A 57,671-nucleotide genomic window follows, 5' to 3' on the forward strand; every position below is an offset into this window, starting at 1 on the left:
TTAATATACTTGTCATTGGCCTTATCCAGAACTTTGGTAGCGTAAGGGTCCACAACAGTTTTACTGTAGTCAATTCGGTATTGGTAGGCGTACTCGGTATCCGGATTTAAGCCAGTTACTGTCAACCAAAAGTAGTCACCGTCCTTTTTCATTTGATACGCTTGTTCCAAGGCCCAATTGTTAAATTCTCCAATGAGAAACACATCATTTTTGTTAGGGGCAAACAAGACAAAGGTTACCGATTTATCAGCATTAATAGTAACGCCATTTTTTACATTGGGTTTAGTGTCGTTCGTCGTAGGAGTTTTGACATAGACAGCGATTTCCTGTTCTTTTTTTCCACCGGCAGTAGTAGCAACTACCTTGATGGTATTTTGACCAACTTTTGTGAATTGGTGATTCTTTCGAATGACTTTTGTATTCATAGCTGTTGCTACAGAAGTTCCGTTGACAAAGAGTTCTAAGTCTGCATTTTGAGTAGCAGAAGCTTGAATTTCAAAAGAAGCATTGGCATCAAATACACTGCTCGTTGTAGGGGCCGTTATTTGAACATTCAATTCATTGGCAAAAACTTTAAGATGAATGTCTGGTCTGGTCTGCTTGCTTCCATCTGCAGAGCGTGCAACGATGTTTATTTCACTAATCGTTTTTCCGGCGGCTACTTTGTAATAGTCAAAAACATTGTTCTGTAGGGTTAGGGTATAGGTGTTGGCAGCAGTTTTGGTGAATTTTGGTTGCGTTGCATTGTTTCCCCAACTCCCAACGACGTTAGACCATTGGGTACCATCGACGGTAACGCCAGTGTGTGCGTAAATATCACTGCTACTGTTTTCGAGTTCAGTTCCATTGGTATTGAGCGTAAGTACAATTTCGTCACTAACAGTTGGCGTGGCAGGCGCAGTACTAATTTGCCCTACCGATAAAAAGCTAGTGAAAAAGCAAATAAAAAGTAGTTGTATTCTCATTGTTAGTAGGTTTAAATAAAAAAAGAATACCTACACGTATTCGGTGTAGGTATTCTAAATGTTAATTGAATTATAATGAGCTAATGGTGTACTTTGGGCTAGCACTATCCGTTAAATCCATAACGATACGGAATTTACCTGCCGTTGTTTTAATGTTGTCACCTCCGGCATCTAAGATCTTGTCATTTCCTGTATCTCCGTAATTGGTAGTCCAATCTTGGTTTAGACGGAATTTTACTTCTCCATCTTTTAACGTAACGTTGTTGGCTACATAAATTTTAGGATTCACTTGTGTGAAGGTGAAATCTGGTCCTGCATTTCCCCAATCGTTATAACCAGAACCTACAATTCCCCATACGTCAGCAGCTTCTACTTTGTAAGTATTGTTTACGAGGTCTAAAGTAACTTCGTAAAATCCTTTGGTTGTTTTAATATTGTCACCACCGGTTGCTAGGGTACCGTTAGCTCCACCAAAATTAGTAGTCCACTCATTGTTTAAACGGAACTTTACTTCACCGTCTAACAAGGCTACACCAGCTTTAAAGGTATTGGTAGTATAATCGTAGTGGAACTCTGCATCTGGTCCATTATTACCCCAGTCATTGAATCCTGACCCTACAATTCCCCATGAGTATTTTTCCATGGTGTAGGTATTGGCATTTAAATCTAAGGTAATTTTGAAAGTTCCCGGTGTCGATACGATGTTTGCTCCACCGGCTTCAACAGTACCATCTGCATTGTCATCTCCTAAATTATTGGTCCAAGCGTTGTTTTCTCTAAACTTGATTTCACCGGCTTTGAGTGTTACGTACGCCACGTACACCTTTGCCTTGTCTGTGGTATAAAATGGTGCATCCGGACCTGCATTCCCCCAGTCGTTATATCCCGATCCAACGATCCCCCAAGTCGAGGCTTGAACTCCTGAACCTTGGGTTACCTCTGGTAAGGTAAGGTTCATTTCTTTGGCGTCCGAAATACTTTCTGGAGCATTGCTACCTCCATTACCAACGTAGGCTCTTACGCGTACGTAGATTTTTCCTTTGTTAGGTTTGTCGGTAGTAGTAGGGTCGTTGTCTAATCCTGCTTTATCTGCCAAGGTCAACAATTTTTCAACCGTGATGGCCATGTTTAAATCTTTGGTGGTTCCTAGTGACTCCTTGTCCGAAAAGTCATTTTTAAATGCTAATTGAACGTCGTAAGTAATCTCAGTAGGTGTTCCTCCAAATTGAACCTCATTCCAAACAAAGCGCTCCGCGATGTTTTTAGAGGTTTGTGGAGTGAGTAAATACTCACCCAAGAAGGTATTGGTCAAACTAACTTTGTTAGTAGGGGCTTGAACAGTGAATTCAAGATTATCATTGTCTTGGCAAGCTACAAAAGCAAAACAAAGACAAAAGAAAAGAAATACGTTTGATAATTTTTTCATGATATTATTGATTAGTGATTAATATCCAGGGTTTTGCGTGAGGTTTGGATTCGCCTCAAGTGCTGTAAAAGGCACTGGGAATAACTTGTAATTCGCTGGAATTGACGTTCCATTTGCAGTGTTCCCTTTCCAAGGCCATAAATATGACCCTCCAGTAAAGCGTCCATAGCGAATTAAATCGGTACGTCTGTGTCCTTCCAAATTCAATTCACGAGCACGCTCGTCGATAATAAAGTCTAAGGTCAATTGGCTTGAGTTAATAGTACTTGTTTTCGCTCTGGTTCTAATCTGATTTACATATCCTAAAGCGGTAGCAGCATCTGCTGAAGTTGCTCCTCGTAGCGCACATTCTGCGTAAATAAGATAAGCATCTGCCAAGCGGAATAATGGGAAGTCAGTACTTGAAAAGTTAGTAGAGGTAGAGCTTCCTGTCGACTTTGTATTTCTGAATTTTACAGATGGATACCCGTCTGTCCATTTTTTATAGTCAGCCATTTCAAAAGTATGCCCTTGAGTCCAAAACAATTTAGAGCGAACATCGGTACAGCTTTGCAACTGCGCGAGGTCAGTAACACCACCGCAGTACTTTCCGTACCAAGCACTGGTTGCTCGGTGTCCTCCCCAACCAGAAGTAGCTCCAAAATCATCCAAATTCATCGTGTCTGCCGAAAGACTTCCGTTCACGATATAAGTTGTGTTTCCAAAACTTTGACTGTTTACCGCATCGGCGATTAAAGGAAAGATAATCTCCGTTGATTGGTCGTTGTCAGCAGAGAAGTTTTGGACAAAGTTTGCTGCTAAACTATATCTTCCAGCATCGATAACTTTTTTGATAAAGGTTCCTGCTTCTGTATATTTAGGGGTACCTGTGTAAACCTCTGCATTTAAATACAACTTGGCAAGTAACATTTGAACTACCGCTTTGTTAGCTCTTCCGTAGCCATTGGCATCCGAAATTTTAGGTTCGATGGCTAAGAGTTCTGACTCCACAAAATTGAATAACTCTTGTCTGTTTGCTTGTGGTAATGGTGATGAGCTACCGATATTATCTTCTGTAGCTAATACTCCTTTCCCGAAAGTGTCAATCAAATAATAGTATGCCAAGGCGCGAATGAAACGCACTTCACTTACGATATTTTCCTGATCGTTAACCGTAACGTTCTTTAAAACGGCTAGCAAGTTGTTTGCTTGCGGAATCGTGTAATAGATACGATTGTATAGATAACGGAAAAATTTATTGTTTTCGTCCCAATTAGACGTTGTTGTCAACTGATCTAATCCATCGTCTCCCCAACGGTTTTTCATTCCGTCTGCCGTAAAATCTTGCAAGTTGATAATTCCGCGTAGAAAAGGCGATTCTCCTGCATTATCATCTATGTCTGATTCACCGGGTCCTTTAATACTCGACAAGGCATAGGATGCGTACAATCTCGATAAAATTCCCGAGATAGCATCTGGGTCTTGTGCTAAGAGTTGCTCTAGGGTAAGTTCTACTTCTGGTTTGGTGTTTAAGTCGTTGAGGCAACTGGTAAATGTAGTTGCAACTAGGACTACTGCGATAAGTAATTTCTTCATAATCTAATTATTAAAAGTCTACATTTACACCAAGTGTATACGTTCTTGGTCTAGGGTAAAAATTATTGTCAATACCATTGAAGTTCTCCGGGTCTTGACCTGAGTAATTCGTAATGATAAACGGATTGCTAACTGAGCTAAACAGGCGAATGTTTGCTCCTTTTAAAACCTTTGACATTCGATATCCCAAAACGATGTTTTCACAGCGAAGGAAAGTAGCGTCTTCTAAGTAGTAATCCGAAAACTTCACGTTTCCATTGGTGTTGATGATATTGATATCAGAAGCTCCGTTATTGAAATCCAATACGTTTGATAAACTAGTAGAGTTTTGTGGTATTGAACGATCTCTCCATCCATTGGTAAGCTTTTTTGCGTTGTATACCAATCCTCCAAATTGACCTCTGAAGCTCGATGAAAAGTCCCAGTTTTTATAGGTAAAATTCAATCCGAAACCATAGGTCCAGTTCGGACGTAACGGACGGTAAAAACGGTCGTCATTATCAATTTTCTTATCGCCGTTTAAATCGGCAAATGCTCCCCAAATAGGTTGTCCTTCGGCATTGTATAATTGCTTGAATACCCATGCAGAGTGCGGTTGTAATCCGACAGGTGTATAGGCCAAATTAACGCCCGTTCCAACAGGTAAACCTCCATCCGTTGAAGGAATTAAGCTCACGTCTTTTAAACTTGTCACTTTCGTTTTATTGTAGGCAATATTGGTATTGATGTCAAAGCTGAAGTTCTCCTTATGAATCGGACTTGCATTTAAGGCAAGCTCGAAACCACGAGTATTGGTCGAACCAACATTTTTAACGAACGAACTTCCAAGTCCTTGTCCTGGTGCTACAGGAGTTCGTGCTAAAAGGTCTGAAGTATTGCGTTCGAACACGTCAAACGAACCGTCGATTACGTTGTTAAACAAAGCAAAATCTAATCCGATATTATAAGTAGTCGCCTTTTCCCAAGTAAGGTTCTCATTGAAGGCGATTGCTGAGTAGATATTAACACCACTCAAGTACTGGCTACTCGCGCTTCCCTGAGAAAACAGCGGAATAGAAGGGTAGAACCCTACAGCACCTGTGATATCTTGTTGTCCAGTTTTACCCCATCCTAAACGCAATTTAAGCGTGTTGATGAATCTGATGTTTTTGATAAATTCTTCTTCTTGCATTTTCCAAGCAAGTGCAGCAGCAGGGAAGTAGCCCCAACGCTTTGAAGGTCTGAACAATGACGAACCATCAGCTCTTAAACTCAACGTAACCAAATATTTGTTGGCGAGGTCTATATTCGCTCTACCAAAAAACGATTGTAAGTTCAACTCGTTGAAATACCTGTTTGTAGGATTTTGAGGATTCGGAGTTAACTCGCGAATACCTGAAGTTGCGTTGTATCTGAAAATTTCTTTTGTTCCTTCGTTTCTAAAGTTCTGATAACTGTATCCGGCTTGTACGTCTAACTTAGAAATAAACGACTTAAACGTTTTCGTATAGGCCAAATAAGCATCGAGGGTAGTGTTGGTGATGTTTTGATCTTCTGTGTAGTTCACTCCTGGATTGAAAACTGCACTGGTAGCAGGATTGTTGTCATTTTCGTTAAATTGACGAGTAGCAATGGCGTTCTCAGTGAACACTTCTTTAATAGTAGCGTTAGATCGTTCCAATCCTAAATTTAGAATTCCGCGCATTTCTGGTAAGAAAGGCATGGTATAGTCAAATTCAATGTTTCCTAACATTTTGTACACTCTTTCCGGACGCGTACGTTGATTTAATAAGGCAACTGGGTTAAACTGACCGTCCAATAATAACTTGGTCGCTTTACTCGGATCGGCATCGTTCAAACGCGTGGTTTGGTAATATCCTCCAAAACCGGTCGCACTGTTGTCGTAAATAGGTTTTGTTGGGTCCATGTTTACCGCTCCACCAAGAGCACCTCCTTCGTCAATAGCATTCTTATCAGCGTAAATACCTTTGAAGTTAAGGTCAACTTTTAGGTTGTCATCTAAAAATTTAGGCGTCATTTTTAACGCGATAGTATAGCGCTCGTAGTCACTTGTTTTTACCACTCCTTCACTTTTCGTATGTCCAATAGAGAAACGAGTAGGTACCTTGTCAAATAAAAAGGCTCTCGCACCAAAGTTGGTATTGGTAGATACAGCCGTTCTGTAAATGGCATCTTGCCAGTCAGTGTTGTATAGTATTCTTCCTTCAATTTGCGGTGTAGCAGGATTGTCAGTCGCTGTAGTTGAAGGATCATCAATACCGAGTGAGTTGGTATATGTAGGGTGGTATTTTTGAATGAATTGTACAAATTCATTTCCATCCATTACATCTAATGTGTTTCCTACAACACCTATCGAAACGTTACTTGAAAAGTTGAATTTTACACCGCCTTGTGTCCCTTTTTTGGTTGTAATGATAATCACCCCGTTAGAAGCTCTCGAACCATAAATAGCGGTAGCAGAGGCATCTTTTAAAATAGAGAAACTTTCGATGTCATTCGGGTTTACCAAAGTAAGTGGGTTACTAACTCCGGCTGGGTTGGTATTGTCAACAGGAACTCCGTCAATAACAATCAAAGGATTGTTGTTTGCAGAAAGTGACGACCCTCCACGGATACGGATATTCGGTGCAGCATCTGGCTGTCCACCCGCCGTAGTGATACGCACTCCTGGTACTTTTCCTTGGAGTAACTGATCGGCTCCGACCACTGGTGATTTATTGAAGTCTTTTGCACTGATAGACGTAACTGACCCCGTAGCATCTTTTTTGGTAGTCGTTCCATATCCAACAACCACTACTTCTTCGAGCTGTTGACTGTCTTCTTCCATGGTGACTTGAATAGTAAATGTACTCCCTATGGTTACTTCTTTTTCAAGAAATCCAATAGAGGTAAAAACGAGTACATCTCCAGTTTTAACGTTGTTTAAGCTAAACTTTCCGTCAAAATCTGAAGATGTACCTCGTGTAGTTCCTTTAATAACTACATTCGCTCCAGGCAATCCCTCGCCTGTAGCCTTTTCTAAAACCGTTCCCGTCACCGTTTGCTGGGCAAAAGAAATCGAAGAAACGAGTAGTAGTAGACATGATAATAGTATCTTTAAATCCTTCATTACTTTAGGTTAAATTGTATGTTTTTCTTCCTTGAAAAACCATCAATAATTTAGTTTCCACAGGGTGAAGATAGAAATAAAAATGGCTCTTCAGCTACCGAAAACACTACGAAAACGTTTTCGTGTTGATAACTTTTTAACTTTAACTTAACGTATTGATAAAATAAGCTAAAAAAAATTATGAGTTTTGTAAAATATGAAACCTAAAATTACCATTAAAATAATCGCAAAGGAGCTTGGAGTAGCTACTTCCACTGTTTCCAAGGCCTTAAGAGATAGTCACGAGATTAGTCAAGAGACAAAAGATCGCATCAAGGCCTATGCAGATCATTATAATTATCGCCCCAATAACTTGGCTTTGCAGTTGCGAAATCAAAAAACCAAGGTTATTGGTATCGTATTACCGCAAATTGTACATCATTTTTTCTCTACAGTCATCAAAGGAATTGAACATGAAGCCTCGCAGCGAGGCTATAGTATTATGGTTTGCTTTTCTAATGATATAGCGCAAAAGGAATCAGAAACAATTGATGTGCTAACCAACGGTAGCGTAGATGGACTGTTGGTTTCACTCGCCAAAGAAACCCTTGAGAAAGGGAGTTTTAAGCATTTTAATAGGTTGATAGATAATCAGGTGCCCTTAGTGTTGTTTGATAGGACGCACAACAGTTTGTCGTGTGATAAAGTGATTGTCGATGATGTAGGGGCGGGGTATAAGGCTACAAAATATTTGTTAGATACCGGCTGTAAACGTATAGGAATGCTCACTACTCCTGAGCACGTCATTGTAGGTTTAGAACGTCGAATGGGCTATGAAAAGGCACTAAAGGAGCGTCAAATCGGGGCCGACGAAGATATCGTAGTTAAAATTGATGAAGAGGGAGATATCAAGAAACAGATAGAAACGTTGTTTGACAAGGATATTGATGCTGTGTTTGCAGTAAATGAAATTTATGCGGCATTGGCCATACGCGTAGCAAAAGAGCGTGGATTGCGTATTCCAGAAGACGTGTCTATTATTGGCTTTACCGATGGCTTGATCTCTGAATATGCTTCTCCGTCAATTACTACGGTGGTACAGCACGGATTTACCATGGGAAAGCAAGCCGCTGAAATGCTTATTGATCGTATTGAAAATCAGACAGAAAACAAGGCCCCTCAAACCAAAGTAATATCGAGTAATTTAAAAATTAGGGAATCCAGTAAATCTTAGGATTCCCATTTTTTTTTGGATTTTCAAAAAGAAAACCATTATATTTACACCGAATAAGACTTATCAGTAATTTACTTTCCACACATTTAATTAGATAAGTCACAGCGCTTATCGTAGTATGAATTAATAAATTACGATAATGAACAAGCGTAAGTTAAGCTTCTGGGAGATCTGGAACATGAGTTTTGGTTTCTTGGGAATTCAATTTGGTTTTGCCCTACAAGGAGGCTTTATGTCTCGAATCTTTCAAACCTTAGGAGCAGGAAAAGAAGATATTCCTTTTTTATGGATTGCAGCACCGTTAACCGGATTGCTCGTGCAACCTATTATTGGTGTTTTAAGTGATCATACCTGGAGTCCAAAATGGGGGCGAAGAAGACCCTACTTTTTAATTGGAGCAATTTTGAGCTCTTTAGCACTGTTTTTAGTACCGCATTCTTCAGCATTATGGATTGCTGCTGGTTTTTTATGGATACTCGATGCATCTATTAACATCTCGATGGAGCCATTTAGAGCATTAGTAGCGGATAAATTGCCCGATTCACAGCGTTCTTATGGGTTTGTTGTACAGACATTGATTATCGGTGTAGGTACTTGGGTAGCCAGTAAATTACCATTGTTATTGTCGGAATTGGGGGTTAGTGACACGGCTGCTTCGGGAGTAGTGCCGATGTCTGTTAAAGTAGCTTTTGCTATCGGAGCGGGAGTATTTTTAATGAGTATACTCTACACCGTTTTTACTACATCAGAATACCCTCCAGAAGATATGGAGGCCTTTGAACAAGAAAGAAAGAAAAAAAATCGTTTCCTGACGGATATCAGAGAAAATGCGGGAAGCATGCCTACTACCATGAAAAAATTAGGGGTGGTTCAGTTTTTTAGCTGGTTTGCCTTTTTTACCATGTGGAGTTTGGCAAATCCCGCTCTGACGGAGCACGTATTTAATACACCTGCACCCGTACTTTCAGAATACAATATGGACATTCCTGAGCAAGCAGCCAGATTTGAAGAAGTAAATACTGCCTTTCAAGAATCTTCTAATTTAGTAGGTTCGTATATGGGGACTTACGGATTGTCATCTATGGCTTTTGCGCTGTTGTTGGTATTGTATACTTCGAAGAGAAAAATCAACAGGAAGTACGTCCATATGGTATCGTTAATCTTAGGAGGATTTGGTTTTATCATGATGAAATACATTCCTTCACACGAATACTTAACACTGTCTTTTATACTTATTGGATTGTCATGGGGAAGCATATTGTCCATGCCCTATGCCATGCTTTCTAGCTCGGTAAATCCGAAAAAAATGGGAGTGATTATGGGACTGTTCAATATGTTTATCGTAATCCCACAAATCGTAGCCTCACTTGGGGGAGTCAACTTCGTATCGGGCTTGCTAGGAGAGGAGGCTATTAATGCGATGACAGTGGCCGGGATTAGCTTAATTATAGCTGGTCTGTGTAACTTTTTGATTACAAATAAAAACGCAATTACTTATCATTCAGAAACTGAATAATGCAAACTAAAGGATTTATTTTTGATTTGGACGGTGTCATTGTCGATACCGCCAAATACCACTTTTTAGCTTGGAAAAAGCTAGCACAGTCGATGGATATCGATTTCACAGAAGAACAGAACGAACAACTAAAAGGCGTGAGTCGCGTGAGGTCATTAGAGAAGATTTTGGCCTGGGGTGATAAGAGCATAAGCGATGAAGCCTTTCAGTCATTAATGACGAAAAAGAACGAGGATTATCTGGCGTATATCGCCGAGATGACCGAAAAAGAAATTTTAGAAGATGTTCCGAAAATATTGGAATACTTAACAACATCACAACAGGGCATCGCTTTGGGATCCGCGAGTAAAAATGCACGTGCGATTCTCGAAAAGGTAGCATTGTTGAACACGTTTCAAACTATTGTTGATGGTAATGATGTTACCAAGGCCAAGCCCGATCCAGAAGTCTTTTTAAAAGCTGCCAGTCAGTTGGGCATAGCGCCGGAAAACTGCGTGGTGTTTGAAGATTCTGTAGCGGGAATTCAGGCCGCAAAGCGCGCAAATATGATCGCTATTGGTATTGGAGATGCCGCAGTATTGCACGAGGCAGATTATAATTTTACTGACTTTACCGAAATCAGTACCGATTTTATTTCCTCAATAATAGCGTCGAACTAATTAGAAACAAACAAAAACTAAAGGAGAAGTCCTAAAAGAAAATATAAACAATGAATCAGAATTATATCATACCGAATGAGTGGAGCGTCGTAGAGGAAGGATTTGATAAAGAGCGCGTAAAATCGTCAGAGAGTCTATTTAGTATTGGAAACGGTGCTATGGGGCAGCGTGCAAATTTCGAAGAAGATTATTCAGGAGCAAGCTTTCAAGGAAGTTATATCGCAGGGGTGTATTATCCGGATAAAACTCGTGTAGGATGGTGGAAAAATGGATATCCGGAGTATTTTGCCAAGGTATTAAATGCTCCGAATTGGATTGGAATTCACATTCGAATTGATGGTGAAGTCTTTGACTTAGCTAACTGTAAGGACGTACGTAATTTCCGCAGAGAACTGAACATGAAAGAAGGTTGGTTAGCGAGAACGTTCGAAGCTGTATTGCCAAATGGAGAGGAAATTCGGGTGGCTACCAAACGCTTTTTGAGTATAGACCTTGACGAGTTAGGGGTAATCAATTACAGCATAGAGCCTTTGAGTAAGGCCATGACAATTGCTTACGAACCTTATATAGATGCCGGGATAACCAATGAAGATAGCAACTGGGATGACAAGTTCTGGGATGTAACCGCTGCTGTTATTGAAGGAGAACGAGGATTTGTTCGTTCACATACCATGAAGACAAATTTTGAGGTTTGTACCTTTATGGAGTCAGAATTTTTTATGGATGGAGCTCCTTTGAAATTGTCAGGAGCATCAAAGACAACGGATAGGAAAGTAGCAATTAGCTATACTGCTGATGTGGCAAAGAATGCAGTATTTACGACGGTGAAATACGGAGGGTATACTGTTGACAGAAACCATCCTGCCAGTGAACTTAAATTAGCCGCAATTGCAGTGCTCGAGCGAGCAAAAGAGGCTGGCTTCGATAGTTTACTGGAACTTCAACAACGAGCTTGGGCTTCAATTTGGGATATGGCAGATATCCATATTGATGGTGATGTGAAGGCACAGCAGGGTATTCGATTTAATATCTTTCAATTAAACCAAACCTATCTAGGAACTGATGCCCAATTGAATATAGGTCCAAAAGGATTTACAGGAGAGAAGTACGGTGGAAGTACTTACTGGGATACGGAAGCCTATTGTTTGCCGTTTTACATGGCTACCAAAGAGCACAAGGTAGCGAGAAACCTACTTGCTTATCGATATCAACAGTTAGATAGAGCTATTGAAAATGCCGAAAAACTTGGGTTTACTAACGGTGCCGCGCTCTACCCAATGGTGACTATGAATGGTGAAGAATGCCATAACGAATGGGAAATTACTTTCGAAGAAATTCACCGTAATGCAGCGATTGCCTTTGCGATATACAACTACGAACGTTACACAGGTGATGAGAGCTATATTCCTGAAATGGGCTTAGAGGTACTCATTGGTATTGCGCGTTTCTGGAAACAGCGAGCAACTTTTTCTACTGCAAAGGAGAAGTATGTAATACTAGGAGTTACTGGTCCTAACGAATACGAAAACAATGTCAATAATAACTGGTATACCAATTACGCAGCAAAATGGTGTTTGGAGTACGCAGCGAAATGTGTAGAGAAAGTAGCCAAAGAAGATGCCGATGCATACGCGCGCATTAGTAGCAAAGTTAGATTAGCATCGGAAGAGCTCAGTGATTGGAAAACAGTAGCATCGGCGATGTTTTTTCCGTATTCTGAAGAGCACGATGTGTATTTACAGCAAGATGGCTTTTTAGACAAAGAACTCATTACGGTTGCTGATTTGCCAACGACAGAGCGTCCTATTAACCAGAAATGGAGTTGGGATCGAATTTTGAGATCTCCGTATATCAAGCAGGCAGATACCTTGCAAGGGTTCTATTTCTTTGAAGATGATTTTACACAAGAAGAATTGGAGCGTCATTTTGATTTTTACGAGCCTTTTACCGTACATGAGAGTTCACTTTCACCCTGTGTTCACAGTATACAAGCTGCGAAATTAGGAAGAATGGAACAGGCCTATACGTTCTATTTAAGAACTTCTCGTCTAGATTTAGACGATTATAACAGAGAAGTAGAAGAAGGCTTGCACATTACCTCTATGGCCGGAACCTGGATGAGTATCATTGAAGGTTTTGGAGGAATGCGCGTAAAAGAAAATCAATTGAATTTTACCCCACAAATACCAGCACAATGGGAAGGTTACTCTTTTAAAGTAAACTTTAGAGGACAAGTATTAAAGGTTTCTGTTCAGAAAAAAGGAACAGAATTCGAGCTAGAAGGAGATAAAGAGTTGACTATTGTAGTAAATGATAAGAAAATTATTGTCCCCCCTAATAATTTGATTACCGTGTAATCACCCTATCCTCGCAGCCTAAACTGCGAGGATTTCTAATTATGAATAAAGTAATTGTTTGTTTTTTAACACTAATTTTATGGGGCTGTGCTCAGAAGCCTGAAGGATCGACCTCTGCAAAGGCAGAACGAAGTATTCCGGTTGTGCTAGAAAGAGTTGCGCCCCCGAATTGGTGGGTAGGAATGAAAAATCAAGAACTGCAATTGATGGTAAAACATCCAAATATTGCAGAGTACTTCCCCAGCGTTGCTTATAAAGGTGTCAGCTTATTGAGCTTTGACAAGGGCGATAGCCCTAATTACGTGTTCTTAAACTTAAAGATTTCAGCTGCGGCCTTGCCAGGAGAACTGCTATTGCGTTTTAAGCATGGTGATGGACGAGTATTAGAAAGTACTTATGTGTTAAAGTCTCGAAATGACGAGGAGCGTTCGTACCGCGGTTTTAATACAAAAGATGCTATTTATCTGATAACACCAGATCGATTTGCCAATGCCAATCCTGAAAACGATTCGTTAAAAACACTGCGTGAACAAGGTATAGACCGAGAGAATGCCTACAAACGCCACGGAGGAGATATTGAAGGAATCATTCGAAGTTTAGATTATATTCAAGATATGGGATTCACTGCTGTATGGCCATCGCCTTTATGGACCAATGACATGAAGGAAAGTTCGTACCACGGTTATGCAATCACTGATTACTACCAGGTGGATCCACGATTTGGAACCCTAGATACTTATAAAGCCTTATCCAGTGATCTGCGCAAGCGCGGGATGAAATTAATTATGGATCAGGTGGCAAATCACTGTGGTCTGAACCATTGGTGGATGTCCGATTTACCATTCCGAAACTGGATTAACGATCAAGAGAATTTTGAGAAGCACAGGTCAGAATGGAACGGCGAGACAGTATTGCTTACCAATCACCGAAGAACGGTAAACCAAGATCCCTATGCGTCGAAACACGACCAGTTATTAAATGAAGAAGGATGGTTCGTGGCTACGATGCCCGATCTAAATCAACGCAACCCATTTTTGGCAAAATACCTCATACAGAATAGTATTTGGTGGGTCGAAACACTGCATTTGGGAGGAATACGCCAAGATACCTATCCGTACCCAAACAAGGATTTTATGAGTCAATGGGCAAAGGCGATCATGAGAGAGTATCCTAATTTTTCGATTGTCGGAGAAGAGTGGAGCTACAATCCATTGCTAATTGCTTATTGGCAATCTGGAGCAAAAAATAAAGATGGCTACGAGTCAAATTTACCTTCCACCATGGATTTTGCCATGCAACGAACCATAGTTCAAGCACTCATGGAAGAAGAGGCCTGGGACAAGGGCTTGGTAAAGTTATACGAAGGACTTGCTAATGATTTTGCCTATGCAAATCCGAAGGCTATTATGTGTTTCCTCGATAACCATGACATGAGTCGAATTCACACGCAGTTAAAAGGCTCGGTGGCTAAGACTAAAATGGCTTTGAGTTACCTTTTGGTACTCCCTCGAATTCCTCAAATTTACTACGGAACCGAAATTCTGATGGACGATTTTGACAAGCCCGGTGATCACGGACTTATCCGTTCTGATTTTCCAGGGGGTTGGCAAGGGGATAAGAAGAATGCTTTTACCGGTGTTGGCCTGAGCAAACAGCAAAAAGAAATGCAGTTGTTTGTGAAAAAGTTATTGCAATACCGAAAAAACAGCGAAGCCATTGCAGAAGGAGAAACGGTTCATTTTGCGCCTCATGATGGCGTGTATGTGCTGTTCAGAATAGCTAAGGAAGAGTTGGTAATGCATGTAATCAATAAAAATACGACGGCTAAAGAATTATCCTTAGACCGATTTAAAGAATTAAATTTGGAGGGACGTCGTTTTCGAAATATCCTAACAGAGGAAGAAGGGCAGTGGTCTACGCAACTCAAGGTTCCTGCCAACAGCAGTGTCATACTGACAACAAAACTAAACTAATACCATGAAAAAAATAGTAGTATTCTTAGTACTTTGGAGCTACGCTATTGCGGCAACCGCTCAAATAAGTACAAGAAAATACAAGGCTCACAAAGAAGTGGGATCACAGTGTTTAATGATCCGTGTCACAGACGGAACCTATAGAATTCAATTTTACAGTCCTGAAATTGTAGAAACGTCTTTTATTCCGGAAGGTGAACAGTATCAAAAAGCCTCTCATGCTGTAGTGATGCGTCCTGAGTTGGTGGCCACGCGTTTGAGAGCAACGACTTCGACACTTAACTGGAGTTCTAAAGGAATAACTGTACGTGTTCAAAAAGCACCTTTTTCGATCAGTTTCTATTACAACGAGAAAATGGTACTCAAGGAAAAACGAGGCTATCATACCAAGGATAATTTAGAAGTGTTAGATTTCGCTATTGATGCAGATGAAGTGTTGTACGGAGGTGGAGCACGAGCATTGGGCATGAATAGAAGAGGACATCGATTACAGTTGTACAACCGAGCTCATTACGGTTATGAAACTCATGCTCCTTTAATGAATTACACCATGCCCTTGGTCATGTCATCAAAAAAATACGCCTTGCATTTTGACAATGCCCCGATTGGTTATTTAGACTTGGATAGTAAAAAGGAGAACACGCTATCGTATGAGACAATTTCGGGAAGAAAAACTTATCAATTGATCGTGGGGGAGCAATGGTCAAACATCGTAAACAATTATACCACATTAACGGGAAAACAACCGATGCTACCTCGTTGGGCACTTGGTAATTTTGCCAGTAGATTTGGGTATCATTCACAGCGCGAAGTAGAGGAGACCATCCAACGATATAAAACGAATAACATACCTGTTGATGCTGTTATCTTAGATTTGTATTGGTTTGGAAAAGAAATAAAAGGAACCATGGGCAACCTAGAAGTATTCCGCGATTCTTTTCCTGATTTTGAGGGAATGGTAACAAGGTTAAAAGCAAAGGGGGTAAAAACGATTACGATTACAGAACCTTTTGTTTTGAGTACTTCAAAAAAATGGAAAGAAGCTGTGGAGAAAGGTGTTTTAGCTACTGATAGCACCGGGCAAGCAGCTAGGTACGATTTTTACTTTGGCAATACAGGGCTTATCGATATTTATAAGCCAGCAGCGAGTGCCTGGTTTTGGGATATCTACAAAGGACTAGCGAATAAAGGAGTAGCGGGTATTTGGGGTGACTTAGGAGAGCCAGAAGTACACCCGAATTGGGTACAGCACGCCGCAGGTACTGCCGATGAAGTTCACAATATTTACGGACACGATTGGGCCAAACTCATAGCTCAAGGGTACGAGCGGGAGTTTCCAGAGGTGAGACCATTCATTTTGATGAGAGCAGGATATTCGGGATCGCAACGCTTTGGGATGGTGCCTTGGTCAGGTGATGTAAATCGAACTTGGGGAGGACTGCAAAGTCAACCGGAAATAGCCCTGCAAATGGGAATGCAAGGCTTGGCATTTATGCATTCGGACCTCGGCGGATTTGCCGGAGCCAATTTAGATGACGAGCTGTATACACGCTGGTTACAATATGGAGTGTTTCAACCGATATACCGACCTCATGCACAAGAGGAAGTGGCTTCTGAGCCAGTGTATCGATCAAAAACCGCCATGGCAAAAGCAAAAAAATCTATTGAATTGCGCTATCAATTATTGCCGTATAACTACAATTTAGTGTTCGAAAACAATCAAACCGGAATGCCACTTATGAGACCCTTGTTTTTTGAATACCCTGCTGCGGAAACAAATACCTTAGCATCGAGTTATTTATGGGGAAATGATCTTTTGGTAACTCCTATTATGAAAAGCGGTCAACAAGAGTCAACGGTGTATTTGCCGAAAAAAACGGTTTGGTTCCATTTTACTACAGGCAAGCGCATGGAAGGAAGTGGATTTGTGCGCGTAGCGAATAGGCCTGATGAGATACCTGTTTTTGTACGTGCCGGCGCCTTTATTCCGAAAGCTCAACTAGTACAATCAACAGCAGCCTACGATGCGAATGTTTGGAATGTGAGTTACTACCACGATACAAGTGTGAAAAGTAGTCAACGACGTTTTTACAACGATAACGGCTTGTTGAAAAATGCTTTTGAAGCGGGGGCGTATGAGCAAGTACAGCTGAGCAGTAAGTTAGGAAAACAAGGACTAACGATAGATTTAAAATGTAACAAAGGGAAGCAGTATAACTATCAGAACAAACAGTACAATTGGAAGCTTGTTAATTGGAAACAACGACCACAAGCAGTTAGCTTTCAGGGGAAAGCTATTCCTTTTGATTGGGATGCTACAACGGGTGAGTTAACCTTTAAAGTACTGTGGAATACAAGGAAAAAAGGACGTATCAAAATTAAAAACTAGAATGAAAAAAGTCATTGTAACACTGGCGATAGCCATGGGGGTTAGCAGCTGTACAAAGCCTGTTCAGACAGAACAAAAAACAGTAGCAGTGGTCAAAAAACAAGAACCATTTGATTGGCGAGCTGCGACGGTGTATTTTTTATTGACAGATAGGTTTAATAACGGAAATACTGACAACGATCTCAATTTTGATAGGTCAAAACAAACGGCAAAGTTACGCGGGTTTAAAGGAGGTGACCTTGCAGGAGTAACACAGAAAATAAAAGAAGGTTATTTCGATGCCCTAGGAGTCAATGCAATTTGGATGAGCCCTGTGTTGGAACAAAATCACGGCGCTGTCGATGAAGGAACAGGGGCTACCTATGGATTTCACGGGTATTGGACGCAAGATTGGACGCGTATTGATCCAAATTTTGGAACAGAGGAAGAGCTTAGGGAATTAATCAAAACGGCACATGAGCACGGTATTAAAATACTGCTCGATGCGGTGGTTAATCACACGGGCCCCGTCACTGAAAAAGATGCGGTGTGGCCGGCATCATGGGTGCGAACAACCCCGCAATGCGAATACAAAGATTACGCTTCTACAGTGAGTTGTACCTTAGTTCGAAATTTGCCTGATATCCGCACGGAATCGGATGAAGAAGTAAGTCTACCTCCTCAGTTACTTGAAAAGTGGAAAGCAGAAGGACGACTGGAACAAGAATTACAGGAATTAGATACTTTTTTCAATGAAACTGGTTATCCGAGAGCTCCTCGCTTTTACATCATGAAGTGGCTGGCTGACTATATCGAAGAGTTTGGAATTGACGGATATCGAGTAGATACTGTAAAACACGTAGAAGAAAAAGTGTGGCAAGAGTTTAAACAGATTTGTGATCGCGCTTTTGAAAACTATAAGAAAAAACACCCAAAGCATGGTATGGAAAAAGAGTTTTACCTAGTTGGGGAAGTTTATGGCTACGGGATTAGTGGAGGACGTGAATACGCATTTTCGGATAGAAAAGTAGACTATTTTGATAAGAGCTTTCAGAGTTTAATCAATTTTGAATTTAAATGGAATGCCAAACAATTGCCATATGAAGCACTTTTTAAAAAATACGATTCGATTTTACAGGGTGATTTAAAAGGAAAGGGAGTCCTGAACTACACGGCCTCTCACGACGATGGGCAACCTTATGATGCCGATCGCACATTGTGGCATGAAAATGCTATTCGATTGTTATTGTCGCCGGGTACGGCACAAATCTACTACGGTGACGAAGTTACACGCCCGTTAAAAATTCAAGGTGCGGAAGGAGATGCGAACTTACGTTCATTGATGCCTTGGCAACAAATGGAAGAAAGAGAATTACAAGAAATTGCTGCACATTGGCAAAAGTTAGGAAGCTTTCGCAGCAAGCACCCGAGTATAGGCGCAGGAAAACACGAACAGCTGACAGCAACTCCATACGTGTTTAGCCGTCGACTTAAAACTACGACAATAAACGACAGCGTTGTGGTAGGTTTAGGGTTGCCTCAGGGAGAAAAAACCATTGAGGTAAAGGGAGTATTTGCTGATGGGACTTCGGTTAGAGATGCGTATTCTGGAACCCTGAGTACGGTGACCGATGGGAAGGTCAGTATAGCAACACCCTTTACGCTGTTATTACTAGAAGAACAAAGCAAATAGAAATACTAAAATCAAATTAAGCATGAAGAAAACGACGTTGTTACTCTTGGTAGCGATGCTAGGCTTGGCCTGTAAACAAGAGCAAAAGAAAGTCGCAACAACCGAAACTGCTACGGAAACACCGAAGAAAATTACCGCTCCTAAGGTGACTTCAGAAATGATGGAGTCGGCAGTGATTTACGAGGCCAACATTAGGCAGTACTCAAAAGAAGGGACGTTTAAAGCGTTCACAAAAGACATCCCTAAATTAAAAGAACTGGGAGTTAAAATTATATGGTTGATGCCAGTGTTTCCTATTTCCGAAGCGAAGCGAAAGGCCACTGGTGATAAATTTGCAAGTGATTTTCCTGAAGCTGAAAGAGAAAAGTATTTAGGGAGTTATTACGCAGTTGCTGACTTTAAAAAAATCAATCCAGAATTTGGAACCATTGACGATTTTAGAGCCCTTGTGGCAACAGCGCACGAACAAGGGATGTACGTTATTTTAGACTGGGTACCAAACCATACAGGGTGGGATCATACTTGGATTACGACCCATCCAGATTTTTACACTAAAAACGCTAAGGGAGAAATTACCGATCCTCTCAATGAAGACGGAACTCCAGTAGGTTGGCAGGACGTAGCAGATCTTAACTACGACAATCCTGAGCTTCGTAAAACGATGATCGCTGATATGAGTTATTGGATTACAGAAGAGGGAGTAGATGGATTTCGTTGTGATGTAGCCGGATCAGTTCCGACGTTTTTCTGGGAAGAGGCAATTCCACAATTACGAGCAAAGAAAGACATTTTTATGTTGGCAGAAGCTTGGGAACCAGCGTTGTTAAAAGACGGTTTGTTTGATATGGGATATGCTTGGGACCGACACCACGCCATGAATGATATTGCAGCGACTAAAAATACGGCTGCTGATTGGGATGCTGCCTATAGTAAAGATACGGCTCGCTATGAGCACAACGATATTTTGATGAATTTCGTAACCAACCACGACGAAAACTCGTGGAATGGGACTATTGACGAGCGTATGGGACCAGCATGGGAAACATTTACGGCCATGAGTTATGTGATTCCAGGAATGCCGTTGATCTATTCAGGTCAAGAGTACGGTTTAAACCATCGATTAAAATTCTTCGAAAAGGACGAAATTCCGCATACTCAAGGAAAACAATGGGAAGTTTTGGCCAAATTAGGAACTTTAAAAGCTCAGAACAAAGCTTTAAACGGTGGGAAAATGAGTGCTAAGTACGAACGTTTGAAAAGCGAAGATCAAGTATTGATGTTTGCCAGAGAAAAAGAAGGAGACAAGGTAATTTACCTGGCTAACTTATCAAAAGTACCCGTTACTCAGCTCGTTGAACTGGAAGGAGCATACACCGATTATATGGGAGGTGACGCGTTGAGCAAAGGAAGTGTAACACTTGAATTAGCTCCGTGGGAGTACAAAATATTGGTAAAAAAATAAACGATTTCGAATAGTTGACGGAATAAAAAAGCTCGGTATATACCGAGCTTTTTTTATTATAATAATTGTTTTATTTCTTGCTTTAAAAAGGAAATTACAGTTTCACTAGGAGGCGTTTCTTTTCCGTAGTCCTGAATAATTTGTTCGCGCATTTCCTTACTGTCTTTCGCAGTGGCAGCCACGTTTCGTATTTTAGCACTAATGGCCATTTTGGCGGTAAGTACGGCATTCCAACTTTCGTCAGAAATGTACAATTGTTGCACTAAATTATGTTCTAATTCTTGTTCTATATTGGCCGTAAGCAAACGTGCGTATTCCTGCGGATTATCGCCAATCGGCTTTACGCGAACTAATAATTTTAACGGGTTAATACGATCGCTAAACAGCAACATTCGTTCGTAGGCCTGTAATCGTATAGGCAAACTGTCTTTGCGCTTCTCTAGCATTAATCGAACCTGTTTTTCTTTTTGATTGTTGGCGATAAATGCACTTAAAATATAATAGGCAACCCCACCTGTAACCAACGAGGGGATGGCGTAGGCGATTCCTTCTAAAATTTGTTCCTTCATAATCGGGTTAAAAATTACTCAGATGCTAAGATACAAGTCTTCTCAAAAATAAATGAGGAATCGGCTGATAACTTTGGGGATATTAACGTATTTTTAGACTGTGAATAAAAAAATGCACAGACATTTTAAAATCGATAAAAGATTGGTTAATTTCCCATTTTTAAAATTCTTTCAATTTATTTTTTTTGGATACTTATTTAGAGCAACTTAACGAACCACAGAGAGCTGCCGTCTTACAGAAAGACGGACCGATGATTATTATTGCAGGAGCAGGATCGGGAAAAACGAGGGTGTTAACCTACCGTATTGCTCATTTAATGCAAAAAGGAGTAGATGCGTTTAACATCTTGTCACTGACCTTTACCAACAAGGCAGCCCGCGAGATGAAGGAGCGTATTGCAAATGTAGTTGGACACAGTGAGGCCAAAAATCTTTGGATGGGAACCTTTCACTCAGTGTTTGCAAGAATTCTCAGAGCGGAAGCAGATAAGTTGGGATATCCTTCTAATTTTACAATTTACGATACCCAAGATGCCGTTCGGTTAATAACGGCCATTATTAAAGAGTTGAAACTCGATAAGGATCGCTATAAACCGAAACAGGTTTTGAGCAGGATTTCTTCGTTTAAGAACAGTCTGATTACCGTACGTGCTTATTTCAATAATTCAGATTTACAGGAGGCCGATTTGCAGGCAAGCAGACCCAAAATGGGAGATATCTACAAAGAATACGTAGATCGTTGTTTTAAATCAGGAGCCATGGATTTTGACGATTTGCTACTCAGAACCAATGAGCTACTCGCTCGTTTTCCGGAGGTTTTAGCAAAGTATCAAGATCGTTTTAGGTACATCATGGTAGATGAGTACCAAGATACCAACCACTCGCAGTACATTATTGTTCGCGCTTTGGCCGACAGATTTCAAAATATTTGCGTGGTAGGTGATGATTCACAAAGTATCTATAGCTTCCGTGGTGCCAATATTAATAACATCTTGAATTTTCAGCGCGATTATCCGGATGTAAAGACTTTTAAATTGGAACAAAATTATCGTTCCTCTGACAATATAGTACGCGCTGCTAATAGCGTAATTGACAAAAACAAAACGAAGCTAGATAAAGAGGTATGGACGGCGAATGACAGTGGTGAAAAAATCAAGGTTATGCGTTCTATTTCAGACGGGGAAGAAGGTCGTTTTGTGGCTCAGTCTATATGGGAAAATCAAATGAATCATCAGTTGACAAATGATGATTTTGCTATCTTGTATCGAACCAATGCTCAGTCGAGAGCCATTGAAGATGCTCTTAGGAAAAAAGATATTCAGTATAAAATATACGGAGGGATTTCGTTTTATCAACGCAAGGAAATTAAAGATTTACTCTCGTATTTGCGTTTGCTAATCAATCCGAACGACGAAGAGGCCCTGAAGAGAATCATCAATTATCCTGCTAGGGGAATTGGTGCTACTACCATTGACAAGCTTACCATAGCTGCCAATCACTATAAGAAATCAATTTTTGATATCATAAGAAACCTCGATAAGGTAGACATCAAAATTAACTCAGGAACCAAAAACAAGTTGGAGAATTTCTTGGTGATGATGCAGCGTTTACAAATTGAAGCTCAGAAGAAAAATGCTTTTGAAGTGGCCGATTTGGTGGTGAAGCAAACTCAACTAGTACGTGATTTGCAAAAAGATGGTACACCTGAGGGGATCAATAAGGTCGAAAACGTACAGGAGCTATTAAACGGTATTAAAGATTTTATCACCGACAAAATTGAAACCGGAGAAGACGCTTCATTGACGGCATTTCTTGAAGATGTGGCGCTGGCAACGGATTTTGATAGTGAAAAAGACGATACGCCTCGCGTGTCGTTAATGACCATTCACCTGTCAAAAGGTTTGGAATATCCGTATGTGTACATCGTTGGTTTGGAAGAGAGTTTGTTTCCTTCGGCAATGAGTATGAATACCCGAAGTGAATTGGAAGAAGAACGTCGTCTTTTCTACGTGGCATTGACGCGTGCAGAAAAAGTAGCCTATTTGACCTATGCACAAACGAGGTATCGCTGGGGTAAACTTACCGATGGAGAGGCAAGTAGATTTATAGAGGAGATTGACGATGAGTTTTTAGAGTACCTAGCTCCTAAAATTCCAGAACCAGCCGCAAACAGGTTTATCGATGCGAGTTTGTTTGACGATACTCCGAAGAAAATACGCTTTGAAAAGCCGATTCATAAGAAGCGAAAAGAATTTTTAAGTAAAAAAGAAAAACCCGCTTTTTCACCTGATAAAGGAAATTTGAAAAAGGTAGGAAGTTTGAGTCCGAAAGCTGGAACTTTTGACGGAACGATCGCCGTAGGAAACTTGGTGGAACACAATCGTTTTGGGACAGGTAAGGTGATTGGATTAGAGGGGAAAGGCCCCAATAAAAAGGCAGAAATCGAATTCGGAACTGCCGGTAAAAAGAAATTATTATTACAGTTTGCAAAATTGAAAGTGATCGGTTAATCCGATAGGGCTGCATCATTTTGACAACTTTTAAAAGAGAGCTTATGTTTGACTTAGAATATAATTCAGAAAGAACGAGGTTGATTATACCTGAATATGGAAGGCATATTCAAAAACTAGTAAACCACTGTGTGGCATTAGAAAGTAGAGAAGAACGCAATACCATGGCAAAAGCCATTATTGATGTGATGGGGAACTTACAACCCCATTTGAGAGATGTGCCGGATTTTAAACACAAATTGTGGGATCAACTTCACATCATGGCTGATTTTAAGTTAGATGTAGATTCACCATATGAAACACCTTCTAAAGAAGAGCTTACGGAAAAGCCAGCGAAATTGGAATATCCTAAATCCGCTTCAAAATATCGCTTTTACGGAACCAACATCCAAACGATGATTGATGTGGCCTTGACTTGGGAAGAAGGTGATATGAAAGAAGCATTGGTGTTTACCATTGCAAATCACATGAAAAAATGTTACTTGAACTGGAATAAGGATACCGTAGAGGACGGAGTTATTCTGGATCACCTGTACGAACTTTCTGACGGAAAAATTGATATGAGAAATATCACCGAGGATTTAGCAGATAGTAAAAATTTGTTGAGAAAGAGAAACACCCAAGGACAAAAGTCAAAACAAACTAACAAGAAAAACAGAAAAAAATAAATGGCATCATTTAAAATAGAAGGGGGACATAAGCTTCAAGGGACTATTACGCCTCAAGGAGCAAAGAACGAAGCATTACAAGTAATTTGTGCCGTTTTACTAACACCTGAAAAGGTGATAATCAATAATATTCCGGATATTATTGATGTTAATAAGTTGATTTTTATACTCGGTGAACTCGGAGTAAAAATAGAAAAGTTAGCACCGAATAGCTATAGCTTTCAAGCAGATGAGCTAAACCTAGCTTATTTGGAAAGTGCTGAATTTAAAAGAGACGGAAGCTCTTTACGTGGGTCAATCATGATTGTAGGTCCATTGTTAGCTCGTTTTGGAAAAGGGTATATTCCACGACCAGGAGGAGATAAAATTGGTAGAAGACGTTTGGATACGCATTTTGAAGGATTTATTAATCTGGGTGCAACATTCCGTTATAATAAGGAAGAATACTTTTACGGAGTGGAAACCGATACCGGTTTACAGGGAACTGAAATGTTGCTCGATGAGGCTTCGGTAACAGGAACAGCCAATATTATTATGGCTGCAGTATTAGCAAAAGGAACAACGACCATTTACAACGCTGCCTGCGAGCCGTATATTCAACAATTATCGAAAATGTTGAATAGTATGGGCGCTAAAATTTCAGGAGTGGGGTCTAATTTGTTAACCATAGAAGGAGTAACTGCCTTAGGAGGTTGTGAACATCGAATTTTACCTGACATGATTGAGATTGGAAGTTGGATTGGAATGGCGGCAATGACGCGCTCTGAACTGACGATCAAAAATGTTAGCTGGAAAGATTTAGGTCAAATTCCTAATGTTTTTGGAAAGTTGGGAATCCAATTAGAAAAGCGTGAAGACGATATTTATATCCCAGCACAAGAGAGTTATGAAATTCAAAACTACATCGATGGATCTGTATTGACCGTTGCCGATGCACCTTGGCCAGGGTTTACTCCCGATTTGCTAAGTATCGTATTGGTAGTCGCTACCCAAGCGAAAGGAACGGTATTAATTCATCAAAAAATGTTTGAAAGCCGCTTGTTCTTTGTCGATAAATTGATTGATATGGGAGCAAAGGTTATTTTATGTGATCCGCATAGAGCTACGGTAATCGGACATGATTTCCAAAGTCAACTCAAGGCGACTAAAATGACATCTCCAGATATTAGAGCGGGGATTTCGTTACTCATCGCAGCCTTGTCAGCAAAAGGAACGAGTGTTATCCACAACATCGAACAAATCGATCGAGGGTACGAAAATATTGAAGGACGTTTACGCGCTATTGGAGCCAAAATTGAACGTATCGATTAATCGAAGCTTCAAATTCAAAACAAAAAAAAGCAGCTACTCTCGTAGCTGCTTTCTTTCATTTTACAAGCATTACATTTCTGCTGAGTCATCACAAGTATACACTTGTGGACAAGCGATTAATTGATGACAATAAAATGGTCCAGTAACGTTGGCAGCACAGTCACAGCCACACTTCGAAAGGTCAGGGTTTCCACCACCAAACGAAATTCCTCCTGTAACGTTCTTTTGTTGTGCTTTTGTCAATACGGTAGCACCTGCAATGCTTAAAAAATTGTTTTTCATAATAGAATGTAGGGTTAAATAATTAAACGTAATTGTTTTTGATTGTGTTAAAAATAGCAAGTTTATTTGTTAAAAAAAATCTAAAACCTAAATAAAAATGTTAAATATTAGTAGAGGATTGTTTTTTTAGAGAGGTGTCAAAATGACATTTATTCTGAATTGGCAGTGTTCTTGTAGTAAGTGAAACGTAGAAAAAAGAATCGATTTACAATGAGTAAAGACCAATATACGAAAGAAGACGAAATTAAAGACGCAATTAACAATGCAGAACAAGAAGTTGATGCGGCTGAAAATCAAGAAACTAAAGAGGTAGAGGAGAAAGAGGAACCTACAGCAGAACAATTGATTCAAGCGGAAAAAGACAAGTACTTACGACTGTTTGCCGAGTTTGAAAACTACAAAAAGCGCACTTCGAAGGAGCGTATTGAGTTATTTAAAACGGCAAGTCAGGAATTAATGACAGCTTTACTGCCAATTATGGATGATTTTGACAGAGGATTGGCAGAGATTAAGAAGTCAGAAGATTCAGAATTGTTTAAAGGTATGGAATTGATCAGCTCTAAATTGAAAAATACCTTGGTTCAAAAAGGACTTACTGAAATTGAAGTGAATGCGGGAGACGCTTTTGATTCTGAAATTCACGATGCAATTACACAAATCCCTGCACCGACAGAAGACTTAAAAGGTAAGATTATTGACTGCGTAGAAAAAGGATACAAATTAGGAGATAAAATTATTCGCCATCCAAAAGTAGTAATAGGGCAGGCGTAACATGTTGAATAGAGTTGGAGCCCTTTTACACCAACGGTTGTGCAAATGGGTTATAGCGAATAATCATTATTAATTATGGCAAAACAAGATTATTACGAAATACTAGGATTATCAAGGTCGGCAACTGCGTCTGAAATAAAAAAGGCGTACCGTAAAATGGCGATTAAATACCATCCTGACAAAAATCCAGATAATAAAGAAGCAGAGGAGAAGTTTAAACTCGCTGCGGAAGCCTACGAAGTCTTAAGTGATGATAACAAAAAGGCGCGTTACGATCAATATGGTCATGCTGCTTTTGAAGGTGGTCACGGTGGTTTTGGCGGTGGCGGAATGAATATGGACGACATATTTAGCCAGTTCGGAGATATTTTTGGAGGTGCCTTTGGAGGTGGCTTCGGAGGTTTTGGTGGCGGTGGTCAACGTCAGGCACGCGTTAAAGGAAGTAACCTACGTATCCGTGTGAAATTAACCTTAGAAGACATCGCTAATGGCGTAGAGAAGAAAGTTAAAGTTCGAAGAAAAGTACAAGCAGATGGGGTTACCTATAAAACCTGTACTACTTGTAACGGAACCGGACAGCAAATGCGCGTGACAAATACAATTTTAGGTAGAATGCAAACCGCAACTACCTGTGGTACTTGTCAGGGAGCTGGAGAAATGCTCGATTCAAAACCTGCTGGTGCTGATGCACAAGGAATGATCGTAAAAGAAGAAACTGTTCCTATTAATATTCCGGAAGGAGTAACAGAAGGTGTACAGTTAAAAGTAGGAGGAAAAGGAAATGAGGCACCGGGTAAAAATTCGATAGCCGGTGATTTATTAGTACTCATTGAAGAAGTTCCTCACGATACCTTAAAAAGAGAAGGAAGTAATGTACATTACGACCTGTATATTAACTTTTCAGAAGCGGTATTAGGGGTTTCAAAAGAAATTGAAACCGTAACCGGAAAAGTAAAAATCAAAATTGAACCAGGTACGCAATCTGGTAAGATTTTACGTTTGAAAGGAAAGGGATTACCGAGTATTGAACGATACGGTAATGGTGATTTCTTAATTCATATCAATGTTTGGACGCCTCAAGAGTTGACCAAGGAACAACGTAAGTTCTTTGAGCAAATGATGGAAGATGATAACTTTAGTCCAAATCCACAAAAGTCAGATAAATCATTTTTTGAGAAAGTAAAAGATATGTTCTCTTAAAGTTTTTTAAAGACTTTTGTACTGTTGAAAAAAAGAGTATATTTGCAGTGTCTAGGAGACGTTCTAGACACTTTTTCTTTTTCATAGCAATTTTCCCACTCAATCTTTGAGTGGGTTTTTTTATTCCTAATTTTTATCCATATTAAGAAATATAAATTTTAAGGTAAAATTTATATTATTTTTTTCTGTACATGAAAAAAATGTATATATTTGCACCATCTAGAAGACGTTCTAGATACTTTTTCTTTTTCATAGCAATTTTCCCACTCAATCTTTGAGTGGGTTTTTTTATGAAAGGGTCATTGACAATATTGAGCAGTTCTATCTTATCGACTTATTCTCGTAGTAAGTAGGAAAGTCCGGACACCACAGAGTAAGCATAGCGGATAACATCCGTCCGGTGTAAACCGAGGACAAGTGCAACAGAAAGAATGTACAGGTAATGCTGTAGTGAAACCAGGTAAACTCTATGCGGTGCAATGCCACGTATATTAGAGCTCGAGTGCTACTCGCACGATTCTAAGGGGTAGGCAGATTGATTTTGTGAGCAATTGCAAAACTAGATAAATGATAAGAACCTTTTTAAGGATACAGAATCCGGCTTATAGAACTGCTTTTTTTTTTCCTTCCTTTGTCAATTCTCCAGCAATTTTTAGTACAATAATGTTTAGAACTATTCTAAATAGCTTTTTTGAAATGTAAATAATGTATAAAATTAACATTTAAAAGTTAAAAAATTATGTTTTTCTTGTTTTTAAAAGATTTGATTATTTTATATTTAGTAATATCGCTGTATTGTTGTTTATCTTTTAAAATCGAACAAAAATCCTTAGTTTTGCATTGCGAAAATTAACAGCTCTCGAGCTATTGAATGAGTTAGCCTAAGCGTATTGAGGAGTATTTTAAACCCTGTAATTATCAACTTAGATAGCTACCGATGGCAATGAGAGTGCTCTATAGCTTATCGCGTACTTGGTGAAAAGCTAGAGAAATAAAGATATTGTTACAATTAATAGGGTGAGCGATGAACGATCTATCGTCCAATTGGCTGACCACTTAACACTGAAAAGACTTCTATTTATGAACACGTATGTAGATTATTTGAAGGAAATTGAAGCGAGAAAACTTCAAGGACTTCATCCAAAACCAATCGATGGCGCTGAATTATTAAGTGAAATTATTGCTCAAATCAAAGACACAGAGCATCCAGACCGCAAAGATTCTCTAAATTTCTTTATCTATAATACACTTCCGGGAACAACAAGTGCTGCAGTAGTAAAAGCTGCGTTTTTAAAAGAAATTATTTTAGGGGAAACGCTAGTAGAGGAAATTTCAACAGCCTTTGCCTTCGAGCAGTTATCTCATATGAAAGGAGGTCCTTCTATCGAGGTACTTTTAGATTTGGCTTTAGGTGATGATGCTGCCATTGCAGCTGAAGCGGCCAAAGTATTAAAAACTCAGGTGTTTTTATACGAAGCAGATACGGAGCGTTTAGAGAATGCCTTCAAAAACGGTAGTGCCATTGCAAAAGAACTAATCGAAAGTTACGCAAAAGCTGAGTTCTTTACCGAACTTCCTGAAATTGAGGAAGAAATTGAAGTGGTAACCTATGTTGCTGGAATTGGAGATATCTCTACTGATTTATTATCACCAGGAGCAGATGCTCACTCGAGATCTGATCGCGAATTGCACGGTCAATCTATTTTTGAGCACAACAAAGACATGCAGAAAGAATTGTTGGCCTTAAAAGAAAAACACCCAGGGAAACGCGTGATGTTAGTTGCGGAGAAAGGAACTATGGGAGTAGGGTCGTCAAGAATGTCAGGAGTGAATAACGTGGCTTTATGGACAGGAATTTCGTCTAGCCCTTACGTACCGTTTATCAACATTGCTCCAGTTATTGCAGGAACTAACGGAATTGCCCCAATCTTTTTAACGACAGTAGGGGTTACCGGTGGAATTGGAATTGACCTTAAAAACTGGGTAAAACAAAAAGACGAAAACGGGAATACTATTCTAGATGAGGATGGAGAACCAGTTTTAAAGCAGATGTACTCTGTTGAAACAGGTACCGTATTTACCATCAATACAAAAGAAAAGAAATTATACGGTGGTGGAGTAGCGTTGAAGGATATTTCAACAGCCTTAACACCACAAAAAATGGAGTTTATCAAAGCTGGAGGTTCTTATGCCGTAGTATTTGGTAAAAAATTACAAACCTTTGCTTGTAAAACTTTAGGAATTGATGTTCCTCAAGTATATGCTCCGTCAAAAGAGATCTCTATTGAAGGACAAGGGTTGACGGCTGTTGAAAAGATTTTCAATAAAAATGCCGTAGGAACTACTCCAGGGAAAGTATTACATACCGGTTCAAACGTTCGCGTAGAGGTAAATATTGTAGGATCTCAGGATACTACAGGTTTGATGACCTCTCAAGAGTTAGAAATGATGGCCGCAACGGTTATTTCTCCGATTGTAGATGCTGGATACCAATCAGGATGTCACACAGCCTCTGTATGGGATGATAAGTCAAAAGCGAACATTCCGCGATTGATGAAGTTTATGAATGATTTTGGTTTAATTACAGCACGTGACCCTAAAGGAAACTATCACGCGATGACCGATGTGATTCACAAAGTATTAAACGATATTGCTGTTGATGATTGGGATGTTATTATCGGTGGAGACTCGCATACTCGTATGTCAAAAGGAGTTGCTTTCGGAGCTGATTCAGGAACAGTAGCATTGGCACTGGCAACTGGTGAAGCAACTATGCCAATTCCGGAATCTGTAAAAGTAACCTTTAAAGGAGCAATGAGAAGCTTTATGGATTTCCGTGATGTGGTGCACGCTACACAACAACAAATGTTAAAGCAGTTTGGAGGTGAAAACGTATTCCAAGGACGTATCATTGAGGTACATATCGGAACGTTAACTTCTGACCAAGCGTTTACTTTTACCGATTGGACAGCTGAAATGAAAGCAAAAGCATCTATTTGTATTTCTGAAGATGCCACTTTAATCGAGTCCTTAGAAATTGCTAGAGATCGTATCCAAATCATGATTGATAAAGGTATGGATAACGAAAAGCAAGTACTCAACGGTTTGATTGAAAAAGCCAACAAGAGAATTGCTGAAATTAAATCGGGTGAAAAACCAGCCTTACGTCCTGATGCAAACGCTAAGTACTATGCGGATGTAGTGATAGACCTCGATGAAATTGCAGAACCTATGATTGCAGATCCAGACGTAAATAACGAAGATGTTTCTAAGCGTTATACTCACGATACTATTCGTCCATTATCGTACTACGGAGGAACGAAGCAAGTTGATTTAGGGTTCATCGGATCGTGTATGGTTCACAAAGGAGATATGAAGATTTTAGCTCAGATGCTTAAAAATATCGAGTCACAACAAGGAAAAGTTGAGTTCAATGCTCCTTTAGTTGTAGCTCCTCCAACTTATAATATCGTAGATGAGTTAAAAGCTGAAGGTGACTGGGAAGTATTACAAAAATACTCAGGATTTGAGTTCGACGATAATGCTCCTAAAGGCTTAGCACGTACCAAGTACGAAAACATGTTGTATTTAGAACGACCAGGATGTAACTTGTGTATGGGGAACCAGGAGAAGGCAGAACCAGGAGATACTGTAATGGCAACTTCAACGCGTTTATTCCAAGGAAGAGTTGTAAAGGATACTGGAGAGAAGAAAGGAGAATCGTTATTGTCTTCAACACCAGTAGTAGTATTGTCTACTGTTTTAGGTAGAACTCCAACTATGGAAGAATACGAAGCAGCTGTTGATGGTATCGTTTTAACGAAGTTTAAACCCTCTGAAAAGCAATTAGTGATGTAATTCACTTCAACATATTTTAAAAAAAGCCCGAGTGTAAACTCGGGCTTTTTTTGTGTGACACCTATCTTATTTAGGTTGGTTATAGATAGGGTAAGCTTTTGAATTTCAGTATGTTTTTTTTAGTAAATTAGTAGGGTAACGAAAACGAAAAATTTATGGCTTTTGATATTGAAATGATTAAAAGTGTTTACAGTACTGTCGTGGAAAAGGTAGACCTTGCACGAAAACTTACTGGTAAGCCCTTGACCTTAGCTGAGAAAATTTTATACGCACACCTGTGGGATGGACAACCGACCCAACCCTATGTGAGGGGAAAAGATTACGTAGATTTTGCACCTGACAGAATAGCGTGTCAAGATGCAACTGCCCAAATGGCGCTCTTACAATTTATGCAGGCAGGTAAACAGCAAGTAGCTGTGCCTACTACCGTGCACTGTGATCATTTAATTCAGGCGAAACTAGGAGCAGACAAAGACTTGCAAGCAGCACTGAACAACAGTAATGAGGTGTTTAATTTCTTGGAATCTGTGTCTAATAAGTACGGTATTGGATTTTGGAAGCCCGGTGCAGGAATTATTCATCAGGTAGTATTGGAAAATTATGCCTTTCCCGGCGGGATGATGATCGGGACCGATTCACACACAGTAAATGCAGGAGGACTTGGTATGGTTGCAATTGGTGTAGGAGGAGCAGATGCTGTTGATGTAATGGCTGGAATGCCATGGGAATTGAAATTTCCGAAATTAATTGGTGTAAAACTAACGGGAACACTTTCTGGATGGACAGCTCCTAAAGATGTAATTTTAAAAGTAGCTGAAATTCTGACTGTCAAAGGTGGTACTGGGGCTATTGTAGAGTATTTCGGGCCAGGTGCTTTGGCAATGTCTTGTACGGGAAAAGGAACCATTTGTAATATGGGTGCTGAAATTGGAGCAACGACTTCCACTTTTGGTTACGACGCGTCAATGGAGCGCTATTTGCGTGCCACAGACAGATCGGATGTAGCGGATGCAGCAAATGCTGTTAAGGAATACCTCACAGCGGATCCTGAAGTATACGCAAATCCAGAAGCTTATTTTGATCAGGTTATTGAAATTGATCTATCTAGTTTGGGCCCCTTGTTAAATGGGCCATTCACTCCTGATTTATCGACAGAAGCGGGAAGTGCGATGACCGAAAAAGCAAGAGCAAACGATTGGCCATTGCAGGTAGAGTGGGGACTTATAGGTTCGTGTACCAACTCTTCGTATGAAGATTTATCAAGAGCCGCTTCTATTGCACAGCAAGCCATAGACAAAGGCTTGAGTACAAAAGCGGAATTTGGAATTAACCCCGGGTCTGAACAGGTGCGATTTACCGCGGAACGCGATGGTATTATACAGGTTTTTGAAAAGTTAAATGCAAGGATCTTTACCAATGCTTGTGGACCTTGTATAGGGCAGTGGGGACGTTATGAAGATCCTAAGAATGCTCCCAAAAATAGTATCGTTCATTCCTTTAATAGAAATTTTGCAAAGAGAGCCGATGGTAATCCCAATACACATGCTTTTGTGGCATCGCCTGAAATGGTTGCAGCCATTGCCATTGCCGGACGTTTGGACTTCAATCCTATAACGGATACCCTTATAAACGATCGCGGTGAAGAAGTGAAGCTTGAGGAACCCAAAGGATGGGAATTGCCAGAACGCGGTTTTGCAGTAGAAGAACGCGGATATATTGCTCCAGAAAAAGACGGAAGCCATGTAGAGGTAGTAGTCGATCCAAATTCAGAGCGTTTAGAATTGTTGACGCCTTTTGAACCCATAGGTGACCAGATTACCGATGCAAGATTACTTATCAAAGCTTTTGGTAAATGTACCACCGATCATATTTCAATGGCAGGACCATGGTTGCGTTACAGAGGTCATCTCGACAATATTTCGAATAACTGCTTGATAGGGGCTGTGAATGCCTTTAATAAAAAGACAAATTTTGTCAAGAATCAATTGACGGGAGCGTACGATGCAGTGCCAGCAACGCAACGTGCGTATAAGGCAAAAGGAATAAAAACGATTGTTGTAGGTGACCACAATTACGGAGAAGGTTCATCGAGAGAACATGCGGCTATGGAACCTAGGCATTTGGGAGTAGCCGCGGTTTTGGTAAAATCTTTTGCCCGTATTCACGAAACAAACCTAAAAAAACAAGGAATGTTGGGCTTGACCTTTGCCACGGAAAGCGATTATGATTTGATTCAAGAAGACGACCGTTTTAACTTTGTCGACTTGCACGAATTTGCTCCGGGCAAACCTTTAACCATCGAAGTACTGCATGCTGATGGTAGCAAAGATACCATAGTGGCAAATCACACGTATAATGAAGGACAGATAGCCTGGTATAAAGAAGGCTCTGCATTGAATTTGATAAAAAAACAGCAAGCTTAAATACGGTAAATCAACCGAATAGAAGCCTTGGTTTTTCCAAGGCTTTTTTTTGTAATGTTTATAGCATTTTTCAGACTTACTACGTAAGTAACACCCTATAAAGCATTGCAGTATGAGCGCACTATGGTATTTTGAAGACATCAATTTGTTTAAAATCTTATGCCCCCATAAGTATCCGGCCTATAAAAAGGATCATCAGCTGAACTGTTACAAGAAACGAGATTATATCTATTTTGAACAAGACGCTGCCAATAAGATATACTTGATTGATAAGGGCAAAGTAAAAATTGGGTATTATACCGAAGAGGGAGATGAAATCATCAAGGCCATCCTCACCAAAGGAGAAATTTTTGGAGAAAAGGCAATCTTAGGAGTCGATAAGCGCAGCGAGTTTGCACAATCTATAGACAATACTACGGCCATTTGCCCAGTGTCTAAATACACTTTATACGAGCTTATGCGAGAAAATGCCTCGATAAGTTTTAAAATATACAAATTTATCGGACTTCGAATTAAAAAGCTGGAACGCAGGTTACAACTGCTGTTGTACAAAGATACCCGCACGCGTTTGTTAGAATTTTTCAATGAGCTTTGTGAAGATTACGGTTACCTGTGTGATGAGACGGGTGATCACGTAATCAAGCACCCGTATACTCAAAAAGATATCGCTACTTTAATCGGGACTTCTCGACCTACTTTAAACGTGTTGATGAATGAATTAAAACAGGAGAATATCATTGATTTTACTAGAAAAGAACTGAGATTATTAAAAAAAAATAGCCTAAGTGTTAGCTAGCTAACATTTAATAAGAACAACATAAAATAACTTTGTCGTATAACGATAAAACAAAAAACGATGAGAAATTTACTTTTAGGTTGTTTGGCTTTAACAACAGCTGTTTTTACAGCATGTAGTGATGATGATAGTACAAATGTACCAAGCACTTCAAATCTTACCGTTGCTATAAATGGATTGGAAAACTTGGGAGCTAATTATAAATACGAAGGATGGATAATTGTAAATGGTTCACCTGTTTCGACAGGAGTATTTACGGTAGATGACGCAGGTAAACTGTCGAGAACTTCATTTCAAGTAGACAAAACACAACTAGATGTAGCTAGTAAGTTTGTTTTGACTATTGAACCCGCGAATGACTCGGACCCAGCGCCATCGGCAACGAAATTGTTAGCAGGTGATTTTTCAAATAATTCGGCTACAGTTTCAAGCGCTGCTACCGTTGCAGATTTTAGCAGTGCTAAAGGGAAGTACATCTTAGCGACTCCAACGGACGGAAATAACACCAATGAACGCAGTGGAGTTTGGTTTTTGGACATTTCAGGAGGAAGTGTTGCAAAAGGGTTGGATTTACCAAGCTTAGCTGCGGGGTGGAAGTACGAAGGTTGGGTAGTGATGAACGGAACACCCGTGAGTACAGGGACGTTTACAGATGCTGCAAAAGCAGATGACAACGCCGCTACTTCAGTATTTAAAGGAAGCATGGGGAATGGGCCCGCTTATCCAGGAGAAGATTATATTCAAAATGCCCCAAGTGGATTGTCTTTTCCAACGGATTTAAGAGGAACGACTATCGTAATCTCAGTAGAACCAGACCCGGACAATAGTGCTAAACCTTTTACCTTAAAACCATTGGCTCATGCCGTATCGAACAGTGCAAATGATCACGTGACCTACAGCATGGGAGCAGGACCTGTAAGCGCCATCACAGGAACTGTCATGCGATAGTTTTTTGCAAAATAGCCCCTTGAGTTTAAGAGCAATCACCTTATCTTTGGTTGCTCTTATTTTTTATTATGAAATACCGTCAGTTAACAAAAGAACAATTTGAAAGTTTACACGAAGAATTTGCGCGTTTCCTCGCGTCGCAAAGTATCGATGTAAAAGAATGGAATCAAATCAAAGAAGAAAAACCTCAAGTAGCAGAGGAGGAAATGAATGTCTTTAGCGATGTTGTGTGGGATGATGTATTGACTCGTACAGCCTATGTAGAGCATTTTTCAGCGAATATGTTGAATTTGTTTTATTGCGATGAGGACAAAATGAAGCGAATAGTTGTTCAGGTGAATAAACCGGATATCGATATTTCTGGACAAGAGGGATATCAGTGGCTACTTCAGCATGCAACGGCTCCTGAAGTTGAAATATTACAAGGGTCAAAAAAATATCATACAGAGCGAAATGTAGAAGTTTTTGACCTCATAGAAAAAGGAGGAACCATTTCTAAAGGCGAATTATTTCGCTATTTCGAGGCCTTGATCTCCTAAACCAATACTTCCAATAATTTTTGGGTTCCAGAACTCGCAGTATCGCGGATTATGCTCAGATTGTTAAAATCACGTTCGCTAATTGCGGGTTTTGGATCTATAAAAAAGAGTTGCGCATCGGGTTTCGCATAGTTGATTAAACCCGCCGCAGGATATACTTGCATAGAAGTACCAATAACCGCAATGATATCTGCTTTTTCAACCATGGTTACTGCCTTGTTTAAAAGTGGTACATCTTCACCAAACCAAACGATATGTGGACGCAACTGGCTCCCTTTTTCACAGGTATCTCCAATGCTAATATCTCGGTCCCAGGAGTACACGAGTTGTTCGTCTATAGAACTGCGAACTTTTCGTAGCTCACCGTGTAAATGCAGTACGGAACTGCTGCCAGCACGTTCGTGTAAATCATCCACATTTTGAGTAACGATGTGAACGTCGAAATTCGATTCTAGTTGCACCAAGTTTTGATGTCCGGAATTGGGCATTACTTCTAGTAGTTGCCTGCGTCGTTGATTGTAGAAATCCAAAACCAATGCAGGATTTTTTGCAAAGCCCTCGGGGGTTGCAACCTCATAAATGTCGTGACCTTCCCACAAACCATCGGCATCTCTAAATGTTTTAATACCACTTTCAGCACTCATCCCGGCACCGGTAAGAACCACTAATTGTTTTTTCATGACTATTCCGTTTATCGAAGGACTAAAATAGGAAAAATTAGTATGTTTGCGTTATGATGAATCCGGATTTATTGAAGTACCTAGAAGGGTATGTTACAGACAAACGTAAAGCATTATTTCAAAACGTATTAGCAGAACGAACCAAGCACTTTACGGTAGTTCTTGAAGATATTTACCAAGCTCATAATGCCAGTGCAGTGGTGAGAACTTGTGATATATTTGGTATTCAAGATATATATGCAATCGAAAATAGGTACACCAATAAAGTATCCAGACACGTAGCGAAAGGAAGTCAGAAATGGCTGGATATCCATCGTTATCGCGAGCAGACAAATAATACAGCACATTGTATTGCTGATTTGAGAGCCAAAGGGTATCAAATTATAGGTACGACGCCTCATAACGATTCTTGTCTGTTACCTGATTTTGATGTGACTAAAAAGTCCGCTTTTGTTTTTGGTGTTGAGAAAGAAGGAATCTCTGACTATATCAAAGAGGAAGCAGATGGATTTTTAAAAATCCCAATGGTTGGCTTTACGGAAAGCTTAAATATTTCCGTGGCTGCGGCTATTATTTTACAGGATGTAACTTCAAGAGCAAAACAAGAAGGGGTTGAATGGCAATTGAATGCTTCTGAGAAGCAAGAAATTTATGAAGATTGGATACAGAAATCAATAAAGAATGTAGATAAGTTGATAGCCCATTATCTCGATCAGTAGTTCAAAATACAGGAAGTCAAGCGTAGAGAAGTACTATTTAGATAGGAGCGTAGGTACGAGCTACTCATGCTGTTGTGGTAAATAAAGTCTTCTCTCTAGTTGATATAAGTACACGATCCTTATCAAGAAAAATAAAAAAAGCACGTTGTTAAAAACGTGCTTTTTTTATTAGTGTTGAATAATAATTTTTTTAGTGTATCGATTTCCTTGTTCATCCTTAAGCTGAAGTAGGTAGGGGCCGTTGGCGAGCTGACTCACGTCTAGTTGCACCTTTTGTCGTCCCTTAAAATCAAGCCGTGTTTGCTGTACTACTCGAGCTCCAGTAATGGTAAAAATTGCGCAGGAAACAGGACTGTTAAAAGCAATTTTTGATTCGATATTGATATTGTTCGAAGCGGGGATAGGGTAGTACTGAATTTTGGCATCATTCACAGCTACATTTTCAGTACTCAATGAACTGGCATCTATTTTGAAGTCTAATATACCAGATCCCCAAGAGGCAAAACGAACGGTATTACTACTCGAAACATAATCTACGTCCATGGCATTAAAAAAGCCTATTCCTTCCGCAAGTGAATACCACTTTTCTTTTTTAACATCGAAAACATAAGGACCTATGTCGGTTCCTGCAAATACGAAACTTCCGTCAGAGCTGGCTACCATTCCCGATGTTTGTGCGTCAAAACCGCTAGGAAATTCGCCTGTGACATCCTTCCATGTTTTACCACCATCTTTTGATAAGATACTTCCGGTAGTATTGTTACTAGGACCACAAAATAAAATCCAATTCGCATCAGTAGGAAGTACGAGTCCACTTCCCATATCTCCACGACCCCAGGCTTCGTTGGTTTGCGCAAAAGGAGTGGCGATTCCATTCCCAAAAGTAGTCCCTCGATCTTCAGAAATAAATACTTTTCCATCTTGTAACATAAAGATTCTGCTTGGCTTTTGCACTGATTGTGCGAGGGCTGCGACGTGATTGGCACCTTTGCTAATGCTGTGTTTGCTCATGGTAGTACCGTTCCAACTAGCTCTGTTGAGATCACGCGATAGCATCCAAATGTGTTGGTCGGGAGCTTCGCGATCGATATAAGCTTGTACCCAGCCCATAACGCCATTTTTAGAGAATTCAACTGTATGAGCGTCGTTGAATTGAGAGTTGATTTTACCAATAGATTGAAAACCTCCTCCAGTTGCATACACCGGAACAGGAGCCCATACTTTTTTTCCCTCACGTTGCCAACGCCAAGCGTGCTTACCATCATAGCTGTCAATGGGAGGTCCATCACCACCAATACTTTGGTAGAAATCAATAAGCTCATCAGTATGGTTACTATTGATAACGCTACCACTTCCTTGATCTTGAGTACTGTAGTATATATGGTTTGGGTTGTTGGCTCCAGTAAAAATATTATCTCTGTATATCAGTGGGTTAACAGTTCCTAGTACGTTGATATTGATATAATGGGCATTGGCATAGCCACTATTATCAAAGGCGGTACCTTCCGGAGGAAAATCTTTCCACTCTTTATACGAGATAAAAATCCCTCCATCCGAACATCGTGCTGAAAACAAATCGCCAGAGCTGTTGTAAAAGAAATGTGACGATTGAAAATCAGGGTGATAGTTAAAGCGAATTCTATTGTAGTAATCGGCTGCACTTAAATGGGTTCCATTTTGATAGCGTCCCCAACCTGTGGTTGTTGAACTAGTAGTTTTTAGTTGGTCTGTAGACAGTATAGGTTGTGCATACCCCGCAATAGAAATAGATGGATTTTCTGGGTGAATGGCTAAAAATTTTCCTGGTGACATTTTTCCTGTACGATCGCCATACCAATTTCCTTTCGGATATCGAGCGGTCCAGTTCGCTCCTTCATCGGTAGATACCCAATAGTTTTTTTGAGCCGTAACGTAAAGTGCGCGACGATCTCCACCGATACTAAATTGACTACTATTGTGGTTTGCGGTATACGTTCCTTGTTGGTCGAAGTCCGTTTTAGCAGCATTTAATTTATAAAAAGCACCGGCGCGTGCTAAGTACACTGTTGCCGCATTCGGTTGCTTTGCGTAACGTGGAGTGTACAAAAAGCTGGCTTTATTACTACCGAAATTTTTTAACTCTTTAAAATTCTGGCCGAAGTCTGTTGAAACATATACGCGTTGGTTGTTGGTGACGTATATAGCGTGGTTATCTTGGCGATTTATTGCGGAGCTCGTATTTGCAGCCGGTAAACCATTAGATTTTACCCAATTTATTCCCTGGTCATCTGAAAAATAAAGTGGACCATTTTCAATATGCGCTACTAATCTAACTTTGGTACCTATGTTAAAGGCGAAGAGATTGGCATAACGGTTGGGCCAGTTAGCAGTGAGCAATACAAAATCGTCTCCTCCAGTTCCCTTTTTGGGGTTGTATACGGTCCCTTTAAAGATATACGATTTGGAATTGTATTCACCTGCATAGTGGTTGTGTGTAACACCGTACAGGATGTCAGTCCCTTCCAGCATTTCAGCGAACTTAAAAGCACCTGGCATATTTTTAGGTCCTCGATTAGTCCATTTACCCTGTAAACTACCTCCGGCATAGCTCGTTAGTTTACCTCGGTTTTGCGTAAAGCCCTTTGCTTTTTGTGTTAAGCGTGTGAGTATTTGCTGATGCCGAGCGGCCTGTTCAGGAGTCCAACTCGCTGTTTTGTCTGGATTGGTATTACGCTCTTCTCGCTGATGGTCTGTTGGGCGGGAGGTGCGTTCCTCGTTACCGGAGTTGCAGCCTGCTAAGATACTCACAAAGAGGCTGGTAATTAGGAGTCTTTTCATGTTTATAAGGGGTTTGATGTAGGCCAAATGTAAACTTTTTTTTTACGCTAACCAATTGATAAATAGATTTCAGTAATTTCAGAAGGGATAGAAAATGATTCGCTAGCCATAGCTTTTCAGAACGCGCATTATCCGTTGCTATCTGATGTGCTTTCACTGAGAATTTTAGACCTAAAAACAAATTTTCAAGGATTTCTTATTTATTGGCATGATTTATGGGCATTCACCTTAAAAAATAAATTATGAAAGAAAAATTACTCTGGGTTGCTATGATGGCCCTTTTGTTAGTGCATTGTAAAAGAGAGGAGACTCCGATACACAACTTATTTACAGATTTTCATGATAATGAACCGCAGCTATTTGATTTGGGAACAGCGAAAACTGCCGAGATTAGAGGTAAGCAAGGAACGGTTTATTATTTTAATCGAGAGGATTTTGATGTAAGTGAAAATCAAAATATCAGCGTTCGTTTAGAGGAGTACTATGAATTTGAAGCATTATTTTTTCAGAATTTAAGGACGGTTACTTCTTCTGGTAAGCTATTAGAAAGTTCAGGAGTGTTTAGAATCCAGGTTTTTAGCGAAGGACAGGAGCTATTTCCAAAGAAGGACAGAAGGTTGCATCTAGGGTTTCCAAAAGATAAGATTAAAGACAACGATCTGTTTACCGGAGTATTAGACAGTGTTAGGCAAATAGAATGGGATGTATTAGCACAAGATTCTGTTATTGTCAACGAGAATTTTTACGAAATACATGTGGGGGGAGGTATTCGAGTCACAGGATTAACTTCAGACACCATAGGTTATGTTGCTAAAGACTACAGTAGGCAGCTTGCTCAAGACTCGGAATATGCTATCCCTAAGAGCGACAACATCAGTAAAGATAAAATGCCTGCGGTACAGAAAAAAATAGTGATGACAAAAGATATAGAACCAGAAGAATCTATAGATATAGCATTGACAAAAATGTCTTATGTGAATATTGACAGGTTCGTAGATACCGATTTTTCAGATTGGGATGTTGTTCTAAAAGATAAAGAGGATTATGGTTGGGTTACTGTCTATTTTATGTACGAAGATCGAAATGCCTTCTGGAGTGAGTTTAGAGTAGTTGATGATTTAAATTTTAGGGCCGTACCCTATATAGAAAATGCAACAAAAATTTTGGTCGTCGCAAAAAAGCGTCAACAATTGTATTGGGCAACCAAAGTTTTAGGAGAAGAGCGTCGTGTAGCGATAAAATTAAAGGCGAGTACCAATAAAAAATTTAGGAAATTAATTCGCAGTTTGAGCCCTAAATAGCAAGCTTGAAGCTCCAGGACATTGCAAAAATTTCTAAACATAGATTAATAAAACCTAAAGCTGTATTCAATAAATTCGCAGGGCTTCAGCATACTGCTGATGTGAAAAGAAAAAGAGAATACATGAAAAAATTGTCTATCCCTGTCTTGTTGGCAAGCCTTGCGCTATTTCAAGTGGCCTGTTCCAGAACTTCTGATACTGCTGGCAAAGCGGAGAAACGCGCATTACATTACCATAAGTTTCATGATCAGAAGTCGGATACCGTGCTGTTTTGCATGCGAAAAACTGTTGCTGTCAAGCGTGAGGTAAAAACTACTTTTAGCGCTATGAAAGCGAACTTTATGAGTAGGAGTGATTGGAGGTGGATTCAAAAGGACAGTGTACATACATTTGAATTGTTAGACATTGCTTATGATACCAATAATGTTCTTTTAGTCAATTATTTTAATACGAAGGAAGATTCAACAAATTTTAAAGAAAAAGTACCTCTTGAGCTCAATTATTCGGTCAAAGAAAAGGCAAAACAAAAAAGAGCACTGGAAAAATTAAAGGCAATCAAGGGGTGGACCGTTCGAATGATAGCAGGCGATAGTATCTATTTTGAATCTAATCCCGTATTGCCCGCTGATAAATTGCAAACAAAAGACGCCTATAATCCAATGGATGAATTGAGTGTTCACTTGAATACCGTTCAATTAAAAAGGGTTTTGGGAGCGCTGATACGCAAGCCAAAAAAAGAGTTTAAGCTCGATAGTTTGTATCAGGAGGGGACCCGTGAATTCAAGGGAACGAAAGGAATGAACATTAGGTTGAGTTATTCTTCGGATACTGCGAATGAATCTACCCAGTCACAGACAACTTTCGATACGAAGGAATCTTTTATTCGAAGTTCCGTGGAAATGTCATTAAACAAAACGTTTCCATTAGCAATTAAAAACGAGAGATTGAAAAGACAGTACAGAAAACCAATTATGGTAAGCGAAACGATTACTATCAAAAGTGATATTCGTAAAGTTAATCCTGATTTTATCGGAGATCACCGTTGTAATTCAAATCTTACTTACTATTAGCAGAAGAACTTATAGCCTTCCGAGGCTATAAGTTTATATTTTTATATCGAGTAAAATTGATCGAACTGTCGCTTTATTGAGCTCCTTTCCTGCGGCGAGTTCCTTTACCTTACTAAAGGGAACCACATAGCTACAACCTTTACTATACGCTGAACAGCCATAGGCTGATTTCCCTTTTAAAATAGTTCCTGTATTACATTTAGGGCAGGTGAGTGTATCACTTTCCTTGCTTTCTGTCGTGGCTTTAGCCGCATTACTCACTTGTTTCGGTTCGAGTTTTAAGCTGTAATCTTCGTTAAAACGCAAGAGTGCTTCAATTTTTCCGGCTTCTGTTTTCCATCCTTTTAAATTCGTGGTACAGCCTTTGTCGAGTAAGCGAATGAGTTGGTTGTCAGAGATTTTTTTACCCAAATATTCAAATGGTAAGGTAAAGTCACAGCCGTCTTTATATGACGAACAACCATAGGCCGCTGACCCTTTTAGTAAGCTTCCTTTTTTACATTTCGGACAGGTTTTTCCGGCAACTACTTTCTTTTTGCTCGGAGCTTTCTTTTTTGGAGCTTTTACAGGAATACTCGCTTCGTACGATATTTTCTTGGTAGAGGTATTGGAACGCACCTCATAAACTAAGGTGTCTACCATTTGCTTCATTTGTTTGATAAAAGTTGCTGCGTGGTAATCACCGCGTTCAATTTCCTTTAAACGTTTTTCCCATAGCCCGGTAAGCTCAGCAGATTTTAACAATTCATTATCGATAATATCAATCAAATCAATTCCTGTTTGTGTTGGGATGATCAACTTTTTTTGACGTTCGATATATTTTCGCTTGAACAAGGTTTCTATGATGCTAGCTCGGGTAGACGGTCTACCAATCCCATTTTCTTTCATCAGTTCTCGCATTTCATCATCATCAACTTGTTTTCCAGCGGTTTCCATGGCTCTCAACAAACTAGCTTCTGTATAATTCCTCGGTGGTTTGGTTTCCTTTTCAAGAAATGATGGCTCATGCGGACCTTGTTCGCCTTTTTCAAAAGTGGGTAGTACGCCACCTTCTTGCTTTTTAGTTTCCTGTCCGTATTCATAAACTACACGCCATCCTTTGCTCAGGACTTCCTTTCCTGTGGTTTTAAACGATACATCAGCTGCTTTACCAATTACAGCAGTATTGGCAATATCGCTCTCCGGATAAAACACCGCAATAAAACGACGGGTAATAATGTCGTATACTTGCTGTTGGTTGTACTGTAAGTTTATTTGAACACCAGTAGGAATGATCGCGTGGTGATCCGTTACTTTTTTATCGTTGAAAACCTTTGAAGATTTCTTGATTTTCTTACCGAGTAATGGTTCGGTAAGGGAGGCATAGGCCGTAAGGTTTTTGAGAATTCCCGGTACTTTAGGATAAATATCGTTGGGAAGAAATGTGGTATCTACCCTAGGGTAGGTAACGACCTTCATTTCGTATAGTTTTTGTACTATTTTAAGTGTTTCATCTGCAGAAAACCCAAATTTATTATTGCAATAAACTTGTAATCCAGTAAGGTCAAAAAGCTTAGGAGCATATTCTTTTCCCTTTTTTTTACTGACAGAAACAATTTCAAAAGGAGCTTCTTTCACCTTGTTGGCGAAGATTTCTCCTTCTTCTTTTTTTAAGAAACGCCCTTCTTCGCAAGAGAATAAGGTGTCTCTGTATTTGGTTTGCAATTCCCAGTAGGGCTGGGGCTTAAAATGTTGTATTTCTTTATAGCGAGCAACCAACATGGCCAACGTAGGGGTTTGTACCCGTCCGATAGAGAGTACCTGTTTGTCTTTACCGTACTTAACAGTATACAATCGGGTTGCATTGAGCCCTAGTAACCAATCTCCAATGGCACGTGAATACCCGGCGTAAAAGAGATTGTTGTATTCTTCATCACTTTTTAAATTCTCAAAGCCTTCTTTAATAGCTTCTTCGGTCAGTGATGATATCCACAAGCGTTGAACTTTTCCTTTGTATTCTGCTTGATTGATTACCCAGCGCTGGATAAGTTCTCCCTCTTGTCCGGCATCGCCACAGTTAATGACCACATCGGCTTTATCAAACAAGGATTTAACGATGCGGAACTGTTTTTGGATACCGCTATCACCGGAAACTTTTGTATTAAAGCGTTCTGGAAGCATTGGAAGATTATTCAAATCCCAACTTTTCCAATGAGGTTTGTAATCTTTTGGTTCCAACAAGGTACATAAATGTCCAAAGGTATAGGTAACGGCATAACCATTTCCCTCAAAATATCCATCGTGCTTGGTATTGGCTCCCAAAATATTAGCTATTTCTCGGGCAACACTAGGCTTTTCGGCAATACATACTTTCATTCACTCCTAATTTAAAAGTCGAAATTACTATTTTTTCAAGTATGCTACCAAACAAAAAACGTGGCCTAGGCCACGTTTTGTTAACAATAGAGTTATTGTCTTAGTTTTTTGATTTTTTCTTGAACTTGCTAAACTTGCTGTCTTCTTTCTTAGGCCAGCTGTTGTTAGCAGTATCGATATCCGCAGTCTCTAAATCAGGATCTACAACGATGCTTGTGATTTCTTTTTCTGAAGTATATACTTTAGAAGCTTTTGTATCGTCTTTTCTCCAGATTTCAGCAGGATACGTTTCGCGTTTTTTAGTTCCATCAGCATAGGTAATCTCTACGATGATTGGCATTACTAATCCTCCTGGTTTTTCGAATTCTACTTGGTAGATGAATTTAGGCATTGCCTTTAAATTTGCCTTTTTGTCAGCAGGTAACTTTTGGATGTACTCAGCTAAATCTTTATCATTAGCGTCTTCTTTTTTGTCAGTTAAGAAAATTAACTTTCCTAAACGAGCAAAGTATCCAGGATATTGCTTTTGTAATTCTTGCGTTCTCTTGTTTGGCTTGTCTGTTAAGAATAAAGGCTTTACTTTTTTAATTCCGATATCCGTATAATCAGTAGTGTAGAACCATCCTCTCCAGAACCAGTCTAAATCCATACCTGAAGCGTCTTCCATAGTTCTAAAGAAGTCAGCAGGGGTAGGGTGCTTAAACATCCAACGTCTAGCGTAAGTTCTGAATGCGTAATCAAAAAGCTCAGGTCCCATAATTGTTTGTCTCAACATATACAATCCAGCAGCTGGCTTCGTATAAGCGTTAGGCCCGAAGTTTTTAACATAGTCTCCTTGTGACATAATTGGAGATAAACGCTCTTGATCTAAGCTCATATAACGAACGATATCTTTTGGTAAATTTCCAGTATTAAAGCTAGGATCGTAGTCTAACTCTGCTAAGGTTTCCACAAAAGAGTTCAATCCTTCATCCATCCAAGTCCACTGACGCTCGTCAGAGTTTACAATCATAGGGAAGAAGTTATGACCAACCTCGTGTGTGATTACTCCGATCATTCCGTTTTTAACACGGTCAGAATAGGTTCCATCAGGATTAGGACGACCGTAGTTAAAACAGATCATTGGATATTCCATTCCTTGATCTTTGGCGTGTACAGAGATTGCCTTAGAGTACGGGTAATCAAAAGTTAATTTAGAATATTCTTCTAAGGTGTTTGCTACTACGCGAGTTGAGTGCTCTTCCCATAAAGGATTTCCTTCTTTTGGATAAAGAGAAACAGCCATTACCGTTTTACCGTTAATGTTTACAGCCATAGCATCCCAGATGTATTTTCTAGATGACGCGAATGCGTAATCACGTACATTTTTAGCTTTAAAGTGCCATGTTTTTGTTTTGTTAGTTCCTTCTTTTTCGTTGGCCTCAGCTTCTTCTTGAGTAACGATGAATACTGGGTTTGTAAACGATTTTCTCGCCTTACTCATTCGCTTGCGTTGCTCTTTGGTAAGTACTTCTTTTTCGTTTTGTAAGTCTCCGGTTGCGTCGACAATGTGATCCGCAGGAACTGTCAATTTTACGTCGTAGTCACCGAACTCTAATGCCCATTCACTACGTCCCCAAAATTGCATGTTTTGCCATCCTTCAACATTGTTATACACTGCTAATCTCGGAAAGAATTGTGCAATGGTGTAGTTTTTATTACCGTCAGGAAATTGCTCAAAACCAGAACGTCCACCGTCTTCAACAGAGTTGTTAATCAGGTAGTTCCACTTGATACGAAACTTAAAAGTTTCTCCCGGAGCTAATGGTTTCGGAAGGTTAATACGCATCATAGTTTTGTTGATCGTGTGCGCTAAGTCACGACCATCAGCGTATTTTACCGCTTCAATTTTGTAACCAAAATCTTTTGGTTTTGACATATTCTCGTTGATAAAACGCCCAGGAGTGTTAAATCCACCTACACCTTTAGACGCTGCTAATGGTGTTTGAGAATCTGGTGCACGCATATTTTGGTCTAACTGTACCCATAAATATTCCAAAGCATCTTTAGAATTATTGTGATAGGTAATCATTTCGTCACCGTATAGTTTGTTGTTGGCTTCATCTAATCGAAGATCCATTACATAATCAACTTTTTGTTGCGTATAGGCATGACCTGGAGCACCAGATGCCGTACGTTGATCATTCGGGGTCGCCAATACATCTTTAAGTTGTCTAAACTTATTCTGGTCAGTATGACCTTTTTGCGGTCCTTTTTTTGGAGCATCTTGAGCAAACATCGATGCTGAGACAAATAGGGCCGAAAAGAATAGCGTTGTGTATTTTTTCATTTCCTGCTTAAAATTTGGTTTATAAATAATCGGGAAATTAGTGAAATATTCCCTGTTAAGAGCGTGATTTATTAAAACTTTAACAAACCTTTATAATTTTTTTTATTTAGGAATAAGCTTTTACGCTTACTACCTATTTTAACTTTTATCAGATTCTGTTGATCAGGGAAGTTTTTTACGAGCATATCGTTTTGAATTTCAATCCTGTTCAGAGATTTTATGTTTTTGATTTCCAAATAAAAATAGACGATTGTACCTTCAGTTTCCTTACCTAAAAAACGATAGGATACTGGAGTACCATTGAGGGTGACCTTAAAGTGATTTTGTAAATAGGCATAAATAACAGCATTGGCTTCAGGAAGCTCTTGTGCCGTAGTAAGTTTTAACTCTTTACCAAATTCCGTTTGAATGGCAACTTCAATATCATCCATAAAGGTATTCATGATCATTTGTACACTCTCTTCCTTGGGCACGTATTCAATTTCTGTCAATGCTATATAGTACTTGTGCAGCGTAAAAGAAAAGAAACTAAAAGAAAGTAAAATCAGTAAACCAATTTTTTTCATAGTAGCTAGGCTGTGTTTGATATTTATTTTTTAATACTATCGTTCGTGTATTGGGTAGGATTCAAATTTTTAAACAAATCTGAAGTTGTTTTGAAATACGGAATCATGGCCATCTTACCTGCTCTGAATTTTGCGTTGAATTCGGGTTGCGCCTCTGTATAATAGAGAAAACGATCCAAATCATCTCGGTTAATCTCTAAGTCCATGACTATATAATCGGTATAGATTTCACGGAGATAATTGATTTTAATTTCTAAATCTTCAATCGCTTTTAATTTCTTTAGCATTTTGGTACGTCCTGACATCCAGTTTAGTATAGGGTCAAACGACAACCCTCCGTTTAAAGCAAAAGACATGGCCGAAGCGGTGTGTAATTCTTTTTCAGCTTTGGTCATTTGTTTCGTTCCTGCATAAGGTAGCTTTAAGCTAATGGCATTCACCTCATTCGATTTTTTGATGCGTTTACTATCGGCAAGTAAATGCCCGACCAAATCAGTTTTGTTTAAGTCTACTTCATCGAGGGTAATACTCTCTTTATGTAGTTGAATCTCTTTTTCATGGATTCCAAAATCTTCAGGAGCTACCACTAAAAATACAGTTTTGTAACCGACATTACTTATTCGTAAGCTGTCATTCACTTGAACTTTAATTCGAAAAGCTCCATCGACATTGGTAAAGGTACCGATTCCTGTTTTTAAATTGATGATATGGGCATCGGCAACGGGACCAATTTTATCTTTAACAGCTGCATACATGAATTTGCGCTCAGCTTGCCCGTGACAAGCAAGACCGCATAAGAGCAGCAGCGCGATACATAGTTTACTCTTGCCCATTTTTAGTTTGCAATTTTAGGTAGCCTTCCGCTTCTTTACTCAAAATGGAGAGGATGGCAATGTATTCTTTTTGCTTGTATAACTTTTCTATTCCCAGTGGATTACAGTATTCTAGGAAGTTGTAATAGTTGTCAACCGGAATTTTTAAGTCTCTGAAAAAAAACTTTTCTCCAAAACGAGAAAGTAAATCTTTAGGCATTCCTTGGCGCAGTTCCAAATCTTTTCTAAGTTCACGAAGTTTTGAAGAATTACCAAAAGGAACACCAATACTTATTCCAGCACCTTCAAACCATGTAGTAGGATCTGACTTTACAACAGGAGGCTTCACTTTTTGATCAATTTCATCAGGATTTAGTGGAGCTGACATATCAATATTTGAAAAATCCATCGTCGCTTGTAAAGCTTCGGCTTTTTTGTCTTGTGGTGTTTGTCGTAAATCACTTTGGAGATTCCCCTTTAAATTATGCCTGCTAATTTCTACTTCTTCCAGGGGCAAATTAGTTTTAACAAGGATGAATTTATTTTCATCGATTCCTAAAAATGTCTTCTCTACTGTTACGGTTAAGGTAGTATATCCCACAAAAGAAAACAATAAGGTGTCGTTAGGTTTTGCTGGAATTTTAAACTGCCCTTCATCATTGGTAAATGTAGCAATATTTGAAGTGGTGTTAACAACGTGTACATTGGCTAAAATACCATCGCTATCTGACACAGTTCCATAAATAGAAATTCTCTTCTCCTGAGCAGTAGTGATACTGGTTATCAAAAATAAAAAAAAGCAAAGTAAAGTATGTTTCATGGTCAAATTTTAGTCTTTATAAGATACAAAAATCTTTTTAAATTATTGGAAATAGCCCTGGTCATGGTAGCGGAATCTGGGGAAGATCTCAATCTTTACAACCCTGCTAAAGTCCCCGAATTGATTGTGTTAAACAAAGTAACAATGTTCTGATGAAATTTAGCGTCAAGAAATTTCTAAATTTATGTTAAACTCAATACGCGTCTATTTTAACGAGTTCAACGGTTTGTATACCCTGTGTTCGCACTTCTATATGATTGACATCATTGATTTGGTGTATCGGAAAATTCAATTCAACTTCGCCCGATTCATGTAGGGTATATGGAATTTCATAAATTCCTTCTTTACTGTGTATATAAATAGAATTGCTTTGAATTTCCCATGTTGCCTGATTGCTAAATCCGTTGATAATTTGTACATCACGTTCTAGTTTTTGGGTGATATTGTTGGTGGTAGACGTGGTCACCATGGTAAACCTTCCTTTTAATTCGAGGCGATGATCGTGATGAAAGGTAAAAAACATTTGGTAGTTTTTACCAAATGAACTGACTGTACCTTCAAACTGAAAACCTCTATAATACCCTTTGGTAACACCTGAAACTTTGTAGTTGTCTAATTTCCAGTTCCCTATCAGGGTTTTGTCCGTTAGTATGTCATTAGGAAGTTCTCTGTGGTCTCTCGTTGAACAAGCGGCGATGCCTATCAAAATAAGGCAGCAAACAAGGTATTTTTTCATAACAGATTTCATAGAGAAAAATTTTTCCAAAAATAGAAAATAATTAGATTTGAATAAATTTAATCACATGAAGAATTTAATAGTGGCCAGCACTTCCACAGTGCATGGTTCTGGATATTTAGAATATATATTGCCTACGTTGAAAACGCATTTCGCGGGGGTGTCGACCCTGATTTTTATTCCATTTGCTCGTCCTGGGGGCATAAGCTACGAAGATTATACTTCCAAAGCAGCTGAGGCTTTTTCAAAAATTGGCATCACAGTAAAAGGAATTCACAGTTTCGAAGATCCAAAAGTTGCAGTCGCTGAAGCGGAAGGAATTTTTACAGGTGGAGGAAATACCTTTGAGTTGGTAAACCAATTATACCAACACGATTTGATTGAGGTTTTGCAAGAAGCATTGCTCGGAGGAACTCCTTACTTGGGGACGAGTGCAGGAAGTAATATCTGCGGTGTTACTATGATGAACACAAATGATATGCCTATAGTTTATCCGCCTAGTTTTAATACGTTGGCAATGATTCCATTTAATATCAATGCTCATTATTTGGATCCGGATCGAGGTTCGACACACATGGGAGAAACGAGAGAAACGAGAATTAAAGAGTACCACGTTTTTAACAGTACCGCGGTGTTAGGATTGCGAGAAGGAAGTTGGCTACGCGTTCAAGGAGATGAAATTTCTTTGGAAGGAGAGCTTTCAGCCAGATTGTTTGAACAAGGAAAAGCTCCGAAAGAATTAGCGTCAGGAACCTTAATAAATCTATAAAAAAGTGAAAATCCTTGGGATTGGCAGTTCCCAAGGATTTCAGACATGTTTTGTTATTATTTCCCCTAATAAAAACACATCTAGATATAGACACTTATCATATATAGAACGTCTAAATCCAAAGAATATTTTTACAAAAGGATTTTTTTGCAGCGAATGCTAATTTTTTCATTTTCGACATTAGTGGTAAAAAATGCATAGATGTCACCACCGTCTTTTATTTGTGTTTCTTTCCGCAGTTGGGCAACAGATTTGGGAAAATTTCGAATAGCTATGTTGGCCTTCTTTTCTGGAAATTGCTTTTTGACCAATTTCTTATTGTACTTAAAGCACTCTTCGACTTCAAAAGTTCGACCTGGAAAATGAGCGATCAACTCTTCAGAAGTATACAAGTGGGAATGCTTGTGCAATTTACTGAGTTTGTATTGAGCAGCGACCTCTTGGAAACCTCCCGATTTTAAGACTGCGGCATTGGGTTCATACAGAAACTGCTTGGGTGCTGAATACTCAACAATAGGGGATGCGCCTAAAGTAAAATCGAAGTGCTGTTCTGGAGTAACGTCCAAATTTACTGTTTTAACTGACACCGGACCGGTGTAGTTTTTTTCTAATATAAACAACAATTCCTTCACCTCACTTTTAAGGGCGACAACGTGAATTTCCTTGATAAACTTTAATTCATTACTACAGGACTGAATATCCAGTAAAGGGGAGTTTTTCAGTACTATAGTAGCTGCCTTTTCAAAAAGAAAATCTAAATTTTCTGGCACATTAGGCAAGCAGTCTTTTAATAAAAACACCTTTCCTTTAACATCGTGTCTTCGGGACGGGTCAATATATATGACATCGAAATTCTCAACCGAATTTTTCAGAAATTCTAAGCCATCACCAGCAAAACAGGTTACTCCTGTATTTTTTAAAATCTTGTTGTTATGAGCAACCGTTGCGGAAAGTGCTTCGTTAATTTCACAGTGAACTACACGCTGAAACTTCTTTGCAAAAAAGTGAACGTCAACACCAAACCCTCCAGTTAAATCGATCAAGGAAGTTCCTTCAACTAACTGCGCTTTATAGGAGGCAGTAATCTCTGAAGAACATTGTTCAATACTAATTTTTGGTGGGTAATAGATGTTGGTTGTACCAAACCACGTCGGCATTTTTTTTTCAGACTTTTCTTTGGCGATGATCTGATTTGCCAATTCCTGAATCGAGACATCTTGAAAGGGACTTCCCTTTAAAATAAGGGAATTGATGTCTGATTTTAGGTGTTTTTCGATAAAGTTTTGAATGTCAGAAGCTAAGATGTTTCCGTTCATATATAATCAAAATCTGTGAAATTATACTAGTATAAGTAATGCAAAAGTAAGTATAAATAACGTTAAAAAAACTTAAATATTAATTCAAATTTTGTTACGTTTGCCACCTTCGAAAATTAAAAAACTATAGTTAAATATGAAAAAAAGTATTTTATTGATTGCTATGTTCTTAGTAGCAGTAAGTGCACATGCACAGTTTTACATTTCAGCAAGTGGTGGATATTCTATACCAAGTGCAGGAGTGCGTTTTGGAACTAAAACTACTGCAAACGGAATTGAAAATACCTATGGAAGTTATGGAGAAGGGATACATACTCAATTAAGAGGTGGATATTTTTTCAACAATTCATTTGGTGTGGAAGTTGGATTGGGATATTTACACGGAGAAGATCAAACATCAGTATTCGTTGATTTACCTAACCAGCCTTTAGTAGATATCAAAGCAAGAGGTAGAGCTTACGGAGCTTCTGCATCTGTAGTTTATAAATTCACAAACAATTTCTACGGTCGTGTTGGAGCTTTAGTAAAAGTTGGAGGTAGAACAGAAGCTTTAGGAAGTATCAAAGGAATTACTTTGCCAGCAAACACTTTACCAGGAGTGCCTATCGCTACTACCTTAGATATTGACTTTGTACACGATTACAGAGGTAGATTACCTTTGGGAGCAATCGCAGCTATTGGTTATAAGTACGACCTTAGTAAAAATGTTGCCTTTTTCGTAGAAGCAGAATACATGGGAATCAGTGTAACAAGAGATACTTCTGAAATGTCTCAATTTTCTGCAATCATCAGACAAAATGGTGCTTCATTAAGTGTTGATCAAGTACGTCAAATTATGGCTGCGACGAACAACCCATTAGCGCCAATCTTTAATCAAAATATCGAGTACGTTGATGAGTTACCTTTAGGTGCTGATCAAAATGGTGCGAAACAATTATCGCAAAAAGTACCGTATTCTTCATTCGGAATCAACTTTGGTATTACTTATACTTTTGGTAAGTAATCCACTGATTTTTTATAATGTGTATGTAGGAGAGACTTCGGTCTCTCTTTTTTTTTGCCTTCATACTAAAATAACTTACGAGTCAAAAAATTCTGGAGCTGTTGTTAGATCAAGAACAATTTTATGTATTCAGAATCAATTTTACTAAGCTAAAATCTTGGATAAGCAAGTACTGATTTTTAATAGCAGTAAATAACAAAGACAATGATCGTTCTTTTTTTGGTTGATTGTAAAATTCTCAGGTGCAATATTTACAAATAAGCAAAAATTGATAAAATTCAACCTCTCTGAGAATCGCGTATTTGAAAACAATCTGTGGAGTTATACAGAATACGCGATTTTCATCAAAGCTGAAAATTAGATAAATTGTCATAATTCTGGACATCACATCATAATAGGAGAGTGCGTTTTCATTTTGGACCCAAATAAAATGTAAAAATTTCAAGCCCAACTTATTAAACACTGTAGGTAGCTAGCTTCGACTAGGAATTTCCGCAATTCTGTAAGTATACTTAAAGAGAATTCATAGGAAAACCGATGTAAAATTCGCATGTGATCATTGTAAACCCAATTATAAAGAGATAACTATTGTTTTCAATTGTAATATATCTGATTATTTATGTAACATTTATCGCATAACTTATTTGTTTTCAGTTAATTAATTCGTGTTACAATTATAAATTCCATGGAAAAGATTTTAACTATAAGCTTAGTTCATAGCGTAGGTGTTCTTGGTGATACAAGCCTGTAAAAACCAATATTAGCCTGTATTTTCTTTCAGAATGGAAAAATTCAGAATCGTTGTAACCACTTTTGGGCGATATAGGGCACAATAGACGAGAATTTCAAAATACCCCATCCAAAACTGGGTGTTTTTGTACGTTTTAAGAGACTATTTTATTGGAAAAAATTAGAGTTAACTTCATTTTAGAACATAGCTTCTAATCTGTTAAAATAAGAGTATTCTACACGAAGAACACTTCTTGAGAGTAGCGTATTTACAAATAGATGGGGCGTAGGTCGCAAAAATCAAGTAGTGCCGGGCCATAGCGACGTACTAGTCTACAATGAGCGTATTCACAGGAGCAAATAAAGCTTCACGGAATCAACTATGAGGTATATCAATAATTGATCTTAGCAGGCATGGCAAAAACTCTTCCATAAATCAGCGGATGTTTCAGAGTAATTGAGAACTCCCTAGAGATAGTGACAGCTAGAATCTAACTATTCTACCAAATGTTTCGTAGTAAATTAAGATAATAAAAAACTAAGGGCCAATCGTGTCCCAGCGCACAGAGCTTTCAATTGTAATAGGGCTAGTTATTTATGTAATATTTTTAACATAATCTATTTGTTTTTAATGGTTTATAGTGTATTACAATTATAAATCCCATGGAACATACTATAGCCATATGCTTAGTTATTAACTGTGGGTATTGTAGGTGATGGAGCTAGCAAAAACAAAGATTAGCCAGTATATTCTGTCAGCATAGAAAAAATGTAGCATCGTTGTAGCCACACACATGATAATTTGAAAATACGCTATCCAAAATAGGGTGTTTTTTTGCGTTTTAAGAGGTTTTTTTATTGAAAGAAAATTGATTCAGCTTGCATTAGTACTATGCCTTCTAATCTTTTAAAATAAGGGAAAAGCTTGAGTGCATCGCTTCCTGAGAGTAGCGTATTTTAAAAAACAGGGGCTGTTGGTTACAAAAATCAAGTATCAGCGCATCATACGTACGTGCAGCCCGACAATAAGGGTATAGGCAAGAGCAAGTGCCCAGTTAACTTTGTGTACCATGACAAAGAATAGAAATCTGATCTTGATTGAATCGTAATTTTAGAGACAATACTTTTCTTCAAAATATCTAAGAGTTGAACCTAAGAGTGTGCTAGCTTGAGTTAGCGTCAGCTAGAATTAGAGTACTTTACTATATGTTTCGCAGTGAGCCAAAATGATACGAAACTATATGGGGAGCTAATACCGTACATCGGCATCTATCTCCTTGCAACAGGAGTGGAACAAGCGCTGTATTCCATATGGGAGTTGCAAGCGCGCACTTTTATTCAGAAACAGCGCGATCTCGAGCAAAAGTAAGTTGCTGAGAATAGCATATTTTAAAATATGCTGTAGATAGTTACGAATACGCTTGTTTGCAAATGAAATTCTGCGGAAAAAATCGGGCTAAGACAACCTTATTATTTATTATAATCTTCAAAACTTCCATCATCGTACAATAAGATTATTTTAACTAATTTTTTAGTTGTGTTAACCTCTTGCGTTTTCGTTTCATTAGATCCTATGGCGTCAAAAGTCGAGAAGAGTGAAGGAGCTTCTTTACTTACCGTCTTTACTGGAGGCTCTTCAATTGGTTTTACTTCAGGACTAGGAGCAGGGGCTTGCTGAATTTCTTGTGTTTTAGGAAAACTACCCGTTCCATTCAACAACCAGTACAAATCTACGTCCGGATAATTGTCAATGATCTTCAAAACGAAATCTAAACTCGGTTTGTTACGACCAGACATTAGGTGAGAGATACTTGAACGTTGTACATCAATACTATCAGCAAAAGTTGACAATGTTAAATTGTAATAACGTACTATTTCTTTAAGACGAGAGATGATTGCTTCTGAATTCACAAATGTAATTTAAAGGTTTCGTATACAAATGTAAATAGAATTATGATATTATACAAGTTTAAATCATATTATATGAATAGTATATATAACTTGAAGTTATTCAATAAGTTAGACATCATAGAATCTTGTAAATCAACAAGTTAAGTATCAAGTATAAGTTTTATCTATACGCCTTATTTTGTCGGTATATACAAATGTATATCTGCTATCTAAGGAGAAAACGAGCTGTTTACAGTCGTAAAAAAGGATAATTTGATAATAAAGTTACAAAATAGGAGGGTGGAAAAGGAACATTTGTAAACATCGTTGTAATATTACAATTGTAACTAGTTTACAAAGTATAAATACGAGTGTATGTACCCTAAATGCTAACAACTAACAGTTTTTCCCCTAAATAGCTATAAATAAACACCTTAAATGCATATAAATCGTTTACAAATGTTATAAATGAGCCATAATCAGCTAATATTACGCTATTTAGAGGCTATATTAGCCCATTTTGGGTATAAATAACTAGTATACTGATAGTTAGCTCTATAAATGGCTGCTTTTTAAAGATATTTGACTCTAATTTGTTGATATATAACGGATTACACGCTATTATTTAAAGTGTTAGTACTGATTACATATGTAAATTACAATTGTCAACTAGTATTGTTTACATTTGTAACAAGAGCTCCCCGGATGTATTTTACTTCTGTAATATGATCTGGCCTGCTTTTATGATTACAGTTGTAATCTTCTGTACATATGTTCAAAGCTGGATATTGCTAACCTCGGTAATTAAGGGCTAAGTTTGAGTGAGTAGGTCGTTCGTAAGAATTCGTTATACGTGATACATACCCAGTTTATTTTCAAATACGCAATTCTCAGGCTTTCGTATTTATAAGGTACGACCGCACGCTATAGTGCTCTTTTCTATATGCTCGATTTTCTTATAGAACTAATAGTAAGTGTTTTAATGGTTGCTCGTCACGATTCCATTAGGTCGTATGATGTAACCTATAAGTATGGTATGATTTTATTAGGTGTATAGGACGTCCTTTTAAAATCTAGCTATGTTGTATAAAAAAAGCCTAAGTATCATTTGATAACTAGGCTTTTAAATTATGGGATGAATGTAGTTAGGTGTATAGGCTCAATGTAAATGTTGTTTTACCCTTTGATGAAACAAAATGGATACTCCCGTTATGTGCCTCAATAATACTCTTACTTAAGGTGAGTCCAATACCTGAACCATCCTTCCTGGTAGTAAAATAGGGTACGAATACATTGGCCTTAATTTCTTCTGAAATTCCGATACCGTTATCGGTAATATGAATGTGGGTACGGTAACGCTCATGAACAATTTGAATTGTAATTAGAGGTTCTTTTACTTCGGATAATGCATAGATACAATTCGAAATAATATTTATAATCACTTGTTCCAATTGATTTTTATCGGCAAGGACAGTGCTATTATCAGGAATTTGTACGGTTACCTTGATAGCATTGTTTTCAAAATCTCCTTGAAATAGCGAAAGGGTGTTTGTTATCAGTTGGTTAAG

The 57,671-nt window shown here is 39.0% G+C and carries 40 protein-coding genes and 1 other RNA gene (2 of these 41 running past the window's edge); 24 read left to right on the forward strand and 17 right to left on the reverse strand.

All coding sequences use genetic code 11. The features are described 5' to 3' along the window. From ACXAG7_RS00505 to ACXAG7_RS00520, 4 genes are all read right to left on the reverse strand, one after another. Nucleotides 1-965, reverse strand: partial view of an alpha-amylase family glycosyl hydrolase gene (locus ACXAG7_RS00505; RefSeq protein WP_476665571.1) — the 5' portion only. The gene continues 1,759 nt to the left of window position 1, outside the view; only the first 965 of its 2,724 coding nucleotides appear in the window; its start codon is at nucleotides 963-965; its stop codon lies off the left edge, out of view. A gap of 70 nt (nucleotides 966-1,035) precedes the next feature. Beyond that, nucleotides 1,036-2,391 (reverse strand): SusE domain-containing protein, encoded by a 1,356-nt coding sequence (locus tag ACXAG7_RS00510; protein WP_408043561.1) that lies wholly within the window; start codon nucleotides 2,389-2,391, stop codon nucleotides 1,036-1,038. Nucleotides 2,392-2,409: 18 nt separating this feature from the next. Next, nucleotides 2,410-3,966 (reverse strand): RagB/SusD family nutrient uptake outer membrane protein, encoded by a 1,557-nt coding sequence (locus tag ACXAG7_RS00515; protein ID WP_476665572.1) that lies wholly within the window; start codon nucleotides 3,964-3,966, stop codon nucleotides 2,410-2,412. A 10-nt stretch (nucleotides 3,967-3,976) separates the two neighbouring features. After that, nucleotides 3,977-7,075: a SusC/RagA family TonB-linked outer membrane protein gene (locus tag ACXAG7_RS00520; protein WP_476665573.1), complete on the reverse strand. Its 3,099-nt coding sequence runs from the start codon at nucleotides 7,073-7,075 to the stop codon at nucleotides 3,977-3,979. A 196-nt stretch (nucleotides 7,076-7,271) separates the two neighbouring features. Here ACXAG7_RS00520 and ACXAG7_RS00525 point away from each other — a divergent pair, with 196 nt between their 5' ends. From ACXAG7_RS00525 to ACXAG7_RS00560, 8 genes are all read left to right on the forward strand, one after another. Then, on the forward strand, nucleotides 7,272-8,288 hold the full coding sequence (locus ACXAG7_RS00525; RefSeq protein ID WP_408043564.1) for a LacI family DNA-binding transcriptional regulator: 1,017 nt from the start codon (nucleotides 7,272-7,274) through the stop codon (nucleotides 8,286-8,288). Nucleotides 8,289-8,427: 139 nt separating this feature from the next. Beyond that, the gene (locus ACXAG7_RS00530) at nucleotides 8,428-9,804 is read left to right on the forward strand and encodes an MFS transporter (RefSeq protein WP_476665574.1); all 1,377 of its coding nucleotides are present in this window, start codon (nucleotides 8,428-8,430) and stop codon (nucleotides 9,802-9,804) included. Then, nucleotides 9,804-10,463, forward strand: a complete 660-nt coding sequence (pgmB, locus tag ACXAG7_RS00535; protein WP_408043566.1) for a beta-phosphoglucomutase — start codon at nucleotides 9,804-9,806, stop codon at nucleotides 10,461-10,463. Before ACXAG7_RS00530 ends, pgmB begins: the two co-directional genes overlap by 1 nt. Before the next feature lie 50 nt (nucleotides 10,464-10,513). After that, nucleotides 10,514-12,820, forward strand: a complete 2,307-nt coding sequence (locus ACXAG7_RS00540) for a glycoside hydrolase family 65 protein (RefSeq protein WP_476665575.1) — start codon at nucleotides 10,514-10,516, stop codon at nucleotides 12,818-12,820. Between the two features lie 41 nt (nucleotides 12,821-12,861). Continuing rightward, nucleotides 12,862-14,793: a glycoside hydrolase family 13 protein gene (locus ACXAG7_RS00545; protein ID WP_476665576.1), complete on the forward strand. Its 1,932-nt coding sequence runs from the start codon at nucleotides 12,862-12,864 to the stop codon at nucleotides 14,791-14,793. Nucleotides 14,794-14,797: 4 nt separating this feature from the next. After that, nucleotides 14,798-17,182 (forward strand): glycoside hydrolase family 31 protein, encoded by a 2,385-nt coding sequence (locus ACXAG7_RS00550; RefSeq protein ID WP_476665577.1) that lies wholly within the window; start codon nucleotides 14,798-14,800, stop codon nucleotides 17,180-17,182. Nucleotide 17,183: 1 nt separating this feature from the next. Beyond that, nucleotides 17,184-18,854, forward strand: coding sequence for an alpha-amylase family glycosyl hydrolase (locus ACXAG7_RS00555; protein ID WP_476665578.1), 1,671 nt, complete (start codon nucleotides 17,184-17,186; stop codon nucleotides 18,852-18,854). A 22-nt stretch (nucleotides 18,855-18,876) separates the two neighbouring features. Further along, nucleotides 18,877-20,316, forward strand: a complete 1,440-nt coding sequence (locus tag ACXAG7_RS00560) for an alpha-amylase family glycosyl hydrolase (RefSeq protein ID WP_476665579.1) — start codon at nucleotides 18,877-18,879, stop codon at nucleotides 20,314-20,316. Nucleotides 20,317-20,372: 56 nt separating this feature from the next. On the opposite strand, the gene ACXAG7_RS00565 is transcribed toward ACXAG7_RS00560, so the two are convergent. Beyond that, a complete protein-coding gene (locus ACXAG7_RS00565; protein WP_408043572.1) occupies nucleotides 20,373-20,885 on the reverse strand; it encodes a DUF7935 family protein in 513 nt (170 codons plus the stop codon). A 185-nt stretch (nucleotides 20,886-21,070) separates the two neighbouring features. Here ACXAG7_RS00565 and ACXAG7_RS00570 point away from each other — a divergent pair, with 185 nt between their 5' ends. From ACXAG7_RS00570 to murA, 3 genes are read left to right on the forward strand one after another with little or no spacing between them, the layout of a single operon-like run. Continuing rightward, the gene (locus ACXAG7_RS00570; protein WP_408043573.1) at nucleotides 21,071-23,395 is read left to right on the forward strand and encodes an ATP-dependent helicase; all 2,325 of its coding nucleotides are present in this window, start codon (nucleotides 21,071-21,073) and stop codon (nucleotides 23,393-23,395) included. A 44-nt stretch (nucleotides 23,396-23,439) separates the two neighbouring features. Continuing rightward, nucleotides 23,440-24,063 carry a DUF4290 domain-containing protein gene (locus ACXAG7_RS00575; RefSeq protein WP_408043574.1) on the forward strand — a complete coding sequence of 208 codons (624 nt, stop codon included), beginning with the start codon at nucleotides 23,440-23,442 and terminating at the stop codon, nucleotides 24,061-24,063. Continuing rightward, the gene (murA, locus tag ACXAG7_RS00580) at nucleotides 24,064-25,374 is read left to right on the forward strand and encodes a UDP-N-acetylglucosamine 1-carboxyvinyltransferase (RefSeq protein ID WP_476665580.1); all 1,311 of its coding nucleotides are present in this window, start codon (nucleotides 24,064-24,066) and stop codon (nucleotides 25,372-25,374) included. It begins immediately after the preceding gene. A gap of 69 nt (nucleotides 25,375-25,443) precedes the next feature. Here murA and ACXAG7_RS00585 read toward each other — a convergent pair whose 3' ends face one another. Continuing rightward, on the reverse strand, nucleotides 25,444-25,656 hold the full coding sequence (locus ACXAG7_RS00585) for a hypothetical protein (protein ID WP_408043576.1): 213 nt from the start codon (nucleotides 25,654-25,656) through the stop codon (nucleotides 25,444-25,446). A gap of 210 nt (nucleotides 25,657-25,866) precedes the next feature. Here ACXAG7_RS00585 and ACXAG7_RS00590 point away from each other — a divergent pair, with 210 nt between their 5' ends. From ACXAG7_RS00590 to ACXAG7_RS00625, 8 genes are all read left to right on the forward strand, one after another. Further along, nucleotides 25,867-26,427, forward strand: coding sequence for a nucleotide exchange factor GrpE (locus ACXAG7_RS00590; protein WP_408043577.1), 561 nt, complete (start codon nucleotides 25,867-25,869; stop codon nucleotides 26,425-26,427). Between the two features lie 75 nt (nucleotides 26,428-26,502). Continuing rightward, nucleotides 26,503-27,627: a molecular chaperone DnaJ gene (gene dnaJ / locus ACXAG7_RS00595; RefSeq protein WP_408043578.1), complete on the forward strand. Its 1,125-nt coding sequence runs from the start codon at nucleotides 26,503-26,505 to the stop codon at nucleotides 27,625-27,627. Nucleotides 27,628-27,939: 312 nt separating this feature from the next. Beyond that, nucleotides 27,940-28,248, forward strand: an RNA gene (rnpB, locus tag ACXAG7_RS00600) — RNase P RNA component class A. A gap of 459 nt (nucleotides 28,249-28,707) precedes the next feature. Then, nucleotides 28,708-31,485: a bifunctional aconitate hydratase 2/2-methylisocitrate dehydratase gene (locus ACXAG7_RS00605; RefSeq protein ID WP_476665581.1), complete on the forward strand. Its 2,778-nt coding sequence runs from the start codon at nucleotides 28,708-28,710 to the stop codon at nucleotides 31,483-31,485. 155 nt (nucleotides 31,486-31,640) lie between these two features. Next, nucleotides 31,641-33,908 (forward strand): aconitate hydratase, encoded by a 2,268-nt coding sequence (locus ACXAG7_RS00610; protein ID WP_476665582.1) that lies wholly within the window; start codon nucleotides 31,641-31,643, stop codon nucleotides 33,906-33,908. 112 nt (nucleotides 33,909-34,020) lie between these two features. Then, the gene (locus ACXAG7_RS00615; protein WP_476665583.1) at nucleotides 34,021-34,704 is read left to right on the forward strand and encodes a Crp/Fnr family transcriptional regulator; all 684 of its coding nucleotides are present in this window, start codon (nucleotides 34,021-34,023) and stop codon (nucleotides 34,702-34,704) included. 60 nt (nucleotides 34,705-34,764) lie between these two features. After that, entirely contained in the window at nucleotides 34,765-35,652 is an 888-nt protein-coding gene (locus tag ACXAG7_RS00620; RefSeq protein WP_408043582.1) for an anti-sigma factor, read from the forward strand. 68 nt (nucleotides 35,653-35,720) lie between these two features. Further along, entirely contained in the window at nucleotides 35,721-36,191 is a 471-nt protein-coding gene (locus tag ACXAG7_RS00625) for a DUF6495 family protein (RefSeq protein WP_408043583.1), read from the forward strand. Here the strand turns inward: ACXAG7_RS00625 and ACXAG7_RS00630 are convergent. Next, on the reverse strand, nucleotides 36,188-36,871 hold the full coding sequence (locus ACXAG7_RS00630) for an SIR2 family NAD-dependent protein deacylase (protein ID WP_476665584.1): 684 nt from the start codon (nucleotides 36,869-36,871) through the stop codon (nucleotides 36,188-36,190). The genes ACXAG7_RS00625 and ACXAG7_RS00630 overlap by 4 nt on opposite strands. A 53-nt stretch (nucleotides 36,872-36,924) precedes the next feature. Here ACXAG7_RS00630 and ACXAG7_RS00635 point away from each other — a divergent pair, with 53 nt between their 5' ends. After that, complete coding sequence (locus tag ACXAG7_RS00635) at nucleotides 36,925-37,590, forward strand: TrmH family RNA methyltransferase (RefSeq protein ID WP_476665585.1); 666 nt, start codon at nucleotides 36,925-36,927, stop codon at nucleotides 37,588-37,590. A 168-nt stretch (nucleotides 37,591-37,758) separates the two neighbouring features. Here the strand turns inward: ACXAG7_RS00635 and ACXAG7_RS00640 are convergent, their stop codons facing one another. Next, a complete protein-coding gene (locus ACXAG7_RS00640) occupies nucleotides 37,759-40,407 on the reverse strand; it encodes a T9SS type A sorting domain-containing protein (RefSeq protein WP_476665586.1) in 2,649 nt (882 codons plus the stop codon). Between the two features lie 242 nt (nucleotides 40,408-40,649). Here ACXAG7_RS00640 and ACXAG7_RS00645 point away from each other — a divergent pair, with 242 nt between their 5' ends. Both ACXAG7_RS00645 and ACXAG7_RS00650 read left to right on the forward strand, forming a co-directional pair. Continuing rightward, the gene (locus tag ACXAG7_RS00645; RefSeq protein ID WP_476665587.1) at nucleotides 40,650-41,708 is read left to right on the forward strand and encodes a hypothetical protein; all 1,059 of its coding nucleotides are present in this window, start codon (nucleotides 40,650-40,652) and stop codon (nucleotides 41,706-41,708) included. A 122-nt stretch (nucleotides 41,709-41,830) separates the two neighbouring features. Next, nucleotides 41,831-42,778, forward strand: a complete 948-nt coding sequence (locus tag ACXAG7_RS00650; protein ID WP_476665588.1) for a hypothetical protein — start codon at nucleotides 41,831-41,833, stop codon at nucleotides 42,776-42,778. Between the two features lie 33 nt (nucleotides 42,779-42,811). Here the strand turns inward: ACXAG7_RS00650 and ACXAG7_RS00655 are convergent, their stop codons facing one another. The 6 genes from ACXAG7_RS00655 to ACXAG7_RS00680 all read right to left on the reverse strand — a co-directional run bounded on the left by ACXAG7_RS00655 (nucleotide 42,812) and on the right by ACXAG7_RS00680 (nucleotide 50,408). Continuing rightward, a complete protein-coding gene (locus tag ACXAG7_RS00655) occupies nucleotides 42,812-45,133 on the reverse strand; it encodes a type IA DNA topoisomerase (protein WP_476665589.1) in 2,322 nt (773 codons plus the stop codon). A gap of 100 nt (nucleotides 45,134-45,233) precedes the next feature. Continuing rightward, a complete protein-coding gene (locus ACXAG7_RS00660; RefSeq protein WP_408043590.1) occupies nucleotides 45,234-47,462 on the reverse strand; it encodes a M1 family metallopeptidase in 2,229 nt (742 codons plus the stop codon). A 71-nt stretch (nucleotides 47,463-47,533) separates the two neighbouring features. Beyond that, nucleotides 47,534-48,028 carry a DUF6702 family protein gene (locus tag ACXAG7_RS00665; RefSeq protein ID WP_476665590.1) on the reverse strand — a complete coding sequence of 165 codons (495 nt, stop codon included), beginning with the start codon at nucleotides 48,026-48,028 and terminating at the stop codon, nucleotides 47,534-47,536. Nucleotides 48,029-48,051: 23 nt separating this feature from the next. Then, nucleotides 48,052-48,861, reverse strand: coding sequence for a carboxypeptidase-like regulatory domain-containing protein (locus ACXAG7_RS00670; protein WP_408043592.1), 810 nt, complete (start codon nucleotides 48,859-48,861; stop codon nucleotides 48,052-48,054). Beyond that, entirely contained in the window at nucleotides 48,848-49,660 is an 813-nt protein-coding gene (locus ACXAG7_RS00675; RefSeq protein WP_408043593.1) for a carboxypeptidase-like regulatory domain-containing protein, read from the reverse strand. Before ACXAG7_RS00675 ends, ACXAG7_RS00670 begins: the two co-directional genes overlap by 14 nt. A 193-nt stretch (nucleotides 49,661-49,853) precedes the next feature. After that, on the reverse strand, nucleotides 49,854-50,408 hold the full coding sequence (locus ACXAG7_RS00680) for a hypothetical protein (protein WP_476665591.1): 555 nt from the start codon (nucleotides 50,406-50,408) through the stop codon (nucleotides 49,854-49,856). Between the two features lie 55 nt (nucleotides 50,409-50,463). Between ACXAG7_RS00680 and pepE the strand changes: the two genes are divergently transcribed. Further along, nucleotides 50,464-51,165 (forward strand): dipeptidase PepE, encoded by a 702-nt coding sequence (gene pepE / locus ACXAG7_RS00685; RefSeq protein WP_476665592.1) that lies wholly within the window; start codon nucleotides 50,464-50,466, stop codon nucleotides 51,163-51,165. A gap of 131 nt (nucleotides 51,166-51,296) precedes the next feature. Here the strand turns inward: pepE and ACXAG7_RS00690 are convergent, their stop codons facing one another. Beyond that, nucleotides 51,297-52,481, reverse strand: coding sequence for a class I SAM-dependent methyltransferase (locus ACXAG7_RS00690; RefSeq protein ID WP_476665593.1), 1,185 nt, complete (start codon nucleotides 52,479-52,481; stop codon nucleotides 51,297-51,299). 136 nt (nucleotides 52,482-52,617) lie between these two features. On the opposite strand from ACXAG7_RS00690, the gene ACXAG7_RS00695 reads away from it, so the two are divergent. After that, the gene (locus ACXAG7_RS00695) at nucleotides 52,618-53,484 is read left to right on the forward strand and encodes an outer membrane beta-barrel protein (RefSeq protein WP_408043597.1); all 867 of its coding nucleotides are present in this window, start codon (nucleotides 52,618-52,620) and stop codon (nucleotides 53,482-53,484) included. A 2,199-nt stretch (nucleotides 53,485-55,683) separates the two neighbouring features. Here ACXAG7_RS00695 and ACXAG7_RS00700 read toward each other — a convergent pair. Further along, nucleotides 55,684-56,124: a helix-turn-helix domain-containing protein gene (locus ACXAG7_RS00700; protein ID WP_476665594.1), complete on the reverse strand. Its 441-nt coding sequence runs from the start codon at nucleotides 56,122-56,124 to the stop codon at nucleotides 55,684-55,686. Nucleotides 56,125-57,248: 1,124 nt separating this feature from the next. Next, nucleotides 57,249-57,671, reverse strand: partial view of a sensor histidine kinase gene (locus tag ACXAG7_RS00705; protein WP_476665595.1) — the 3' end only. It continues 900 nt past the right edge of the window; only the last 423 of its 1,323 coding nucleotides appear in the window; its start codon lies off the right edge, out of view; the stop codon is at nucleotides 57,249-57,251.

The sequence above is a fragment of the Tenacibaculum sp. AWR4_210 genome (genome assembly GCF_056160945.1).

Coding starts and splice junctions, on each gene's coding strand:
- ACXAG7_RS00540 (WP_476665575.1), top strand. CDS start 10,514: ATGAATCAGAATTATATCATACCGAATGAGTGGAGCGTCGTAGAGGAA.
- ACXAG7_RS00610 (WP_476665582.1), top strand. CDS start 31,641: ATGGCTTTTGATATTGAAATGATTAAAAGTGTTTACAGTACTGTCGTG.
- ACXAG7_RS00510 (WP_408043561.1), bottom strand. CDS start 2,391: ATGAAAAAATTATCAAACGTATTTCTTTTCTTTTGTCTTTGTTTTGCT.
- pepE (WP_476665592.1), top strand. CDS start 50,464: ATGAAGAATTTAATAGTGGCCAGCACTTCCACAGTGCATGGTTCTGGA.
- ACXAG7_RS00695 (WP_408043597.1), top strand. CDS start 52,618: ATGAAAAAAAGTATTTTATTGATTGCTATGTTCTTAGTAGCAGTAAGT.
- ACXAG7_RS00545 (WP_476665576.1), top strand. CDS start 12,862: ATGAATAAAGTAATTGTTTGTTTTTTAACACTAATTTTATGGGGCTGT.
- ACXAG7_RS00550 (WP_476665577.1), top strand. CDS start 14,798: ATGAAAAAAATAGTAGTATTCTTAGTACTTTGGAGCTACGCTATTGCG.
- ACXAG7_RS00575 (WP_408043574.1), top strand. CDS start 23,440: ATGTTTGACTTAGAATATAATTCAGAAAGAACGAGGTTGATTATACCT.
- ACXAG7_RS00650 (WP_476665588.1), top strand. CDS start 41,831: ATGAAAAAATTGTCTATCCCTGTCTTGTTGGCAAGCCTTGCGCTATTT.
- ACXAG7_RS00605 (WP_476665581.1), top strand. CDS start 28,708: ATGAACACGTATGTAGATTATTTGAAGGAAATTGAAGCGAGAAAACTT.
- ACXAG7_RS00520 (WP_476665573.1), bottom strand. CDS start 7,075: ATGAAGGATTTAAAGATACTATTATCATGTCTACTACTACTCGTTTCT.
- dnaJ (WP_408043578.1), top strand. CDS start 26,503: ATGGCAAAACAAGATTATTACGAAATACTAGGATTATCAAGGTCGGCA.
- ACXAG7_RS00645 (WP_476665587.1), top strand. CDS start 40,650: ATGAAAGAAAAATTACTCTGGGTTGCTATGATGGCCCTTTTGTTAGTG.
- ACXAG7_RS00625 (WP_408043583.1), top strand. CDS start 35,721: ATGAAATACCGTCAGTTAACAAAAGAACAATTTGAAAGTTTACACGAA.
- ACXAG7_RS00565 (WP_408043572.1), bottom strand. CDS start 20,885: ATGAAGGAACAAATTTTAGAAGGAATCGCCTACGCCATCCCCTCGTTG.
- ACXAG7_RS00560 (WP_476665579.1), top strand. CDS start 18,877: ATGAAGAAAACGACGTTGTTACTCTTGGTAGCGATGCTAGGCTTGGCC.
- ACXAG7_RS00630 (WP_476665584.1), bottom strand. CDS start 36,871: ATGAAAAAACAATTAGTGGTTCTTACCGGTGCCGGGATGAGTGCTGAA.
- ACXAG7_RS00660 (WP_408043590.1), bottom strand. CDS start 47,462: ATGAAAAAATACACAACGCTATTCTTTTCGGCCCTATTTGTCTCAGCA.
- ACXAG7_RS00655 (WP_476665589.1), bottom strand. CDS start 45,133: ATGAAAGTATGTATTGCCGAAAAGCCTAGTGTTGCCCGAGAAATAGCT.
- ACXAG7_RS00620 (WP_408043582.1), top strand. CDS start 34,765: ATGAGAAATTTACTTTTAGGTTGTTTGGCTTTAACAACAGCTGTTTTT.
- ACXAG7_RS00670 (WP_408043592.1), bottom strand. CDS start 48,861: ATGGGCAAGAGTAAACTATGTATCGCGCTGCTGCTCTTATGCGGTCTT.
- ACXAG7_RS00590 (WP_408043577.1), top strand. CDS start 25,867: ATGAGTAAAGACCAATATACGAAAGAAGACGAAATTAAAGACGCAATT.
- ACXAG7_RS00515 (WP_476665572.1), bottom strand. CDS start 3,966: ATGAAGAAATTACTTATCGCAGTAGTCCTAGTTGCAACTACATTTACC.
- ACXAG7_RS00585 (WP_408043576.1), bottom strand. CDS start 25,656: ATGAAAAACAATTTTTTAAGCATTGCAGGTGCTACCGTATTGACAAAA.
- ACXAG7_RS00640 (WP_476665586.1), bottom strand. CDS start 40,407: ATGAAAAGACTCCTAATTACCAGCCTCTTTGTGAGTATCTTAGCAGGC.
- ACXAG7_RS00530 (WP_476665574.1), top strand. CDS start 8,428: ATGAACAAGCGTAAGTTAAGCTTCTGGGAGATCTGGAACATGAGTTTT.
- ACXAG7_RS00555 (WP_476665578.1), top strand. CDS start 17,184: ATGAAAAAAGTCATTGTAACACTGGCGATAGCCATGGGGGTTAGCAGC.
- murA (WP_476665580.1), top strand. CDS start 24,064: ATGGCATCATTTAAAATAGAAGGGGGACATAAGCTTCAAGGGACTATT.
- ACXAG7_RS00615 (WP_476665583.1), top strand. CDS start 34,021: ATGAGCGCACTATGGTATTTTGAAGACATCAATTTGTTTAAAATCTTA.
- ACXAG7_RS00525 (WP_408043564.1), top strand. CDS start 7,272: ATGAAACCTAAAATTACCATTAAAATAATCGCAAAGGAGCTTGGAGTA.
- pgmB (WP_408043566.1), top strand. CDS start 9,804: ATGCAAACTAAAGGATTTATTTTTGATTTGGACGGTGTCATTGTCGAT.
- ACXAG7_RS00665 (WP_476665590.1), bottom strand. CDS start 48,028: ATGAAAAAAATTGGTTTACTGATTTTACTTTCTTTTAGTTTCTTTTCT.
- ACXAG7_RS00690 (WP_476665593.1), bottom strand. CDS start 52,481: ATGAACGGAAACATCTTAGCTTCTGACATTCAAAACTTTATCGAAAAA.
- ACXAG7_RS00680 (WP_476665591.1), bottom strand. CDS start 50,408: ATGAAATCTGTTATGAAAAAATACCTTGTTTGCTGCCTTATTTTGATA.
- ACXAG7_RS00635 (WP_476665585.1), top strand. CDS start 36,925: ATGATGAATCCGGATTTATTGAAGTACCTAGAAGGGTATGTTACAGAC.
- ACXAG7_RS00675 (WP_408043593.1), bottom strand. CDS start 49,660: ATGAAACATACTTTACTTTGCTTTTTTTTATTTTTGATAACCAGTATC.